Source organism: Pseudoalteromonas sp. 19-MNA-CIBAN-0066 (assembly GCF_040308705.1).
Lineage (GTDB): Bacteria > Pseudomonadota > Gammaproteobacteria > Enterobacterales > Alteromonadaceae > Pseudoalteromonas > Pseudoalteromonas nigrifaciens.
In genome coordinates this window covers 1-57,671 of sequence record NZ_JBEONZ010000020.1, presented here as the reverse complement: position 1 = coordinate 57,671, position 57,671 = coordinate 1, and the positions used below count along the sequence as shown (strand labels likewise).

At 38.6% G+C, this 57,671-nt stretch carries 50 protein-coding genes and 2 pseudogenes (1 of these 52 running past the window's edge); 41 read left to right on the top strand and 11 right to left on the bottom strand.

Features of this window, described 5'->3' with window-relative positions:
- On the top strand, positions 1 to 75 hold the final stretch of the coding sequence (locus AAEZ18_RS12305) for a response regulator (RefSeq protein ID WP_350594807.1). It extends 1,881 nt beyond the left edge of the window; 75 of the gene's 1,956 nt are visible here — the last part of the coding sequence; the start codon falls outside the window, past its left edge; it ends in the stop codon at positions 73 to 75.
- A gap of 21 nt (positions 76 to 96) precedes the next feature.
- Positions 97 to 711, top strand: a complete 615-nt coding sequence (locus tag AAEZ18_RS12300) for a fumarylacetoacetate hydrolase family protein (protein WP_350594809.1) — start codon at positions 97 to 99, stop codon at positions 709 to 711.
- Between the two features lie 92 nt (positions 712 to 803).
- On the opposite strand, the gene AAEZ18_RS12295 is transcribed toward AAEZ18_RS12300, so the two are convergent.
- Together AAEZ18_RS12295 and AAEZ18_RS12290 are read right to left on the bottom strand one after the other, a co-directional pair.
- Positions 804 to 1,856, bottom strand: coding sequence for an aldo/keto reductase (locus AAEZ18_RS12295; protein WP_350594811.1), 1,053 nt, complete (start codon positions 1,854 to 1,856; stop codon positions 804 to 806).
- Positions 1,857 to 1,877: 21 nt separating this feature from the next.
- Complete coding sequence (locus AAEZ18_RS12290) at positions 1,878 to 2,306, bottom strand: acyl-CoA thioesterase (RefSeq protein WP_086993205.1); 429 nt, start codon at positions 2,304 to 2,306, stop codon at positions 1,878 to 1,880.
- A gap of 140 nt (positions 2,307 to 2,446) precedes the next feature.
- Here AAEZ18_RS12290 and AAEZ18_RS12285 point away from each other — a divergent pair, with 140 nt between their 5' ends.
- From AAEZ18_RS12285 to AAEZ18_RS12275, 3 genes are all read left to right on the top strand, one after another.
- Positions 2,447 to 2,623, top strand: a complete 177-nt coding sequence (locus AAEZ18_RS12285; RefSeq protein WP_179807513.1) for a hypothetical protein — start codon at positions 2,447 to 2,449, stop codon at positions 2,621 to 2,623.
- Positions 2,624 to 2,696: 73 nt separating this feature from the next.
- Positions 2,697 to 3,752, top strand: coding sequence for a DNA polymerase IV (dinB, locus tag AAEZ18_RS12280; protein ID WP_011329039.1), 1,056 nt, complete (start codon positions 2,697 to 2,699; stop codon positions 3,750 to 3,752).
- 122 nt (positions 3,753 to 3,874) lie between these two features.
- Positions 3,875 to 5,410 (top strand): M17 family metallopeptidase, encoded by a 1,536-nt coding sequence (locus tag AAEZ18_RS12275; protein ID WP_350594813.1) that lies wholly within the window; start codon positions 3,875 to 3,877, stop codon positions 5,408 to 5,410.
- Positions 5,411 to 5,462: 52 nt separating this feature from the next.
- Here AAEZ18_RS12275 and AAEZ18_RS12270 read toward each other — a convergent pair whose 3' ends face one another.
- Positions 5,463 to 7,100, bottom strand: coding sequence for a methyl-accepting chemotaxis protein (locus tag AAEZ18_RS12270; RefSeq protein ID WP_089368685.1), 1,638 nt, complete (start codon positions 7,098 to 7,100; stop codon positions 5,463 to 5,465).
- A 136-nt stretch (positions 7,101 to 7,236) separates the two neighbouring features.
- Positions 7,237 to 9,462 (bottom strand): S9 family peptidase, encoded by a 2,226-nt coding sequence (locus tag AAEZ18_RS12265; protein ID WP_350594815.1) that lies wholly within the window; start codon positions 9,460 to 9,462, stop codon positions 7,237 to 7,239.
- Between the two features lie 111 nt (positions 9,463 to 9,573).
- On the opposite strand from AAEZ18_RS12265, the gene AAEZ18_RS12260 reads away from it, so the two are divergent.
- Complete coding sequence (locus AAEZ18_RS12260) at positions 9,574 to 9,972, top strand: HIT domain-containing protein (protein WP_041454540.1); 399 nt, start codon at positions 9,574 to 9,576, stop codon at positions 9,970 to 9,972.
- Between the two features lie 28 nt (positions 9,973 to 10,000).
- Complete coding sequence (locus AAEZ18_RS12255) at positions 10,001 to 10,534, top strand: protein tyrosine phosphatase family protein (protein ID WP_089368683.1); 534 nt, start codon at positions 10,001 to 10,003, stop codon at positions 10,532 to 10,534.
- Between the two features lie 141 nt (positions 10,535 to 10,675).
- Here AAEZ18_RS12255 and AAEZ18_RS12250 read toward each other — a convergent pair whose 3' ends face one another.
- A complete protein-coding gene (locus AAEZ18_RS12250; RefSeq protein ID WP_011329033.1) occupies positions 10,676 to 12,370 on the bottom strand; it encodes a DUF8614 domain-containing protein in 1,695 nt (564 codons plus the stop codon).
- A gap of 283 nt (positions 12,371 to 12,653) precedes the next feature.
- On the opposite strand from AAEZ18_RS12250, the gene AAEZ18_RS12245 reads away from it, so the two are divergent.
- On the top strand, positions 12,654 to 13,493 hold the full coding sequence (locus tag AAEZ18_RS12245; protein WP_011329032.1) for an HDOD domain-containing protein: 840 nt from the start codon (positions 12,654 to 12,656) through the stop codon (positions 13,491 to 13,493).
- Between the two features lie 76 nt (positions 13,494 to 13,569).
- On the opposite strand, the gene rdgC is transcribed toward AAEZ18_RS12245, so the two are convergent.
- Positions 13,570 to 14,481 (bottom strand): recombination-associated protein RdgC, encoded by a 912-nt coding sequence (gene rdgC / locus AAEZ18_RS12240; RefSeq protein WP_011329031.1) that lies wholly within the window; start codon positions 14,479 to 14,481, stop codon positions 13,570 to 13,572.
- A gap of 469 nt (positions 14,482 to 14,950) precedes the next feature.
- Between rdgC and AAEZ18_RS12235 the strand changes: the two genes are divergently transcribed.
- The 14 genes from AAEZ18_RS12235 to AAEZ18_RS12170 all read left to right on the top strand — a co-directional run bounded on the left by AAEZ18_RS12235 (position 14,951) and on the right by AAEZ18_RS12170 (position 30,893).
- The gene (locus AAEZ18_RS12235) at positions 14,951 to 15,319 is read left to right on the top strand and encodes a response regulator (RefSeq protein WP_086993178.1); all 369 of its coding nucleotides are present in this window, start codon (positions 14,951 to 14,953) and stop codon (positions 15,317 to 15,319) included.
- 229 nt (positions 15,320 to 15,548) lie between these two features.
- A complete protein-coding gene (thrA, locus tag AAEZ18_RS12230; protein WP_011329029.1) occupies positions 15,549 to 17,966 on the top strand; it encodes a bifunctional aspartate kinase/homoserine dehydrogenase I in 2,418 nt (805 codons plus the stop codon).
- A gap of 9 nt (positions 17,967 to 17,975) precedes the next feature.
- Positions 17,976 to 18,911 carry a homoserine kinase gene (thrB, locus tag AAEZ18_RS12225; protein WP_058374004.1) on the top strand — a complete coding sequence of 312 codons (936 nt, stop codon included), beginning with the start codon at positions 17,976 to 17,978 and terminating at the stop codon, positions 18,909 to 18,911.
- A 10-nt stretch (positions 18,912 to 18,921) separates the two neighbouring features.
- Positions 18,922 to 20,205 (top strand): threonine synthase, encoded by a 1,284-nt coding sequence (gene thrC / locus AAEZ18_RS12220; RefSeq protein WP_350594819.1) that lies wholly within the window; start codon positions 18,922 to 18,924, stop codon positions 20,203 to 20,205.
- 271 nt (positions 20,206 to 20,476) lie between these two features.
- Entirely contained in the window at positions 20,477 to 21,733 is a 1,257-nt protein-coding gene (glyA, locus tag AAEZ18_RS12215; RefSeq protein WP_011329026.1) for a serine hydroxymethyltransferase, read from the top strand.
- A gap of 104 nt (positions 21,734 to 21,837) precedes the next feature.
- Positions 21,838 to 22,287 carry a transcriptional regulator NrdR gene (gene nrdR / locus AAEZ18_RS12210; protein WP_058374002.1) on the top strand — a complete coding sequence of 150 codons (450 nt, stop codon included), beginning with the start codon at positions 21,838 to 21,840 and terminating at the stop codon, positions 22,285 to 22,287.
- A gap of 2 nt (positions 22,288 to 22,289) precedes the next feature.
- The gene (ribD, locus tag AAEZ18_RS12205) at positions 22,290 to 23,438 is read left to right on the top strand and encodes a bifunctional diaminohydroxyphosphoribosylaminopyrimidine deaminase/5-amino-6-(5-phosphoribosylamino)uracil reductase RibD (protein ID WP_350594821.1); all 1,149 of its coding nucleotides are present in this window, start codon (positions 22,290 to 22,292) and stop codon (positions 23,436 to 23,438) included.
- A 4-nt stretch (positions 23,439 to 23,442) separates the two neighbouring features.
- Complete coding sequence (locus AAEZ18_RS12200; protein ID WP_350594823.1) at positions 23,443 to 24,096, top strand: riboflavin synthase; 654 nt, start codon at positions 23,443 to 23,445, stop codon at positions 24,094 to 24,096.
- A gap of 28 nt (positions 24,097 to 24,124) precedes the next feature.
- Positions 24,125 to 25,237, top strand: a complete 1,113-nt coding sequence (gene ribBA, locus AAEZ18_RS12195) for a bifunctional 3,4-dihydroxy-2-butanone-4-phosphate synthase/GTP cyclohydrolase II (RefSeq protein WP_011329022.1) — start codon at positions 24,125 to 24,127, stop codon at positions 25,235 to 25,237.
- 93 nt (positions 25,238 to 25,330) lie between these two features.
- Complete coding sequence (gene ribH, locus AAEZ18_RS12190) at positions 25,331 to 25,795, top strand: 6,7-dimethyl-8-ribityllumazine synthase (protein WP_011329021.1); 465 nt, start codon at positions 25,331 to 25,333, stop codon at positions 25,793 to 25,795.
- Positions 25,796 to 25,810: 15 nt separating this feature from the next.
- Positions 25,811 to 26,221 carry a transcription antitermination factor NusB gene (gene nusB / locus AAEZ18_RS12185; RefSeq protein ID WP_011329020.1) on the top strand — a complete coding sequence of 137 codons (411 nt, stop codon included), beginning with the start codon at positions 25,811 to 25,813 and terminating at the stop codon, positions 26,219 to 26,221.
- A gap of 93 nt (positions 26,222 to 26,314) precedes the next feature.
- Positions 26,315 to 27,289 (top strand): thiamine-phosphate kinase, encoded by a 975-nt coding sequence (gene thiL, locus AAEZ18_RS12180; protein ID WP_179807524.1) that lies wholly within the window; start codon positions 26,315 to 26,317, stop codon positions 27,287 to 27,289.
- Positions 27,286 to 27,771 (top strand): phosphatidylglycerophosphatase A family protein, encoded by a 486-nt coding sequence (locus tag AAEZ18_RS12175; RefSeq protein WP_350551580.1) that lies wholly within the window; start codon positions 27,286 to 27,288, stop codon positions 27,769 to 27,771. Before thiL ends, AAEZ18_RS12175 begins: the two co-directional genes overlap by 4 nt.
- A 35-nt stretch (positions 27,772 to 27,806) precedes the next feature.
- Positions 27,807 to 30,893 carry a diguanylate cyclase domain-containing protein gene (locus tag AAEZ18_RS12170; protein ID WP_350551583.1) on the top strand — a complete coding sequence of 1,029 codons (3,087 nt, stop codon included), beginning with the start codon at positions 27,807 to 27,809 and terminating at the stop codon, positions 30,891 to 30,893.
- Between the two features lie 70 nt (positions 30,894 to 30,963).
- On the opposite strand, the gene dxs is transcribed toward AAEZ18_RS12170, so the two are convergent.
- The 3 genes from dxs to AAEZ18_RS12155 form a co-directional block, all read right to left on the bottom strand.
- Positions 30,964 to 32,826: a 1-deoxy-D-xylulose-5-phosphate synthase gene (gene dxs, locus AAEZ18_RS12165; RefSeq protein ID WP_179807526.1), complete on the bottom strand. Its 1,863-nt coding sequence runs from the start codon at positions 32,824 to 32,826 to the stop codon at positions 30,964 to 30,966.
- 112 nt (positions 32,827 to 32,938) lie between these two features.
- A complete protein-coding gene (gene ispA, locus AAEZ18_RS12160; RefSeq protein WP_011329015.1) occupies positions 32,939 to 33,826 on the bottom strand; it encodes a (2E,6E)-farnesyl diphosphate synthase in 888 nt (295 codons plus the stop codon).
- A gap of 2 nt (positions 33,827 to 33,828) precedes the next feature.
- Positions 33,829 to 34,071 carry an exodeoxyribonuclease VII small subunit gene (locus AAEZ18_RS12155; RefSeq protein ID WP_011329014.1) on the bottom strand — a complete coding sequence of 81 codons (243 nt, stop codon included), beginning with the start codon at positions 34,069 to 34,071 and terminating at the stop codon, positions 33,829 to 33,831.
- A 268-nt stretch (positions 34,072 to 34,339) separates the two neighbouring features.
- On the opposite strand from AAEZ18_RS12155, the gene pomA reads away from it, so the two are divergent.
- From pomA to AAEZ18_RS12105, 10 genes and pseudogenes are all read left to right on the top strand, one after another.
- The gene (gene pomA, locus AAEZ18_RS12150; RefSeq protein WP_041454537.1) at positions 34,340 to 35,107 is read left to right on the top strand and encodes a flagellar motor protein PomA; all 768 of its coding nucleotides are present in this window, start codon (positions 34,340 to 34,342) and stop codon (positions 35,105 to 35,107) included.
- Between the two features lie 2 nt (positions 35,108 to 35,109).
- Complete coding sequence (locus AAEZ18_RS12145) at positions 35,110 to 36,030, top strand: flagellar motor protein MotB (RefSeq protein ID WP_011329012.1); 921 nt, start codon at positions 35,110 to 35,112, stop codon at positions 36,028 to 36,030.
- Positions 36,031 to 36,232: 202 nt separating this feature from the next.
- Positions 36,233 to 36,550: pseudogene (locus tag AAEZ18_RS12140) on the top strand (toprim domain-containing protein); the annotation flags it as partial.
- 75 nt (positions 36,551 to 36,625) lie between these two features.
- Entirely contained in the window at positions 36,626 to 37,951 is a 1,326-nt protein-coding gene (locus tag AAEZ18_RS12135) for a tyrosine-type recombinase/integrase (RefSeq protein ID WP_350594825.1), read from the top strand.
- Positions 37,952 to 37,955: 4 nt separating this feature from the next.
- Positions 37,956 to 39,752 (top strand): site-specific integrase, encoded by a 1,797-nt coding sequence (locus AAEZ18_RS12130; RefSeq protein ID WP_350594828.1) that lies wholly within the window; start codon positions 37,956 to 37,958, stop codon positions 39,750 to 39,752.
- Between the two features lie 2 nt (positions 39,753 to 39,754).
- The gene (locus AAEZ18_RS12125; RefSeq protein WP_350594829.1) at positions 39,755 to 41,656 is read left to right on the top strand and encodes a site-specific integrase; all 1,902 of its coding nucleotides are present in this window, start codon (positions 39,755 to 39,757) and stop codon (positions 41,654 to 41,656) included.
- An 8-nt stretch (positions 41,657 to 41,664) separates the two neighbouring features.
- Positions 41,665 to 42,129: a hypothetical protein gene (locus tag AAEZ18_RS12120; RefSeq protein ID WP_350594830.1), complete on the top strand. Its 465-nt coding sequence runs from the start codon at positions 41,665 to 41,667 to the stop codon at positions 42,127 to 42,129.
- Positions 42,126 to 44,054 carry a DNA topoisomerase III gene (locus AAEZ18_RS12115; protein WP_350594831.1) on the top strand — a complete coding sequence of 643 codons (1,929 nt, stop codon included), beginning with the start codon at positions 42,126 to 42,128 and terminating at the stop codon, positions 44,052 to 44,054. The genes AAEZ18_RS12120 and AAEZ18_RS12115 overlap by 4 nt, the downstream gene beginning before the upstream one ends.
- A 148-nt stretch (positions 44,055 to 44,202) precedes the next feature.
- On the top strand, positions 44,203 to 47,424 hold the full coding sequence (locus AAEZ18_RS12110; RefSeq protein WP_350594833.1) for a hypothetical protein: 3,222 nt from the start codon (positions 44,203 to 44,205) through the stop codon (positions 47,422 to 47,424).
- 184 nt (positions 47,425 to 47,608) lie between these two features.
- Entirely contained in the window at positions 47,609 to 48,172 is a 564-nt protein-coding gene (locus tag AAEZ18_RS12105) for a plasmid fertility inhibition factor family protein (protein WP_350594835.1), read from the top strand.
- A gap of 168 nt (positions 48,173 to 48,340) precedes the next feature.
- Here AAEZ18_RS12105 and AAEZ18_RS12100 read toward each other — a convergent pair whose 3' ends face one another.
- Positions 48,341 to 48,586 carry a helix-turn-helix domain-containing protein gene (locus AAEZ18_RS12100; protein WP_427570485.1) on the bottom strand — a complete coding sequence of 82 codons (246 nt, stop codon included), beginning with the start codon at positions 48,584 to 48,586 and terminating at the stop codon, positions 48,341 to 48,343.
- A gap of 152 nt (positions 48,587 to 48,738) precedes the next feature.
- Between AAEZ18_RS12100 and AAEZ18_RS12095 the strand changes: the two genes are divergently transcribed.
- The 8 genes and pseudogenes from AAEZ18_RS12095 to AAEZ18_RS12060 all read left to right on the top strand — a co-directional run.
- Positions 48,739 to 49,269: a VspR family transcription factor gene (locus AAEZ18_RS12095; protein WP_350594839.1), complete on the top strand. Its 531-nt coding sequence runs from the start codon at positions 48,739 to 48,741 to the stop codon at positions 49,267 to 49,269.
- Positions 49,270 to 49,541: 272 nt separating this feature from the next.
- Positions 49,542 to 50,510, top strand: coding sequence for a hypothetical protein (locus AAEZ18_RS12090; protein WP_149606422.1), 969 nt, complete (start codon positions 49,542 to 49,544; stop codon positions 50,508 to 50,510).
- Positions 50,511 to 50,528: 18 nt separating this feature from the next.
- Entirely contained in the window at positions 50,529 to 50,993 is a 465-nt protein-coding gene (locus AAEZ18_RS12085) for a GIY-YIG nuclease family protein (protein ID WP_350594842.1), read from the top strand.
- Between the two features lie 35 nt (positions 50,994 to 51,028).
- Positions 51,029 to 51,523 carry a hypothetical protein gene (locus AAEZ18_RS12080; protein WP_350594844.1) on the top strand — a complete coding sequence of 165 codons (495 nt, stop codon included), beginning with the start codon at positions 51,029 to 51,031 and terminating at the stop codon, positions 51,521 to 51,523.
- A gap of 26 nt (positions 51,524 to 51,549) precedes the next feature.
- Positions 51,550 to 51,774, top strand: a complete 225-nt coding sequence (locus AAEZ18_RS12075) for a hypothetical protein (RefSeq protein WP_350594846.1) — start codon at positions 51,550 to 51,552, stop codon at positions 51,772 to 51,774.
- A 68-nt stretch (positions 51,775 to 51,842) separates the two neighbouring features.
- Positions 51,843 to 52,592, top strand: coding sequence for a hypothetical protein (locus tag AAEZ18_RS12070; protein ID WP_350594849.1), 750 nt, complete (start codon positions 51,843 to 51,845; stop codon positions 52,590 to 52,592).
- Positions 52,593 to 52,852: 260 nt separating this feature from the next.
- Complete coding sequence (locus tag AAEZ18_RS12065; protein ID WP_350594851.1) at positions 52,853 to 53,155, top strand: hypothetical protein; 303 nt, start codon at positions 52,853 to 52,855, stop codon at positions 53,153 to 53,155.
- A 216-nt stretch (positions 53,156 to 53,371) separates the two neighbouring features.
- Positions 53,372 to 55,000, top strand: a pseudogene (locus AAEZ18_RS12060) (DNA topoisomerase 3); the annotation flags it as partial.
- A gap of 25 nt (positions 55,001 to 55,025) precedes the next feature.
- Here AAEZ18_RS12060 and AAEZ18_RS12055 read toward each other — a convergent pair.
- Positions 55,026 to 56,336, bottom strand: a complete 1,311-nt coding sequence (locus AAEZ18_RS12055; RefSeq protein ID WP_011328995.1) for a M20 metallopeptidase family protein — start codon at positions 56,334 to 56,336, stop codon at positions 55,026 to 55,028.
- A 113-nt stretch (positions 56,337 to 56,449) separates the two neighbouring features.
- On the opposite strand from AAEZ18_RS12055, the gene AAEZ18_RS12050 reads away from it, so the two are divergent.
- Complete coding sequence (locus tag AAEZ18_RS12050; RefSeq protein ID WP_041454532.1) at positions 56,450 to 57,307, top strand: tetratricopeptide repeat protein; 858 nt, start codon at positions 56,450 to 56,452, stop codon at positions 57,305 to 57,307.
- The last annotated feature ends 364 nt before the right edge of the window (positions 57,308 to 57,671 follow it).

Below are 57,671 nucleotides of genomic sequence, written 5' to 3'. Positions count from 1 at the left end.
AAAATTAAACAGCTTGAAATTGAGCAAGTGTTGCTTAAACCAATTAATTTAGCTTTGCTCGAAACACTTATTTAACCAACAATATAGAGTTGATTTATGCAGTTAGTAACATTGGGTTGTGACAACGTATTGCCCTCAAAAGTGGTGTGTGTAGGGCGTAATTACACCGCACACATTGCAGAGTTAAATAATGAACTGCCAGAGCAAATGGTGTTATTTAATAAGCCTAATAGTGCAATTGGTACTAAGTTGCTAGCAAAGCATAATAAGGATGCTTTACATTACGAAACCGAGCTTTGCTTTGTGGTAAAAAATAGTCGTTTAGTTGGCGTTGGCTTGGGGCTTGATTTAACCAAACGCGAAGTGCAGGCTAAGTTAAAAAACAAAGGCTTGCCGTGGGAGCGAGCAAAAGCGTTTGACGGCTCTGTGCTATTAACGCCGTTTGTTGAGCTTAACGAAGAGATGCAACATTTTAGCTTTGAGCTCAAAATAAACGATCAACTAATACAACAAGGCAATAGCGATTTTATGTTACATAAACCAGCGCAAATTTTAGCTGAAATTAGTGACTTTATGTACTTAGAAGATGGCGACGTGATAATGACCGGCACACCTGCAGGGGTTGGTGAAGTAACGGCGGGCAGTATATTTAGTGTAACGCTGTACGCCAATGGGCAACGTATATTGGCGTATAAATGGCAGGCCGAGTAATAATGCAAAGTTAAAAGTGCACCTATGGAGTAGGTGCACTTAGCTTGCGGTTTTTACTTTTAACTTGGTCTTTTTAATTAATGCGCATTAGCTTAATAAGGCATAGGGTATTGTCTAAAAATACGATTAATAGCGCCGAGAATTTCATCGCTTAAAGTAAGGTTAAACGCGCCTATATCTTCTTTTAATTGCGCCATAGACGTGGCACCAATAATAGTAGAAGTTACGCCATCCACTTTATTACACCAAGCTAGGGCAAGTTCTGCTGGGGTTAAATTATGGGCGTGAGCAAGTTCTACGTATTGCTTTATTGCTTGTTGTGCGTTTGGCGTATCGCGGAAAATACCGTTACGTTGCATAAAGGTCCAACGCGTTCCTTCAGGGCGTGCGCCGTTTAAATATTTACCGGTTAATGAACCCGCAGCCAATGGTGACCAAGGTAAATAAGCAATATCTTCGTGTACACATTGTTCTATTAAGTAAGGCCAATCTTTGGCGTGTACTAGGCTAAATTCGTTTTGAATCGACACCATGCGCGGTAAATTATGCTCTTTAGCTAAGTTTAAAAACTGGTTAACACCCCAAGGTGTATCGTCTGAAAGGCCAGAGTGTTTTATTTTTCCGGCTTTTACGCAGTCGTTTAAACCTTCTAATATATCGAGCATATCGGCAGTTTGTTGCTGCGTATCTACCTCGGTAAATTTAAGCATTCCTGGCCATTGTTTGGCAAAATGTGGCGTGGCGCGGTTGGGCCAGTGTAGTTGGTATAAATCAATGTAATCGGTTTGCAAGCGTTTAAGCGAATCATCAACCGCGGCAATGACTGTTTGGCGGGTAATATTGCTACCTTCATGTATCCACTCTAAACCGTTTCCGGCAATTTTAGTGGCAAGTACTATGTCGCTACGTTTATCTTGATTGCGCGCTAACCAGTTGCCAATAATTTGCTCTGTTTTGCCGTAGGTGTCGGGAGATGGCGGCACAGCGTACATTTCGGCGGTATCAATAAAGTTAACACCTTGCTCAAGAGCATAAGCTATTTGCTGATCTGCATCGTTTTGCGTGTTTTGTAACCCCCACGTCATACTACCTAAGCAGACCCTTGAGACGTTTACACCACTGCTACCTAGTGGGTTGTATTGCATATAAGCTCCTTATTTACTGGCTTAGTTTTGGGTATATTGCTGTATAGCAGATAAAAGCGGCTCAGTGATTGGCGACTTTTTACCAGTTTGAAAGTCAAACATTACGACTTGCGAAGTGCCCGTAGTGGTAATGGCATTTTGCGCGTGGCTAAACACGTTGTAGTTCATCATAAAGCGATCTGTTTTAATATCGCTAATGGTGACACCTACAGTGAGAGTATCGGGAAAAGTAACCGGGCGTTTATAGCGAATGGTGTTTTCGCTGATCACAGGGCCAATACCTTTGCTGCTAATGGTTTCAAAAAGATTTATTTTATTTAAAAAATCGATGCGAGCTATTTCAAAATAGCGTAAATAAACGACATTATTTACGTGTTGCAGGGCATCCATATCTCCCCATGCCACAGTAATATCAGTATGAATAGGATGTTGATCTTTAAACGTTTGCATACATTTACGCCCTTTAATTTTAAAGTGTTTAGGTTATCAATATGGGGTTATTACCTCAAGGTAATTAACCTAGGGTATTTTATGTTTGCTTTAATTAAATAAAAGCTTTATTGTTATATAACACAGCTAGGGAGATATGTATGAAAAGTGTCGTTAATTGGCTTTTAGTCTGTTTAGTTTTTATAGCTGCATTTATTTGCTACGCGATGGGTAATGCATCGGGTGTAATTGCTTTAACAGTTGTGGGCTTTGCGTTGGAAGCAGGGTTTTGGCTGTACTCTTTTAAAAAGCGTAAAAATAATAAACGCTGTTTTTAATAGGGTACAAGCTTGCTAATTACAGGTGATTCTATAATAATGGCTGTATAAATAAACAGTTGTTATAGTGGTAATGAAAAAGTTTATTCATATAGATATGGACTGCTTTTATGCGGCGGTCGAAATGCGCGACAACCCTAAACTTGCCAATGTACCACTAGCAATTGGTGGTAATAGTCGCCGTGGCGTACTCTCTACTGCAAATTACATTGCTCGGGAATATGGCGTGCGCTCGGCTATGTCTAATTATCATGCTAAGCAGTTATGCCCCGACTTAGTTATAGTGCCTGGGCGTATGGCTGTTTATAAAGACGTGTCGACGCAAATACGTGCCGTGTTTAGTCGCTATACAGATTTAATTGAACCCCTCTCTCTTGACGAAGCCTATTTAGATGTAACCCATAGTGAGCAGTGTAAAGGCAGCGCTACACTTATTGCGCAGCAAATTCGTGCTGATATTTATAATGCCACAGGGCTTACTGCCTCGGCTGGTATTGCGCCAATTAAATTTATTGCCAAAATAGCCAGTGACGAAAACAAACCCAATGGTCAGTTTGTAGTATTGCCCGATCAGGTTGATGCCTTTTTAGCACAGCTACCGCTGGGTAAAATTCCGGGGGTAGGTAAGGTCACGCTCGAAAAGCTTAACTTAAAAGGTTTGTATACAGGCCAAGATGTACGCAAAAAAGGCGTAAATTGGATGCAGCAACATGTAGGTAATTTTGGCGTGTCGTTATATCAAAAGTGCGCTGGTGAACACATAGGCCGGGTGTCTACTGAGCGCGTACGTAAATCGCTAAGCGTTGAGCATACTTATGAGTACAATAAAAATAGTTTACAAGAATGCCTAGAACAACTTCCTTCACTGCTTGAGGAGTTAACCACTCGACTAAACAAGCAGCAGCTGCAAAATCAGGTAAATAAACTTAGTGTTAAAGTGAAATTTGCCAATTTTGTAGTGACCTCAGCCGATCAGGCGCATCAGCAATTAAATAGCGATATTTTTAGCGAACTATTAGCTAAAGCGTATCAACGCGGATTACAACAACCAGTGCGTTTATTAGGTATTGGGGTAGGAATAAAAAATCAGCCGCAACACAATTTGCAGCTGAGCATACTTGATATGTAAACCCTGTAGTGACAAGTTGCCAGCGCATGTTAACTTAAGCTGGGAGCTTATCGCAGCTTGCTGGTCTTCAATATTCAAATCAACGATAATAGAGGCTTATGTTTTTAACAGGACCTTTATTTATGGCATACCCTAAAGCAGTAGTGGCTCAGCCAGTGAGCGCTAGCCTTGAATGCAACGCGCATGACGCACTTATTATAATTAGTGATGACTTTTCTCAATTAACTAATAACCCATTACGCGATGCTATTACAGCGCAAGCAAAAGTAGATTCACGTATCGGTAAGCAAGTAACTTTATTAGTTATTAACAAAAAACGTGTAGTACTGGCGCCTACTGGGCCATTAAATAGAGACTACGACGATGTACGCCGTTATTTTGATGCTGCAAAATTAGCAATAAATGAAGCTAAAGCATCGGGCAGTGTTAACCCTGCTATTTACTTGCCTAATATAAATGCCGACAGCCGTTATCAGCATGCGCTAGAAGTTGCTTACTTAGGAACTTGCCAAGCATTGTGGCAGCCATTAGAAGCGCGCGAATATCATGGCGAGGCTATTGAGCCAATTACGCAAATTGGTTTGGTTGATGCCACAGAGCAAACAATTAAAGCAGTGAATGCACTTGCAGCTGGACAATACGCAGCGCGTGATTTATGTGGCACTGAGCCTGAGCGCATGGCGCCGCCACGTTTTGCAGATTACTGTGTTGATTTATTTAAAGGCAGTAATGTTGTAGTTGATGTTATTGATGACCTTGCAGTTATAGATAAAAACTACCCTATGCTTAGCACAGTAGCTCGTGCATCGTACACTGTTGAGCATCATCACCCGCGTGTAGTTAAATTAGAATATGTACCAGAGGGCGAGGTAACTCGTACACTCATGTTTGTAGGTAAAGGCTTAGTATACGATACCGGCGGCGCTGATTTAAAAGTGGGCGGCCATATGGCGGGCATGAGCCGCGATAAGGGCGGTGCAGCTTCTGTGGCCGGCTTTATGAAAGCAGTGGCCGACTACCAACCTAAGGGCGTTAAAGTAATTGCTTACTTAGCGGTAGTACGTAACTCAATTGGCTCTGATTGTTTTGTACCAGATGAAATTATTACTAGCCGTGAAGGTGTGCGAGTACGTATAGGTAATACAGATGCAGAAGGGCGCTTAGCTATGGGCGACCTGTTAAGTGAAATGAAAGATTTAGCTAAAAACCAAATTAACCCAACGCTATTTACAGTGGCCACTTTAACCGGCCATGCAGCCCGCGCTATGGGTCCTTATGGTGCTTACGTTGAAAATGGACCAGCACGTAGTGCTAATATTTCACGAAAGCTCGCTGATAACGGCGACTTATGGGCCGATGGCGCAGAAGTATCGCGTTCTCGTCGTGAGGATTATGACTTTATCAAGCCTCGTACTTTAGCAGACGATGTACTTTCTAGTAATAACGCAGCATCGGCTGTAACGGCACGAGGACATCAGTTCCCTATGGCGTTTTTAGCAATTGTTGGCGGCTTAGACAAGCATGGTAACGACTCAGCTCAGCCACTACCTTATGTACATATGGACATAGCGGGTAGCGCAGTAGAGGGCGGCGATTGGCAGCATGGCAAGCCAACGGCAGCCTCGGTAAGTAGTTTATTTGCTAGTTACTGTTTGTAATTACCATAAAGTAGTAATTAACAACGCCCTGTAAATACAGGGCTTTTAATTTTTAATCTAATTTAAAACGAGTTACTACACTTGAGAGTTGTGAGCTACTTTGTTTTAACTGCTCGCTGGCACCGGTTAATTGCTTGGTATTATCGAGTGACTCTTTAGTTGAATTAGCTAGATCGTTAATACGCAAGTTCACTTCATCTGCAGCTAAAGTTTGCTGCTCAGTAGCACGCGCTATTTGACTGTTCATTTCGGTGATCACACTAACTAAGCGTTCAATTTCATTTAATGATGTGTTTGCTGATGATGCCTGCTCAACCGTTGATGCTGAAAGAGCTTGGCTCGACTTCACCGCTTCTACCGCTGCTTTTGCACCGTTTTGCAGCTTAGTGATCATAGCTTGAATTTCGTCGGTGCTTTTACCAGTACGGCTTGCTAAAGTACGCACTTCGTCTGCCACAACGGCAAACCCACGGCCGTGTTCACCTGCACGGGCAGCCTCAATCGCAGCATTAAGGGCAAGTAAATTAGTTTGCTCTGAAATACTTCTAATTACTTCAAGTACCGATCCTATATTATTACTTTCGCTGGCTAAATCGGCGGTAACTCGGCTCACAGTTTCTATATTACTGGAGAGTGTTTCAATCGCCGTTATTGTATTGGCAACGACATTTTTACCTGATGATGCATTACTAGCTGCATCGTTTGCAGCTTGCTCGGCGGCTTCAGCATTGCGACTCACATCATGAATTTGATGGGTCATTTGCTCCATTGCTGCAGCTACCTGAGTGCTACTGTCGTTTTGTAATTCAATAAATGATTGGCTTGTTTTACTTGCTTCGTCAACGGTATGCGCATGTTGATTAACATCGTGCGCGCTTTGCGATACATGCGTTAACGATTCGTGCATCTTCAATATAAACGCGTTGAATGAATGAGAAAGCTCAGATATTTCGTCATTTCCGGTTTCATCTAAGCTGCGGGTTAAATCGCCTTCGCCTTGGGAAATATCTTTCATCATGTCGGCAGCTAAGCGTGTTGGAGTAATAATACTTTTACCAATAAAGTAGCTTAATATAATCAGTGCAATAATCATTACCACGGCATTTATAATTATTAAATTACGTTGCTCAGCAAATGCACCATCAATACTGTCGAGGTACACGCCCGAACCTATAACCCATTGCCATTGGTTAAAGCCCTTCACAAACGCTATTTTATCAACTGGTTTGTCTTTACCTGGTTTAGGCCATTTATAAGGTACAAACCCTGAACCTGCTTGTTGAGTCACCTTTACCATTTCTACAAATAATGCTGTGCCATCGGGGTCTTTGTTATTAGTTAAATCTGTACCATTTAAGTCTGGCTTAAATGGATGCATTATCATTTTTGGGTGGTAGTCATTTATCCAAAAATAGTTGGTATTATCGTACCTAAGGGCACTAATTGTAGCTAAAGCTTGCGACTGCGCTTGTTGTTGGGTGAGGGTATTACTTTGCTCAAGATTATAAAAGTGATCAATAACGCTATAGGCGGTTTCTACTAGGTTTTGAGTTTTAAGATATTGCTCATTTTTAAGCGCTTGATACTGATTACTTAAGCTCGAAATACTTAATATAACCAGTCCCAATACAACGATACCAACTAACAGTGCAAAACGCTGAAAAATAGTAAAACGACGAAGGTTGAGCATATGTTTATTCCTTAATGGGTACAGCACTGCTGTGCTTTTATTAAGTTTATTTATATAACTAAACTTAGCACTTATTAAGGCAAAAAAAAGGCTGATTTATAATCAGCCTTTAGTCTATTTATTCAACATTTAGTTGTTATTTAACATTAAAATGACGATTAAAGAAGTTAGTAATGGTTTGGTGTAGGTGCGTTTGCACTGTTTTACCGCGTAGGCTGTGTTTAGAGCCTGGGTAGGTCATCATTTCAAACGGTTTATTGGTATCTTGTAATTGTTTAAATAATTTAGTGGCATGAGTAAACAACACATTGTCGTCGGCCATGCCGTGGTAAATCATTAATGGACCTTTTAAGCCGTCAATATACGGAAATACCGCACTGTTTTCATAGCCTTTAGCATTAGTGGCCGGGTGGCCTAAATAACGCTCAGTATAATGAGTGTCGTAAAGTGCCCAGTCGGTTACTGGCGCGCCAGAAACACCTGCGTTAAAGTAATCGCCAGCTTTAAACATGGTCATTAGTGCCATGTAACCGCCATAACTGTGGCCGTAAATACCAATACGTTGTGGGTCTACATAATCAAGCGTACGTAAAAATTCCACGCCTTTAATTTGATCAGCAACTTCTACTTCACCTAAATTTTTATAAATAGCATCTTCAAACTTTTTGCCACGGTTGTATGAGCCGCGGTTATCAAGTTGAAAAATCACATAGCCTTGTTGCGCCATATATTGAAAATATAGGTTTTTACTACGCCAGCTATTAGTTACTCGCTGTGCATGTGGGCCACCGTATACGTTTACAATAACAGGGTGTTTTTTAGCGTCACTTATATTGCTTGGTTTAAATAACCTATAATGCATTACTTGGCCGTCTTCGGCTTTAAGTGTGCCGTATTCAGGCGTCGCTAAATCACTTAAGTAAGGCGTAAGCGGGTGCGTGTTATCTAGCTTGTTTTCTTCAAGCCAAGTAATAAACTCGCCATTTATTTTACGCAGAGCTGCAGCGTTTGGCTGATTAACCGCCGAGCTATTATCAATAAAGGTTTTGTTGTCTTTGGCAAGTACGACGTCGTGATATTGGCCTTGCTCGGTAATGCGTTTAATATCGCCTTTTTTAAATAACGAGGCACTGTATAAGTGGCTTTCGAGTGGGGTGTCTTTTCTGCCTGAAAAGTAAACGAGGCCTTTTTTCTCATCAATGCCTTTTAAGCTATCGACCGTCCAATCGCCGTTAGTAATTTGACGTACTAATTGGCCATTGGTGCGATAAAGGTATAAATGTTTAAAACCATCACGCTCAGACGCCCACACAAAATGCTTTTTGTCTTTTAAAAACTCAAGGTCAAAGTGTAAGTTTATCCAGGTATCGCTACTTTCGGTGAGCGCTACTTTTTGGCTTTTAGTTTTGCTGTTATAAAAGCGCAGCTCTAATGTTTGCTGTGAGCGGTTTTGCCATTGATACGAGAGCGTATTGCTATCTTTTAACCATTTTGCACGGGCAAGGTAAATGTCTTCATCTTTGCCTAAATCTACCCAATCTACTTGTTGATTGTTTAAGGTAACTACGCCAAGTTGTATTTTAACGTTGTTAGTGCCAGTAAACGGATAACGTTGATTGAATAGTTTTACTTCGTCGGCGTAAATTTCGTTGCGTAGTGCTTCTTTTACTGGGCTTTCGTCAACGCGAGTAAAGGCTATTTTAGACTCGTCGTCGGCCCACCAATAACCGGTCATACGGCTCATTTCTTCTTGTGCAACAAATTCGGCCATGCCATTTTTAATAATGCCGCCGCCATCGCTACTTAATTGTATTTCTTTACCAGAATCGAGCGCTAAAGCGTACAGGTTTTGCTCGCGAATAAAAGATACAAAATTACCTTTGGGCGAAAAGCGAGCATCGGTTTCAAAAGCCTCAGTATTGGTGAGCTTTTTACTTTTATTTGCTGCTAGTTCGTAGTAATACAAATCGCCGTTAAGTGGGAACAATAACGCTTTACCATCTTTAGACCACTTATATTCAAGAATACCTTGGCCAAAAATACGCTGGCGCTCGCGGCGTGCTTTTTCTTCGTCAGAGAGGTTCTCTGGGCCCGAGAATAACTTAGCTGAATCGACCAGCATGCGGTTGGTGTTATCTTTTAAGTTATATTCCCATAAGTCGTAGCGGTTATAGTCGTCACTTTTGCCTTGTAAATAAGTAACGCGATTGCCGTCGGGCGAAAACTTTAATTGCACTGGAGATTTACCCGATAAACTCGGGTCGTCAAAAATACGCTCTAGCGAGAGTGGTTTTGCTTGTACGCTAACAGCACTTGCTAGCAGAGGGATGGCCAGTGAAAGATGTTTTATTTTTTTTAGCACAGGGTTGCCTTCGCTTTAATAAATATTGCTTAGAATGGTAAAGCCAAGCGTGTGCAACTGCAACTAAATGCTATAAAGTGGTAATTATTAAAGACAAAGTAGGACACTATGATGACCCACCCCACATTTGAACTAGCCCCAGAGCTTAAGCGCGATTGTATAGAGCTTGCCGATTGGCCGCTGTGTAAAGTATTACTATTGAACGATAGCCAGTACCCCTGGTTTATTTTGGTGCCAAAAAAAGCCGGTTTAAAAGAGATAATTGACTTAAGCGAGGATGAGCAAGTTACTTATTTGCGCGAGTCGGCAAAATTGAGTCATTTATTAATGCGGGTATTTAATCCCGATAAATTAAACGTGGCGGCGCTTGGTAATATGGTGCCGCAATTACATATTCATCATATTGCGCGTTTTACTAGCGATGCCGCTTGGCCTGCGCCAGTATGGGGTAAACACCCGGCAGTGCCATATGAAGACGAGAAAATAGCAAAAATAAAAGCCCACTTTTAATTCTAAAAACTTTATAGAGAGAGCCAAGATGAGACATATTAAGTTGTTTGCCAATGCATTATTTATCACTGCGCTATTAACTACAGGCGCAGCGTTTGCAAAAGAGCAGTCTATTAATATTACAGCAGTTAAAACTAGCGATGTGCGTAATTTAGTTATTCACGAAAATCAAACGTTGTCTGCGGCACAACCAACGAGCGAGCAGCTTAAACAACTCGCTAATGCTGGAGTAAAGCACGTAATTAATTTACGTGGCGAAAACGAGCAAGACTGGGATGAAGCCCAGTTGGTGGCTTCGTTAGGGATGCAGTATCACGCATTGCCAATTGCTGGCGCGCAAGATGTTAGCGTTGAAAACGCACAAAAGCTGGCTAAAATAATGGCAGAACTAAACGGCGAACCTGTGCTGTTACATTGTGCTAGTAGCAATAGAGTAGGGGCTTTAATGGCTATTTCTGCTCATGCAGAGGGGCTTGATATTGAATCGGCCCTAGCAAAGGGAAAGCATTGGGGAATGAGTAGTTTAGAGCCTGTAGTGCGCAGCGTTATTACTGCTAAGTAATTATTACTAAATAATTAGCGTTTAGCTTAAATAACGACACCGAGCACTTTTAACTCAATAAAAAAGCGTTACAGTTTTGAGCTGTAACGCTTTTTTAGTTTTTATTTACTAGGCTATTTTAGGTAGTAAACAGGCTATAAACTATTTAAGGCCCAACACTGCTTTGCCTTGTTTAAAAGTAACATCAACCGGAATATTGGCTTGGCTTAGCTTTTCTAAATCCTCTGCTAGCTCTGCTTTAATATTACCGTGCGTAGCAATAAGCTGATCTACTTTTTGATAATCGCCATCACCTTGAATGGTTAAAATTAAGCGCGATAATTTAGCCATAGCATGGCTCATTTTTTCCATATTTACACGGTATAAACCGGCTTCATTTTTAGAAAAAGCACCTTCTTGAGCAAAAAAGTTAAAGCGGATCATATTCGCTTTACCATGAGCACTAGATGCACCAAAACGTACTGAGCGGAATATACCAGCCATAAAGGTGGTGTAGTAATCCTCTAGTGTACCTTCAGTAATTTCGCCTTTTTTAAGTAGTTGCTCAATCATGTATAAACCTAAAATATCGGCTTTACCTTCCTCTAGCGCACTGGCGTGTTCTTGTAATGATTGGCGCACAGTTCCCTTACCAGTAAGGGTATTTTTAATGCCTAAGCCATGAGCTACTTCATGGAACATGGTATTAGCAAAAAATGCATCAAAGGTAATATGCTTACGTTGCTCAGGCACAATAAGTTGCTCTGCAATTGGTACTAAAATTTTGTCAAACTTAGCGCGCATAGCATTTTTAAGTTGTAAACGGCGCGTGCCTTTTTCAAGCTGTACTTGCTCGTCGTTTGGTAAGTTTATTGCAATGGTTTTACTGCCCGCATTTGAGTGCCCTGCATAGTAAACAACGTCGTAGGCATTTAGGTCGGCGTCTGATCCCGGAACTTCTTGTTTGTATTTATCATCAACCGGTAAGCCTTTTTGTAGCTCAGGTAAAAAGGCAGCAAATTTAGCCAGGCGTTCGCTCCATGCTAAATCTTTAATTAATACATAAGACTCATAAGCAGCACGGTAACCAAACAATTGGTCTTCATAAGTTTCAATTGGACCAATAACCACATCTACTGGGTTATTTTTCATATCCATCCACGCAAAATCAGACGCTTGAAAGTCATCGTTTAGTAGCGCGTCTGCACGAAGGTTTAAGTAGTTAGCAAACTCTTTATCGTCTGCTAGTTTACTTGCTTCACGTAGCAAATTAGCAGCCTCTAAAAGCTCGGTTGCGTACTCTTTAGAGTATGGCACGCTGTAAAGGTTACCTTGCTCATCACGTTTAATAATAGAGTAAAGCCCATTTTTATCTGCAAGATCAGCTTTATTTAACTCTTCTTTAGTTATATCTGCAGGGTAAAACTGTGCACCAGTTGCTTTTTCTTTATAGCTTGATAAAAACACTTTATCGCCGTTTAAACGATCCCATGGACCGTAGTTTATGTCGGCAAATTTACGCACTTTGTCATCAGCTAGTTTAGCTAAAAATGACTCTTTATTTTCACCAAACGCTTGCTGCCAAAATAAATCATCCATAATTATTGAAGCATCTATAAGCTTTGCCACCATAGCTTTTTGGTTATCACTTAAATGTGATAAATCAGTTTGTAAGCTAAAGTCAGTGTAAATGTCTAAACGTTGTTTATCGGTATTTATAAGTGTTGGACCTACTGGCTTTACTTGCTCTGTTTTAACAGCCGTTTTATTACTAGAAGAAGGGGCTTGCTCTGAACAAGCACTAAGAAAAACGATGCCGGAGAGCATAATTGCTTGGCTAATTTTATTTAAATTCATTATTTTGCCTATTTAAAAGTAAGATTTATTATTTGTATGCAGTTCGCTAAGGCGCTTACTATCTTAAAAATACTGCCTTATAGTGACTGCATTAAAGCAAAACACCGTGGTAAATAGCAAGTTTTAGGCGTTAGAGGTGTAATTAACTGATGTTAAATAGTAAATAAAAAATAAATTTATGTAGTTTTGTTAGCTTTAACTATAAGTTAAGTAATACTAAAGCATATAATAACAACAATATAAGGCTTGTTTTAGCTTATAAATAACTAATCATAGGGATGTTATGTCTACTGAAAATGCATTGTTAACAATTTTGATTGATAGAATAAATAACGACACTTTGGTGCTGCCTACTTTACCTGAAGTAGCAATTAAAGTGCGCCAAGCCGCTGATAATAATGACGTAAACTTGATGCAAATGGCCGATGTGATTGCACATGATCCAGCACTAACAGCCCGTATGATTAAAGTAGCTAACAGTGCAATTATGGGGCGCTCAGTTAAGGTATCTAACTTACATCAAGCAGTTACTCGCATAGGCTTACGACAAATTAAAAATATTGCTACGGCTATGGCAATGGAGCAATTGTTTGTATCTAACAACGAGCTAATTAAAGGTTACATGGGCAAAGCGTGGCAAAAAACGTTAATAGTAGCGAGTCACTCAATTGCATTAATGGAATTTTACTTAAAGAATAATAAGCAAAACTCTTTAAATAGAGATTCGATTACCTTGGCATCATTAATTTATAATATTGGTGTATTACCCATTTTAACCGAAGCCGAACGCCATCCTGAGGTATTTGCTAATCCTAGCTTTTTAGCCCATGCAATTCAAAAGCTCAGTGGTAAAATTGGTGGCTCTATAATGAAAGCGTGGGAGTTTCCTGATGAATTTGTTGATGTGGCGCAAAACTGGGCTGATGCCAGTCATCGCCCTGAGCAGGTAAGCTATATTGATTTTATTAGGATTGGTGCAATTTTAGAGGGCACGCTACAAGTGTCAGATAAGTCGGCCGCGCTACAGGTTTATATTAACAAAGGAATTATTCCTTCTATGCAGCTTTTCACCAGCGATGAGTATCACGCTATGGTTGACGATATAAAAGAGATGTTTTGCTAATAGTAATTAAGTAGTGAGTGTAAAAAAGCACGATTAAATCGTGCTTTTTTTGGCTTAACTTAGCAAGGGTTAGCGCTTAAGCTAAGTCGTCTATATCGCCTAAGCCTTGAGTTAGCTCTTCAAGTAGCTGTTTAATTTCTTCTGAAGCTAAAATAAAGTCAGCATCGAGTTTTACTGCCATGTCTTCTTTTGGAATATCAGCATTTTCTTCTTTTAAGGTATCGCTGTAGCTTAAACGCTTAATAGAACCGTCGTTTTGCAGCATAAACTTAACGCGTTCTTGCCAATCAAGTGCAAGCTTAGTAACACGTTTACCGGTTTCAAGGTGCGATTTAACTTCGTCGCACGATAGGTCGTGGCCTTTAAGCTTAACTTGCGCACCACTGTCATCTGCTTCTTCTAGCTCTGCATCTGAGCCAATTGCAAAGCCTTCAGGCGTGCTGAAGTTAGTTAACCAGTCGGTTAAAAATACATCTAGGTCGTAATTGGCAAATGCAGGTACTACAGGCAGTGTGCCTAATGATTTACGCAAAAGTGCGAGTAACTCTTCGGCTTTGTTAAAACTGCCGCTATTAACCACAACCCAGCCGTTTTCTTGGTCAATAAATGCAAACTGTAAGCTCGACTTTTTAAATGCTTGTGGTAGCAGTGTATGTAAAATGTTTTCTTTTAATTCGTCTTTTTCTTTCTTTTTAACTGGGCGATTTTCTTCAGCTTCAATTAAATCGACTTTTTCTGCAACTAGCTCATTTATAACCGATGCAGGTAATACTTTTTCTTCGCGCTTAGCGCAAACTAAAATACTTTTTTGTGAAAAATGCGATAAAGTTTCGCCGTGTTTCCCAAACGCTTTTGTCCAGCCAAATGTAGCCAGCTCTTGGCCCGTACATGGACGAAATAAGTCTTGCTCTAATGCTTTGTCAAAATCTTCTTGTGTATACGAAACATCTTGTTTAAAGCGATAACATATAAGGTTACTAAACCACATAGGAATACAGATCCATTTGAAAAATTTGCACAATCATAGCAATAAAATCAGTATCTCGAAATGGCTGATTTTATTGTGGCATATTTAAAAAATAGCAAGTTGTTTTAAGGAGCGCAGTCATAATTGAGTATGTGTAATCTTGCTTGCTGTCGCTGCGCACTTGTTGCGCAATAAGTTGCTACACTTTTATACAGGCCGTTTAAAACTAAGCGCATATGTATTTAGCGTTTAGCTTTTTGCATTACACTATAGTTTAATGCTGGGTTTGATAATCGCAGGCTAGGCCAAATATAAATAACTCTTGGTTGAATAAATTTCAATTTTGAAAAATTAACACGCCCTAGTGTATTTTACATTAATTCAGTTATAGTGAAGCTCGATATTTTTGAAGTTTTTCGGCTTTAAGTTTGGCTGAACGAGAGGTTGTTTTTATGCTGGCTTTAATGCATCGCCTTAGTAACTGGTTTTCATGATGAACTTTTCTATTTTAGTTTGTGACGATTCAGCAGTAGCCCGCAAACAAGTGATACGTTGCTTAAATGACTGTATAACCGCCGATATACGCCAAGCGATAAATGGAGTAGATGCGTTAGCGTTATTGAAAGAACAACATTTTGATTTAGTTTGCCTCGATTTAACTATGCCGATACTCGATGGTGTGCAGGTGTTGGAGCATATTAAAGCAGAAAAAATGGAGTGTTTTGTATTAGTCATTTCGGCAGATATTCAACAGCAAATGCAGCAGCGCGTAGCACAATTAGGTGTTATAGGGTTTATCGAAAAGCCAGTTGGCAAAATAATACTTAATAATATTTTGCATAAATTTGGCATTTACTAGAAGTTAAGATGAAAAAAAAGACTGTTTTATCTTCTTAATGAGGGTTGACAGTATAGCCTGTGTTAAGGCAGTCTTAAGCTATGAAAACATTTAGTCTTGCAGCGACCATTATTATTACAACCATCATCCTAACTGGATAGTGGCATAGGTCGGTGCAACAAATTTAAAGGCCTGTGTTCACTTAGAACCCAGGCCTTTTTTCGTTTTATGGAATGAGGAAACATAAAAAATGCGCGTTTTAAAATTTGGCGGATCATCGCTTGCCGACTTTGCTTGCTTAGAGATGGTTGCCGTGCTTGCAAAAGCACAATTAAAAGATGAAATGTTATTAGTGCTTTCAGCCCCCGGTGGCATGACAGATTCATTAGTTGCATTAGCCTCAGCGGCTGAGCAGGGTGAAGACTTTAGTCACTTGTGGCAAGCACTGGTAAATCGATGTGACGAGTTAAAAAAAGCAGTAGAGCAAGGCTATGGTGAAATTGAAAACTGGCCAAATTTTACCGAGCTTAAAAATAAACTTGATGGTGTATCACTTATTAAATGCTGCCCTGAGCAAGTACGTGCTTTTATTATTAGCTTTGGTGAGCGCGTTAGTGTGTCGTTAATGCAATGCTTACTCGGTGATTTAAACGCGCAGTACCTTGAAGCGACCAATTGCATAGTATCAACCGGTGGTTACATAGATGCAGAGGCAGACTTAGTTGCCAGTAAAGTGCGCTTTCAAGCCGTATTAAAAGAACAACCAGCAACTATTTATATTATGCCCGGTTTTACTGCCAGTAATGAGCAAGGCGAACTAACCACTTTGGGCCGAAATGGCTCAGATTATTCTGCGGCAATTGCGGCAGCTTGTTTAGAAGCCGATGTTTGCCAAATTTGGACTGATGTAGATGGTGTTTACAGTGCTGATCCGCGTTATATAAAAACCGCCACTAAAGTTGATTTTTTATCTTATAAAGAAGCGATGGAGCTTTCTTACTTTGGTGCAAAAGTATTACACCCTAAAACAATTTTACCCTGCGCTAAAGCGGGTGTACCGTGCGAAATTAAAAACACGCGTAACCCCAATGCACAAGGCTCACTTATTAGTAACGAGAGCGTTTCATCTGAGCCAGTAAAAGCACTATCAAGTTTACAAGATTTAGCAATGCTTACCGTGTCGGGCCCGGGCATGAAAGGTAAAGTAGGGATGGCATCTAAAGTATTTAATGCCCTTGCCCTTGATAATGTGTCGATTGTTTTAATTACCCAGTCATCGTGTGAGTTCAGTATTAGTTTTTGTGTTCATGAGGTCGATTTAGCGCTGGCACTTGAAGCGCTGCAAACCGCATTTAAATTAGAGTCTCAAGCAGGTTTAATTGAACCAATACAAGTAAAGCGTAACTTAGCTATTGTTACTTTGGTGGGCGATAATATGCGTGCGCACAAAGGTTTAGCGGCTAAGTTTTTTGCATCACTTGCTCAAGCACAAGTAAATATTGTAGCTATAGCCCAAGACTCTACCGAAAGTTCTATTTCGGCCGTGATCGATGGTGAACGTTGTAATGGCGCTGTAAAGGTTTGTCATGAGAATTTCTTTACCCATATTCCATCAATTGACGTGTTTTTATTAGGGTGTGGTTTAGTAGGTCAAGAGCTTATTGAGCAATTAGAGCGTCAACAAGCTTGGCTTGAAAAACGCAATATTAAACTTAAGCTTTATGGGGTTGCCAACTCTCGCCAGCTACACTTAGACAGTGAAGGTATTGCCTTTGATGACTGGCAGCAAAAGCTTGGCGCATCAGAGCAAGCTTTTGATTTAAAACTAGTTGAACAATTTGTACAGCAAAATCATTTAATAAACCCAGTATTAGTTGATTGTACTTCGTCAGATGCGTTATCGGCGCAATACGTAGACTTTTTAAATGCCGGTTTCCATGTCGTAGCTGCAAATAAAAAGGCCAATACAAGCTCGTATGCTTACTATCAAGACTTAATTGCAGCAACGCAAAAAAATGGCCGTAAGTTTTTATACGAAACCAATGTAGGAGCCGGTTTACCGGTACTTGATAACTTAAAATCGTTATTTGGTGCAGGAGACGAGTTACTAGAATTTAGTGGTATTTTATCAGGCTCGCTATCGTACATGTTTGGTGCGCTGCAAGATGGCTTGTCACTGTCTGAGGCAACAATTAAAGCTAAAGAAAGTGGCTTTACTGAACCTGATCCGCGTGATGACTTATCGGGGACAGACGTAGCACGAAAACTATTAATTATTGCCCGCGAATCTGGGATGCCACTAGAGCTAAGCGACATTGAAGTAGAGTCGGTATTACCGCACGGTTTTGCACAAGGCGATGATGTAAATACGTTTATGGAAAAGCTCCCTAGCCTAAACGCAGGTTTTAACGACCGAATAGCAAGTGCTGCCGCAGAGGGTAAAGTACTGCGTTACGTAGGCACAATTAAGCAAGGTCACTGTAAGGTAGGTATAGAAGCCGTTGATGCAAAGCATGCACTTTACGATATTCGTGATGGCGAAAACGCATTAGCAATTTTAAGTCAGTATTATCAGCCACGCCCATTTGTTATACGAGGCTATGGCGCAGGCTCGGCAGTAACAGCCGCTGGTGTATTTGCTGATATTTTAAAAACGTTATCGCGCTAGGAGCAAACAATGATTGAAGTATATGCTCCCGCATCTATTGGTAATTTTGCCGTTGGTTTTGACGCATTAGGCGCAGCTCTTGCACCTATTGACGGCAGTTTATTAGGCGATGTAGCCGTTGTTAGTGCCGCATCGAGCGATGAGTTTATTTGCTCTGGCGAATACGCGCATAAGCTACCAAGTGATGCCAGTGAAAACTTAGCGTATCAATGTTTAGTGCATTTTAGAGCGCATGTAGCGCCTAATATGCCAAGTGTAAAGTTGGAGCTGAAAAAGAACTTGCCCATAGGTTCAGGGCTAGGATCAAGTGCGTGTTCGGTGGTTGCAACCTTTGCTGCCCTTGATAAATTTGCCGGTACCAAGCTTAGCCAAGTTGAACTTATTGAATTAATGGCCGACTTTGAAGCAGTTGTTAGTGGTGGTCGTCATTACGATAACATCACGCCATGTTATTTAGGTGGCCTGCAGCTAACTGGCGATTTAATTCCTAATAAATCAATTGCTTTACCAGTTGATGAAAACTGGTATTACGTTGCTGCGTTTCCTGGTTTTTCACTTAATACAGCAAAAGCACGCTCAGTTTTACCAAAAGAATTGAGCATGCACGCAGGTGTAGAATTTGCGCAGCGTTTATCTGCCTTTAGTAGTTTATTGTTAATGCATCGCTTTGATGATGCATTAAGTATTATGCAAGACGATATAGCTGAGCCATACCGTGCGCCACTTATAACAGGTTTTAGTGAAGCAAAAGCGAGTTTGCCAGCGCTAGGCGCCGAAATTGTTAGTATTTCTGGTGCAGGGCCAACATTATTTACTGTGTGTAAAACATTAAAAGCTGCACAGCAGTGCGCGCAGTGGCTTGAAAGTAACTACATAAACGAGCAAGGTTTTTGCCATATTTGTAAATTAGATAACGACGGCACACGTCAATTAACAGTTTTATAGGATAGTAGTTATGCAATTACATAATTTAAAAGATAGTTCGCAACAAGTGTCGTTTGTTGAGGCAGTAAAAACGGGTTTAGGGCGTAATCAAGGGGTATTTTTTCCCGAGTCGTTAACACCACTAACGGATGTTGATGCACTACTTGATATGGATTTTGTAACCCGTAGTAGTAAAATACTCTCGCATTTAATTGGCGATGAATTACCAGCAGATACCGTTGCACATATGGTTAAAAATGCATTTAACTTTCCGGTTAAGCTGGTGGAAGTGGCAGAGAACACTTATTGCTTAGAGTTGTTTCATGGGCCTACCTTAGCGTTTAAAGATTTTGGTGCGCGCTTTATGGCAGAGTGTTTAGCGCAGTTTAATCAAGGCGATAAAGTGACTATTTTAACTGCAACGTCGGGCGATACTGGCGCGGCGGTTGCACATGCGTTTTATAATAAGCCTAATATCGACGTGGTAATTTTATACCCTAAAGGCAAAATTTCACTGGCGCAGCAAAAGCTCTTTACTACATTGGGTGGCAACATTCATTGTTACGCGGTTGAAGGCAGCTTTGATGATTGCCAAGAGTTAGTTAAAAATGCGTTTTTAGATGAAGAAGTTAAATCGACACTGGGGCTTAATTCCGCTAACTCTATTAATATTAGTCGCTTAGTAGCGCAAGTTTGTTATTACTTTGAGGCAATTGCACAATTACCAAAAGCAAAACGGGCTACTGCGCATATTTCGGTTCCAAGTGGTAACTTTGGTAATGTGTGCGCGGCAATGATAGGTGCTGTTATTGGTTTGCCTGTTGGCAAACTAAGTGCAACTACTAATCAAAACGATACAGTACCGCGCTTTATGCTAGATAAAAACTGGACGCCAAATGCGACGCTAGAATCACTTTCAAATGCTATGGATGTAAGCAAGCCAAATAACTGGCCACGAGTGCAAACTATGCTCGACAACAACTGGTTTAGTTACGATAATTTTTATTCAACCAGCGTAAACGAGCAAGATACGCAAACAGTGATGAAAAATATTCAACAAACAGGTTATGTTGCTGAGCCGCATACTGCTATTGCATACCAAGGACTTGTTGAAAATCGCGCTCCTGGTGCTACTGGAATCTTTTTAGCCACGGCTCATCCAGCTAAATTTAAAGACAGTGTTGAAGGTATTTTAAACATTAAGCTAGACATGCCAAAGCCACTTGCAGATGCATTGGCTAAGCCATGTTTAGCTAATGATATAAATGCTGACTATGATGCCTTACGTACTGAAATACTTAAAAAATTAAGTTAAAAATAAAATTTAATTAAAGCGGCCTTGGTCGCTTTTTTTATAGGTATATTTTAGTGTGGGTGTTAATACTTTCATTAGCTATGCAAATATAGTAATTAATATATATTTTAATTTTTTATGTAATGATTAAAAAATATCATCTTAAAAAGCCTGTGAAATAAATTCAATCCCTGTTTAAATATCCTCAACTTAAGAGCGTAGGCAAATAGTCGTTTTAAGCGTACAATAAAGCCTCTAAAAAATACCATACACCTTGCCCCAGGAGACCCCAATGTTAGAACGTAGCATGAATATTTCAGATTTTGACCCAGAGTTATTTGACGCAATTGCAAAAGAAACTGCGCGCCAAGAAGATCACATTGAATTAATCGCTTCTGAAAACTACTGTAGCCCACGCGTACTAGAAGCACAGGGTTCACAGTTAACTAATAAATACGCAGAAGGTTATCCGGGCAAACGTTACTATGGCGGTTGTGAGCATGTAGACGTTGTTGAGCAATTAGCGATTGACCGTGCTAACGAACTATTTGGTTCTGACTACGCAAACGTACAACCACATGCTGGTTCGCAAGCAAATGCGGCTGTTTTTTTAGCGTTATTAAACGCCGGTGACACTGTACTTGGTATGAGCTTAGCTCATGGCGGCCATTTAACGCATGGTTCACACGTAAACTTTTCAGGTAAGCTTTACAATGCAATTCAGTATGGCCTAGATGAAACTACAGGCGAAATTGATTACGCACAGGTTGAAGCGCTAGCGCTTGAGCACAAACCAAAAATGATCATTGGTGGCTTCTCAGCATACTCAGGTATTGTTGATTGGGCTAAATTACGTGAAATCGCTGATAAAATTGGCGCTTACTTTTTTGTAGATATGGCGCACGTTGCTGGTTTAATTGCGGCGGGTATTTACCCAAGCCCAGTTCCTCACGCACATGTTGTTACTACAACTACACATAAAACATTAGCAGGCCCACGTGGTGGTTTAATTATTTCGGCATGTGGCGACGAAGCAATTTACAAAAAGCTTAACAGTGCTGTTTTCCCTGGTGGCCAAGGCGGTCCTTTATGTCATGTTATTGCTGCTAAAGCAGTGGCATTTAAAGAAGCTCTACAGCCAGAGTTTAAAGTGTACCAAACACAAGTTGTTAAAAATGCACAGGCTATGGTTGCTGTTATGCAGGAACGTGGCTACAAAATTGTATCTGACAAAACTGAAAACCACTTATTCTTACTTGATTTAATCAATAAAGACATTACTGGTAAAGATGCAGATGCTGCTTTGGGTAACGCTCATATTACAGTTAACAAAAACTCAGTGCCTAACGATCCACGTTCACCGTTTGTAACTTCGGGCCTACGTATTGGTTCACCTGCAATTACTCGTCGTGGTTTTAAAGAAGCAGAATCTAAAGAGCTTGCTGGCTGGATCTGTGACGTACTAGATAACATCAATGATGAATCAGTACAGGCGCAAGTAAGAGAAAAAGTAAAAGCTATTTGTGCAAAACTACCTGTTTACGCTTAATAAAAGTAAAACAGTAATTTAGATCACAATCGCTTAGTTTTTTGCTAAGATAAAGGCCGCTTTAAAGCGGCCTTTTTTGTTTTTTAAAACGGAAGTACCTAGCTATGCATTGCCCATTTTGTACCGCAAAAGATACCAAAGTTATTGACTCTCGCCTGGTTGGCGGTGGTCACCAAGTGCGTCGTCGTCGTGAATGCAATGACTGCCATGAGCGTTTTACTACGTTTGAGGGCGCAGAGCTGGTTATGCCACGGGTAATTAAACAAGATGGCAGCCGCGAACCCTTTAACGAAGATAAGTTATTAAATGGTTTAAACCGCGCACTAGAAAAACGCCCCGTAAGTACCGAACAAGTAGAAGAAGTTGTTCATATAATAAAGTCGCAATTACGCGCAACCGGCGAGCGAGAAGTTTCGAGCCACTTAGTGGGAGAGTGCATTATGGAAGCGCTTAAAAAGCTCGATAAAGTAGCTTATGTGCGCTTTGCCTCAGTGTATCGCTCGTTCGAAGATATTCGCGAATTTGGCGAAGAAATTGCCCGTTTAGGGGAGTAAGTATGCAGAGCGACTACGTTTTTAACCAATATGACGAAATGTATATGGCACGTGCTATAGAGCTGGCTAAAAAAGGCCGGTTTACTACCACGCCTAATCCAAACGTAGGTTGTGTATTAGTTAAAAACAATGAAATAGTAGGCGAGGGATTTCATCAGCTTGCCGGACAAGGGCATGCAGAAGTAAATGCACTTGCTATGGCAGGCAGTAAAGCAAAAGGCGCAACTGCTTATGTTACGCTTGAGCCATGTAGCCATTATGGCCGCACACCGCCGTGCGCAGAAGGTTTAAAAGCCGCCGGTGTGGTAAAAGTAATTGCCGCTATGGTCGATAGCAATCCACAAGTGGCAGGTAAGGGGCTGAAAATACTTAGCGACGCTGGTATTGAGGTTGCACATGGGTTACTTGAAGCACAGGCTAGGGCGCTTAATTTAGGCTTTTTTAAACGCATGGAGCATGGCCTGCCCTATGTAACGTGTAAAATGGCCGCCAGTATTGATGGCAAAACGGCGCTAAATAATGGCCAAAGTAAGTGGATAACAGGCGCAGCAGCACGCCAAGACGTACAGTTATATCGTGCACAAAGTTGCGCTATTTTAACCGGTGCCGATACAGTATTAGTAGATGACGCTAAATTAAATGTGCGTAAAAATGAATTACCGCAGGCATTACCTACACAGTTACCGCTTCGCCAACCGGTGCGTGTTATTATTGACTCGCAAAATCGTTTAACCCCAAATCTTGCTTTATTTGCTATTGAAAGTGAAATAATAATTTTTACTACCAAGGTTGATAAATCGCAACATTGGCCGCATTTTGTAAAGCATATAGTAGTAACTGCTAGTAATTCAAAAGTTGATTTAACCGCGGTTTTAAAAAAGCTCGCAAAGCTGCAATTTAACACAGTGTGGCTAGAGGCTGGGGCAACCCTTGCGGGTAAAATGGTTGAACTGGATTTAATAGATGAATTTATTTTTTATCTAGCGCCTAAATTAATTGGGTGTGATGGCAAGAGTTTAGTTAATTTTCCTGAGTTGATCAGTATGCAAAATACGATTAATTTAACTTTTAATGAGTGTACGCGCATAGGTGATGATTTACGTATTAGCGCAGTTAAAAGCTCATTAAAACCACTTGATACAAAAGAGTAATGCTATGTTTACTGGGATAATAGAAGCCACAGGCAAAATTGCTTTATTACAAAAAAAACAAGGCGATTTAGCTATTCGTGTACAAAGCCCTGACCTTGATATGAGTGATGTTAAGTTAGGTGATAGTATTGCCACTAATGGTGTGTGTTTAACTGTTGTTGATAAACATGCAGATGGTTTTAGTGCCGACTTATCGAATGAAACCATAGGTTTAACTGGTTTTGCTCATTACACATTAGGGCAAACAGTTAATCTTGAAAAAGCCATGCAACCGGTTTCGCGTTTAGGTGGGCATTTAGTATCTGGTCATGTTGATGGCATTGCTACAATTACCGCCATTACGCCAAATGCACGTGCTACAGAATATTGGCTAAGCACAGATGAAAACCTAATGAAATACATACCATACAAAGGTTCGGTATGTATTGATGGTATTAGCCTAACAGTGAACGCAGTAGAAGGTAATAAATTTAAATTAACGATTGTGCCCCATACCAGCGAGCAAACAACGATAGCTAATTTTAAAGTGGGCACCCAAGTTAATTTGGAAGTCGACCAAATTGCGCGTTATTTAGAGCGGCTTATAAAAGGCGCAGAGCAGCCTACGGGCGCTGATATTTCAATGAGCTTACTCGCAAAAGCGGGCTTTATTAAGTAACGCAACTAACAACTAATAAGAGTGAATTATGAACTTACACAGCGCAGAAGAAATTATCGCAGACATTAAAGCCGGTAAAATGGTTATTTTAATGGACGATGAAGACAGGGAAAATGAAGGCGATTTAATTATTGCCGCCGAGCATATTAGCGCAGAAGCTATTAACTTTATGGCCACGCATGGCCGTGGTTTAATTTGTTTAACCATGACGCAACAGCGATGCGAGCAACTTGATTTACCGCTTATGGTAAAAAATAACGGTGCTGCGTTTTCAACTAATTTTACTATGTCGATAGAAGCTTCAAAAGGCGTTACCACAGGTATTTCGGCAGCAGATAGAGCACGTACAGTGCAGGCAGCGATAGCTAAAGGCGCAGTGCCTAGTGACATAGTACAACCTGGGCATATTTTTCCTATAATGGCACAACCTGGCGGTGTTTTAACACGTGCTGGGCACACTGAAGCTGGCTGCGACTTAGCTCGTTTAGCAGGGCTTGAGCCTTCATCGGTTATTGTTGAAATACTCAATGCAGATGGCACTATGGCGCGCCGTCCTGACTTAGAAGTGTTTTCTAAACAGCACGATATTAAAATTGGCACCATAGCTGATTTAATTGAATACCGTAACTTAAACGAAACCACGATAGAGCAAGTAGCAAAGTGTAAGTTACCTACCGAGCACGGTGAGTTTGATTTAGTAACTTACAAAGACACCATTGACGGACAACTACATTACGCATTAGTAAAAGGCGAAATAAAACAACAAGCGCCAACCGTAGTGCGAGTGCATTTACAAAGCACCTTTAACGATATTTTACTCTCAGATAGAAATTCTGAGCGTAGTTGGGGCGTGTCGGACGCAATGGCTTATATAGCGAAGCACAATGGTGTATTAGTTATTTTAGGCAAACAAGAAAGCACCGCAGAACTTGAGGCAACAGTAAAAGCGTTTGCAGCCGAAGATTCGGGTGAGGATGTAACACCGAATAAATTTACAGGTACGTCTCGTACTGTAGGCGTGGGTTCACAAATTTTAGCCGATTTAGGCATTAAACAAATGCGTTTAATGAGTCGCCCTAAAAAGTACCATGCACTTTCTGGGTTTCATTTAGAAGTTGTTGACTACATAGAGCCGCAGTAATTAGGCGCTAGGCTATTATTTTATTTTTATGGTATGATGCGCTGCAATTTTTGCGCAATCGAAATCGCTCAAACTTATTTTTAAGGTTATCAAATGAAAATTATTGAAGGTAGTAAGTACGCTCCGGGCAAAAAATTTGCCATTGTCATTTCTCGCTTTAATGACTTTATTGGTAGTAGCTTATTAGCAGGCGCTATTGATGAATTAAAACGCACAGGTGGTGTATCGGATGACGATATTACCGTGGTTTATGTACCTGGCGCGGTTGAATTACCTTTAGCAGCGAAACGTATTGCGGCAAAAAAACAGTATGATGCAATCATCGCTTTAGGCGTAGTGATCAGAGGTGGTACTCCACACTTTGACCTAGTTGCTGGCGAATCAAACAAAGGTCTTGCGCAAGTATCACTTGAGTATGATATACCGGTTGCATTTGGCGTATTAACCACAGAAAGCATTGAACAAGCAATTGAGCGTGCTGGCACCAAAATGGGCAATAAAGGCGGCGAAGCTGCTTTAGGCGCGCTTGAAATGGTTAATGTGTTAGATAAAATTTAAGTTTAAGGAATTTTTGTGAAACCAGCAGCAAGACGTAAAGCACGTATATTAGCACTTCAGGCCATTTATTCTTGGCAATTAAGTGGCAATGCAATTGCCGATATCGAACAACAAATGTTGATCGAAAACGACGTGACTAAAATTGATGTTGAATATTTTAAAGATTTAGCCAGTGGCGTTGCGGTAAATTATAAGCAACTAGACGAGGCTGTATCACCGCATTTAACCCGTCCATTCGATGAGTTAGATATGGTTGAACGCGCAATATTACGTTTAAGCAGCTATGAGCTAAAATTTCGTGAAGATGTTCCATACAAAGTGGCTATCAACGAAAGCATTGAATTAGCTAAAATGTTTGGCGCTGAAGATAGCCATAAATTTGTAAACGGTGTACTTGATAAAGCAGTTAAGCATTTACGTAAGTAATATTTAGTCAAATTTTGATAATTATTTTATCAAAACTGGCTGGTATAAATTACCGTTAAAAAGGAGAGCCGGCATAGGTCGGCTTTTTTGTGTATGAAGGAATTTGAATTAATTAATCGTTATTTTAAAGGTCGTGGTATTACTCGCCGCGATGTTAACTTAGGGATTGGAGATGACTGCGCATTAGTTACTGTGCCGCAAAATTGTCAGCTTGCTATTACAACCGATACACTCGTTGCTGGTGTGCATTTTTTTGACGACATTGAACCTCGCGCACTCGGGCACAGAGCATTGGCTGTAAATTTAAGTGATTTAGCGGCAATGGGGGCAGAGCCAACATGGGTTTCTATCGCTTTAACACTTCCGAGTATTGATGAGCAATGGATTGAAGAATTGACTGACGGCATGCATGAAATTGCCGAATATTTTAATGTGCAAATAATAGGTGGCGATACGACTCAAGGACCTTTGAGTATTACTATTTGTGCAAAAGGTACAGTGCCCGAAGGCACTGCGTTATGCCGAAATGGCGCAAAAGTAGGTGACTGGATTTTTGTTACTGGGCCGTTAGGTGATGCAGGGCTTGCAATAGAGTCTCGCAAGCAAGGCTTAACAATTGAACCTGAACACCTAAAACATATTAAAAAGCGCCTTAACTTCCCTACACCTAGAGTGGCTGCAGGGCAGGTATTACGTGGGCTTGCGTCTTCTGCTATTGATATTTCAGATGGTTTACTAGCCGATTTAGGCCATATACTAAATATGTCGCAGGTTAGCGCAACGGTTAATATTGAAAGCATACCCACCTCGGATGCAATGAAAGCTAGCCTTGATTTTGAACAACAATTACCGTTTATACTAAATTACGGCGACGACTATGAACTGCTTTATACCGTGCCTGATAGCAATAAAAGTATGCTTGATGTAAAACTGCGTCAATATGGCGTAGAGGCAATTTGTATTGGCCAAATAAAAAGTGGCGAAGGGCAAATTGACCTGTTACATAAAGGCGAAAAGTTTACTTTTAAGCACCAAGGTTTTGAGCACTTTTCTAAGGATTTAAGTTGAACAACAAGCGTTTATTTAACCTAAAGCGTCCACATCAGTTTTTTGGTTTAGGTTTTGGTACTGGGCTTGCACCTATAGCCCCAGGCACATTTGGTACTTTGGCCGCTTTACCTTTTATTTTTATAACCATGCACTACCCGTTGTGGTTACAAATAGTATTTGCTGTAGTGATCAGTGTTTTTGGTATTTGGGCTTGTGGCAAGACCGCAGATGATTTAGGGGTACACGATCACCCTGCGATTGTATGGGATGAAGTGGCAGGTTACTACATCACTATGATTGGTACGGGACTGAGCTGGCAAACATTATTGGTTGGTTTTTTACTGTTTCGTTTTTTTGATATAGTCAAACCAGGCCCTATCCGTGTGCTCGACAAGCGTGCCCATGGTGGATTTGGCATTATGATTGATGACGTACTTGCAGGTATATTTTCACTTATTTGTTTGCAAGCGCTGATAAAAGTAGGTTTACTACCCTTTTAGTTTATTATTTGATTGTTTAGCTAGGTGGCAGCAATATGATGCGATTTTTACTAGTTTTTGTACTACTAACCTGTGCTATGCCAAGTTGGGCCTCAATTACTGATTACGTAGTTAAACAATGGAATATTAAAGATGGACTCCCCTCGCAATCACTCAAAAGTGTTGTGCAAGACCAGCAAGGTTATATGTGGCTGGGAACTCAATTTGGTTTAAGTCGTTTTGACGGCAATACTTTTACCAACTACAACACGCAAAATAGTCTTTTTTTACCAAGTAATGGTATTAATAAATTACTAATAGATGGCCAAGGCTTTTTGTGGATCGGCACCAAAAATGGGTTAGTGGTTATTGACCCTGCAACACTTAGTGCACAAGAGTTTAATATTAAAGGCCCGGTTAGAGATATTTTAGAGGACTCTAAAGGCGGTATTTGGATAGCCGCTAATGGCCTGTATTATGTTGATCGTAGTTTGGTTGATTTACGCGATCAAACTAATGAGCCATCACCCATAGTTAATCCCACTGTTATTACTCAAATAGTTGGCTCTGTGAGCAAAATGGCGCTCGCACCTGAAGGTATTTGGTTAGTAAACGACAGACATTTACTGCGCCTGACAAAAAGCGCTGCCGACTTTTCTAAATTACGCTTAGAGCTTACTGCCAAAGTGTCATTACCCGACAGCTTAGCGCAAACCATAGTGCACGATCTCTCTTTTTTAAATGGTAATTTATATTTAGCCTCTGAGTTGGGTGCTTATTTTTTAGATTTAGATGACGAACTACGTTCTTTCCCACTGCCTAATGTGAATAACTCTGCAGTTTATAAATTTATGAGCGACACCAATGGTGGCTTATGGGTATCTACTTATGGGCGTTTATTATTTCGTGGCAAGTCAGGTGATTGGCAATGGGTTGAGCCAAGTCAGTTAGATCAAAGTATTTGGTTTGCTGACATGTTTCGCGATGATCAAAATAATGTTTGGCTAGCCAGTTTTAGTGAAGGTTTATGGCTTGCTCACGAAGGCCGTATTGAACGTCACTCGGCAATTTCTAAAATGACTGAAACGGTAATGGCGATTAGTAAATCACCCGATGACAAACTGTGGATTGCTAACAAAAGCGGTGTTGGTTACTTTGATACCAATAAAAACTTTATTAATATAATAAACAGTAGCAAGTATGGGCATGCCTCGGTGCATGATTTACAGTTTGATGGCGATCGGCTTTATATTGCTACTGGGCGTGGGTTATTCTTTTATGAAGACGACACTCTTTACAGCTTTCCTGGGCGCGTATTAAACGACAACCCGGTATTTGCGATTAGCTCAGCTACCCGAGGCGGATTTTGGATTGGTACCGGCCGAGGATTGTATAGACTCAATTATAGTGGTTTAAGACCCTTTGCTTATAATGCATTTTTAGGCAGTAAGTTTATTACTTTTGTATTAGATGCCCCAAATTTTGGCATTATTGGTACTAGTAAAGGTGCGTATTACTTTACAGACCGAGGAATAGAAAAAATAGGTGACCAAACTACCTTAGAAAGTGCTTATGTAACCAGTATTTTGCATATAGATGGAGTTGGGATATTAGTTGGTTCGTTAAACGATGGCTTGTTCTATCGTAGTGGACAAGGACAATGGCAGCAGTTAGATGCGGCAAATGGCTTACCTTATGGTTCTATTTTTAGCTTAAAGTACGATGAAAAATTAAAAAGAATATGGGTAAGCACCATGAAAGGTGTTTATCGGATGCCGGTAGATCAATTTAAAACGCAGATCCAAAGCTTAAAAGTTGAAGAAGTTATTTCCTCGTTCGACCGCCAACTCGATGGTAAAGCCAGCCAATGTTGTAATGGCTTAGGGCATGACGCGGTTGTTGATATGAACAATTCTATTTGGTATCCCAGTTTACAAGGTGTAGTTGAAATACCTAAAAGCGTTGAGTTGTTTGGTTTACGTGGTTTAAAACCTAAAATAGAAACATTAACTACACCATTACGTAGTTTAACCACTGCTGCATTAGGTAATAAACCGCGATTAAAAATAGACGAGCGCGATGTTACTTTAAAATACACAGCCATAGATTATTACGCGCCAAATAGTATTGAGTTTAGGTATAAATTAAATGGTTTAGATACTGACTGGCGATACGCGAATACTCGCCGCGAAGCTATTTATACCAACCTTCCAGCCGGTTCTTTTTTGTTTCAGTTAGAAACAAAACGCCAAGGCGAGGATTGGAACATAGCCCAATCTGTTGATTACGCTTTTGTAGTACCTGAGCGTTTTGACGAAACAATTTACTTTAGATTACTGATCACCAGTGGTTTTGTTTTATTGTTTTATTTAGTGTTTTGGGTATTTAGAGCGCAAGAGCGCCGTAAACAAGAAGTGTTAGAAGGGTTGATCACTGATCGTACCTTAGAGCTTCGCCAAGCAAACGATAAGCTTAATAAAGTTAACTCACAGCTTAAGCTAGTGAGCCATTCAGATGAGCTTACAGGGTTACGTAGTCGCCGCTTTTTGTTCGACCAACTACCTAAAGATATTGAACATTTTCAGCGTAACTCACAATCACTGCAAGCGCAGGGCAAGTCGCTAGTATTATTAATTATAAACTTAGACAACTTTAGCCGTATTAACGATGCGTATGGGCCAATTGCCGGAGATAGTTGTTTGCAGCAAATGGCGGTATTACTTAATTCGCGTACTCAGGGCTCAGATTATGTGGCACGTTGGAGCGGCGATGAGTTTTTACTTTTATTACGTGACTTTAAATGTAACTTAATTGACAGCTATGTGTCGGATCTTTGCCAAGGAATTTCCGAACATGCATTTCAATTGCCAAACGGTAAAAGCACTCATATTTCAGCCTCAATTGGTTGGTCGTTTTATCCGCTACCATTATTAGGTGGCCAAGTTATTAGCTGGGAAACCTCGATTAATTTAGCTGATATTGCACTGCATCAAGTTAAAAAACGCGGTGGCGATGGGGTCGCTAATATTACCTTTGATGAGCAGTTAGATGCGTTTGAGTTTGAGCAAAACCCTAATGTTGAACAGCAAATAGGCTTGCTACAAGCCAATGGTTTAGCTGATATTAAAGTATGGATGCGATAAGTAACTAATATTTAGATATTAAAAAAGGAGCCTAGGCTCCTTTTTTAATATGCTTTAAATGAGTAGGAGGTTAATTAATAAACGCTTTTATAGCAGTTAATATTCCTTGCTCGCCTAAGCCCATTTCGTCGTGCATTTCGTCTTGTGTACCGTGCTTAATAAATTCATCAGGGATACCTAAGTTAAGAATGCTAACCTGTGCTTTTTGCGTTGCTAAATACTCATTAACCGCAGAGCCAGCACCGCCAGAAATTGCATTGTCTTCAAGCGTTACTATTACATTGTGGCTGTTTATTAACTCATCGAGTAACGCAGTATCAAGCGGTTTAATAAAGCGCATATTAACTAAAGTCGCATTGAGTTCATCAGCTGCTAGTTGCGCGTTTTCAAGTAATGTACCAAATGACAATATAGCCACTTTAGCACCTTGCTTAACAACATCGGCTTTACCAATTTCAAGTAATTGCATATTAGTTGCAATTTCTGCCGTACCAGCACTACCACGCGGATAACGCACAGCAACAGGGCAATTTGCTTGATAACCAGTATATAACATGTGGCGACACTCATTTGTATCGCTTGGCGCCATAATGACCATATTTGGAATGCAGCGCATAAAGCTTAAATCGTACGCACCTTGATGTGTTTCGCCGTCTGCGCCAACAATACCAGCACGGTCAATAGCGAATAACACAGGTAAGTTTTGCAGCGCTACATCGTGAATTAGCTGATCGTACGCACGTTGTAAAAAGCTTGAGTAAATTGCGACAACGGGTTTTAAGCCTTCACAAGCAAAACCAGCGGCTAGGGTTACAGCGTGCTGCTCGGCAATCGCAACATCAAAATACTGATCAGGATGCTCTTTTGAAAAACGCACCATGCCAGAGCCTTCGCGCATAGCCGGTGTTATCGCCATAAGCTTGCTGTCTTGCTTTGCTATGTCGCATAACCAGTCGCCAAATACATTAGAAAATGTAGCCGCACCGGGTTTTGATTTAGGTAAACTTGATGTATTAGGATCAAACTTAGGTACGCCGTGATAGCCAATAGGGTCGGCTTCAGCGGGTTTATACCCTTTGCCTTTTTGGGTTTTTATATGCAGTAATTGCGGGCCTTTTAAGTTACGCATATTACGCAGCGTATCTACTAACATGTTTACATCATGGCCATCAATTGGGCCAATATAATTTAGGCCTAATTCTTCAAAGAAGGTACCAGGGATCATCATCCCTTTAATATGCTCTTCCATTTTACTGGCAAGTTGCTTAACTGGTGGCACACCCGAGAGTAGTTTTTTACTACCTTCGCGAATGTTAGTATAAAAGCTACCCGATAAAATACGGGCAAAGTGATTTGTTAACGCGCCAACGTTTTCAGAAATCGACATTTCGTTGTCATTTAAAATGATCAACATATCTGATTTTACATCACCTAAGTGGTTCATGGCTTCAAAAGCCATGCCTGCTGTAATAGCACCATCGCCTATAACGGCAACCGTTTTGCGTCCTTTACCTTCTTTTTGCGCAGCAATAGACATGCCCAGCGCAGCTGAAATAGAGGTACTAGAATGGCCCACACTAAACGTATCGTATTGGCTTTCTTCGCGAAATGGGAAAGGGTGCAAGCCATCTTTTTTACGAATGGTGTGCATTAAATCGCGACGCCCGGTGAGTATTTTGTGTGGGTAAGCTTGGTGGCCTACATCCCATACAAGGCGATCATCTGGGGTGTTATACACATAATGTAGTGCCACAGTGAGCTCTACGGTACCTAAACCAGACGCTAAATGCCCGCTACTTTGCGATACCGAGTTGAGTAAGTAGTCACGCAACTCATGGCTAAATGCAGGAAGCTTATCTTGTGCTAAGTCTCGCAAGTGGGCTGGTTCGTTAACCAAATTAAGTAATGGATACTTGCTGCTATCAAGTGTCATGGTTTTATATATGTCCTTCGCTAACATCAACTAACTGTGCAAACGCGTTGTTTGAGTTATTTGATGTTCAGTAATAATTTTAGTGCTAAGTTGCAATACGTTTAAGCCGTGTTTAGTGGTCACGTTCAATTAAATAGTTAGCTAGTGACGCTAAAGCACTGGTATCGGCGTCTATATTTGCTAACGCTGCATGGGCTTGTTGTATTAAGTTTTGCGCTTTTTCTTTAGCGCCTAGCATACCTAATAAAGCGGGATATGTCGCTTTATTCGCAGCGATATCTGACCCTTGAGGCTTACCTAAAGTAACGGTATCGCCTTCTACGTCTAAAATATCGTCATGTACTTGAAATGCAAGCCCTATGGCATAGCCAAAAGTGGCTAAATTTTCTAACGTGTTTTGACTAACATTGTTCGAGCACAAAGCCCCCAGTGTAATTGCACAGCTTATTAGCGCACCGGTTTTTAACTTATGAATACGCTCAAGTTCAGCCACGGTTATTACTTTATCAGTAGCTGCAATATCAAGCCCTTGGCCTGCCACCATACCTTGTAACCCAGAGGCATGTGCCAGTTCAGCAATCATTTTAACTTGAGCTTGAGCACTACAGTTAAAATTATGCTTGGCGATTAACTCAAATGCTAAAGCTTGCAGTGCATCACCGGCTAAAATTGCGTGTGCTTCGCCGTACACGATATGACAGGTTGGGCGTCCGCGACGTAATTCATCATCATCCATAGCTGGTAAGTCATCGTGAACTAACGAGTAGCTATGAATACATTCTATAGCTGCAGCAAGTACGTCTAAATCTTGTTTATCTGCGCCGAGCATTTTACCCGTTGCGTAAACCAAAAAAGGACGCAATCTTTTGCCGCCATTCATTAAACTATAATGGGTGGCGGCTTTTATGGTCTCGTCAGTATTAAGCGATTGGTCAAAATAAAGGTTAAGAGTATTGGCTACATCAGTTTGAGCATGTGTAATAAGTTCTTTAATAGTCACGGCTATTCCATATCATTATCAAAGTCGGTTAATACAGACTTCTCATCTTTGCCCATTAAAATAGCCACCTTTTGCTCAGCTTGTTGCAACTTACTAGACGATGCGCCTGCTAAAGCAATGCCACGCTCAAACTGTTTTAATGACTGCTCAAGCGATAAATCACCTTGTTCCATTTCACTAACGATTGTTGTTAATTCTTCTAGTGCTTGCTCGAAACTTAAGTTTTCAGGTTTTTTAGTCGCCATCTTTATTTCAACTTACATAATAAATTTAGAAGTCAATTTTAGGGGGAATGCTAAACTAGGTCAAAGGATGAAATGGTTTTTTCGTTAATAAACGTTTTATGTTTTAAAAAATTGATAATTAGATAGATAACACAAGTTGATCTAGAATAGTGCTTAATCCAGCTTTTTATGTTTATCTATAAAAAATGGCTTAAGCAATTCAGTATCTTGCCGATAAACAATTAATAACAAACGTTTGCATATAAAAGCAAAAACCTTTGGAGGGAATGTGGATTTAGCAACCATTATTGGGATCCTTGGCGCAATTGGCTTAATTGTCATGTCCATGTTTATGAGTAGTAGCGGTGAAATGGCTATGTTTTACAACACGCCCTCTGTTGTAATCGTATTTGGCGGTTCATTATTTATCGTTTTATCAAACTTTACTATGTCACAGTTTTTTGGCATAGGTAAGGTGGTTACCAAAGCGTTTATGTTTAAGCTTGAGTCGCCAGAAGAGTTAATCGAAAAAGCAGTTGAACTTGCAGATTCAGCACGTAAAGGCGGGTTTTTAGCACTTGAAGAGGCAGAAATACCGAATCCATTTATGCGCAAAGGCGTTGACATGCTAGTAGATGGCCACGACGCAGACGTAGTGCGGGCCACACTGCAAAAAGATATTTCATTAACTACAGCACGGCATGAGTCGGGTGCTACTTTATTTAAATCTTTGGGTGATATAGCCCCAGCAATGGGAATGATAGGCACCTTAATAGGCTTAGTTGCGATGTTATCTAATATGGATGATCCTAAAGCAATTGGTCCGGCTATGGCGGTGGCATTGTTAACCACATTATACGGCGCATTTTTAGCTAACGTAGTCGCTATTCCTATTCAAACAAAATTGGAGCTGCGTAAAGACGAAGAGGCAATGAATCAACGTTTAATTTTAGATGCGGTTTTAGGTATTCAAGATGGTCAAAATCCAAAAGTAATAGAAGGTATTTTGAAAAACTATCTAGCTGAATCAAAACGTAAAGTAAACACTGAGGATTAACTATGTCTGATCAAGAGTGCAAGTGCCCACCCCCAGGTTTACCTGCGTGGATGGGGACATTCGCAGATTTAATGTCGCTATTAATGTGCTTTTTTGTGCTCTTGCTTGCGTTTTCTGAAATGGATGTACTTAAATTTAAACAAATTGCCGGTTCGATGAAATTTGCATTTGGTGTACAAAATAAAATAGAAGTTAAAGATATTCCCAAAGGCACATCAGTTATTGCTATGGAGTTTACTCCGGGCAAGCCAGAGCCTACCCCAATTGAAACAATTCAACAGCAAACGGTAGAAATGACCCAGCAAATGTTAGAGTTTCAGGCAGGTGATGAAAGCTCAGCAGGCGGAAGGCAAGAGCAGCGGGGCGATAAACGTGGTGGCGAGTCGCGTAGTACTTCCAAAGAGCAAGCATCGGAGCAAGCAATTTCAGCGGCCGATCAACAGCAAACAAACGACTTAGTTAAAAAAATCGCTCAGCAATTAGAAAAACAAATAATTGATGGTGCCATAGAGCTTGAATCATTAGGGCAGCAAATAATTATTCGTATTCGTGAAAATGGCTCTTTCCCTTCGGGTAGTGCATTTTTACAACCTAAGTTTAAACCCATTATTCAAGAAATTGGCGTGCTATTAAAAGATGTGCCTGGAGAAATTACCGTGTCTGGGCATACTGACGATTTTCAGGTTTCAAACGAGTTATATATTAATAACTGGGATCTTTCATCTAAGCGTGCAGTTGCAGTAGCCAGTGAGCTGCAAAAAGTAGTTGGATTTGATAAAAATAGAATGATGGTAGTAGGGCGTGCTGAAACCCGGCCGTTAGTGCCAAATGACAGCAATGAAGATCGCCGTCGTAATCGTCGCGTTGAAATATCTATTTTACAAGGAAAGGCCAAAGAGTCTGATCCTATCGATGTAAGGTAGCAGTCATTTTATTAAAAACACACTTGGTTTAAGCAAACTAAGTGTAATTGATTTCAGGTGACTTTTAGTCAAAATTGACTAAAAGTCACCACCTCAGCCAAATACCTCAGAACTCTTAAATAGTTCGATTTAATAAAAACATCCCACACTGTAAATTGATATGCTAAACTACTGTGTATATAAACAGTAAAAGAGCTTGCTTATGAAACTCTATATTGCCGAAAAGCCGTCTTTAGGGCGCGCCATTGCCGACGCGTTACCAAAACCGCACAAAAAGCACGATGGCTACATTGAAGTTGCAAATGGTGATTGCGTATCTTGGTGTATTGGTCATTTGCTCGAGCAAGCCGAGCCCGATGACTATGATGAGCGCTTTAAAAAGTGGCAGTTTGAGCACCTACCTATCATTCCTGAGCAGTGGCAATTAAAAGCAAAAACTAAAACTCGCAAGCAACTTACTGTGTTAAAAAAGCTAATCAAACAGGCTACAGCACTAGTGCATGCAGGTGATCCCGATAGAGCACTGTTACGATATTTTGATGAAAACTCATTGTTACAATAAATATCGTTAAAAGTGTGGAATAGGATCTGACTTATGAACTACATTTTATGGACAGTACCAAGTTTAATTATTGACCAAAAATTATCTAAGTCAGTTAATTCAGACACGGGTGAAATCAGCTTTAACTTTAATGGATTAGGCCACCATGTTCAGAATGTTGTATTGTTATATCAAGATAATGGTTTACCAGTTAGTGTTGTAAATAATTGGCTTATTTATCTAAAGACCTCTCTATATCGAAAAAGTGTAAACACTCAAGCTCAGGCATTACTACATTACTTTATCTTCCTAGATGAAATAGGGCTTGAGTGGGACGAGATGCCCATTACTTCAAGAAATAAACCTACGTATAAGTTCAGTAAACATCTTAAAGATGCAGTGAAGAATGGAACTATTGCTAGAACAACAGCCAATAATTACTTAGGCTCAATTGTCAGTTTCTATAAGTTTTATTTAAACAAAGGTTACGAATTTACAAATAAGCCATTTAATTATAAAACGATTAAAGTGAACGTTAATGGTGGGCATGAGTTTAGTAGAGGTAAGTTTGTCTTTGTCGACTCGACAGATATTAGGCTTAACCTACCTAAGGATAAAAGTAATTTTGGTATGCCAAGAGAGCTTGTTCCTTTGAGTGAGCATGAATGGACTTTGGTCGATGAAATATGTCGTCAGGGAAAGGTAAATTCAAATACTTCAAAAGGAGCTGCTTTAGTAAACCTATCAGAGGAATTTAAGCTTGCCGTAGCTTTAGCAAGACATACAGGATTACGTAGAGAAGAGATTGTTACTTTTAGATCAAAGTTTATTTATAAGCCAACAGCTGAGCAACTTCGTCATAAATATTTAATCCATACAAATGGCGTGCACATATCACCGCAAGAGGGAGTGAACACTAAAGGCTCTGGCAGCAGAACAATTGAGATACCTTCATCGTTAATGCATCAATTACATCAATACATTAATTCAAAGCGTTACATAAAACGTAGAAAACTCTTCGAAGTAAATAACCCCGATGAATTAAACAATCCACCTTTGTTTATTTCACAGAATGGACATCATTACGCCTCTAGGACATTTAATGCTCGATGGTGCGAAGTTCGAAATACAGCAAAACTGCAATATCCTAGTTTTAACCATAAGTTTCATAATTTGCGTTCAACTTATGCCGTAACGCGTTTAAAAGAGCTATTAAATCAAGGGGTAAAAGAAGGTGATGCTCTTGATTACATTCAATCTGTAATGGGACACAAGTCAAGAAGTACACTTCTGCATTATTTAAAGTTTTGTCACCAAACATTGGAGGCTAATGAAGTTTATGAGCAAGCCCTTGATCTGGTTTTAAAGGTCGAGGGATAGGGCTATGGCTTTTATCGGAAATGAAAAGCGCAGAGTTACTAATGCTGAAATAACGAATCGTCCAGCGGTATTTACTTTACCAATAGACAAGTTGGTGATTAGTGCTGGCAATAGGAATTGTTTTTTTAAACGTCTAGCTTATAAAAATTGCCCAAAAATAAAGATTGGTACAAGTGGTCAAGAGTTTAAACTTTCACCTAACACTGAGTTAATTGATATGCGACGATGGGAGTTAATTCGACATTGTTATAATGCGATATTACTAATGGACAGAAGGGATCGCACTAAGGTCAGTTATTTTAATTCTTTAGTCATTTTTTTTCAATTTTGCGATAAAAATGAGCTCGAAGTTGGTTTCAACCATACAACTATTATTCCGTTTATTAATAACTTAAAAAAACGTTGTCTAGAAAATATTAGAGGTACGACGATAAATAGTACTTTAGGCGCATTTAAAATGTTTTTAAATGAAATTGAGCCAGTTTTAACTCATGAGCTAAGAGATAATTTTTTATTTATAAAAGACAGTCATGAAAGTACCAAGCCATATACTGATTTAGAATTAAAACAAATTGTTAAATTACTTTACGTGATATTTAATAAGTATAGAACTCATTTACTTAATGGCTCTAACCCTACAGTTCATCCTTTACTGTGTGATGATTTAGGAAATGATTTCTTAGGTAACCCGTTTAACGGAAAGCATATTTTCTCAGTCGTTAGGCCTAGCTATACTTGGAAAAATGAGCTTGTGAAAGCAGCTCTTTATTTGACATCTTTTTACACGGGATTAAATGAAAGCCAACTGTTAGCAATTAAGTTTTCTGATATTTCAAGTGAGCATTTTGAACGAACATCTGATGGTGTTTATAAGCTATCGACAACAAAGCACAGGCAGCGTGGTAGAAAAAACATTACTACAGTAGGCTTTAGTAAAAGAGCCAAAGAATTTTTTGATACGTGGTTGTCTTTAAGTAAATTAATAACAAATAATACTTCTGATTACGTTTTTTCAGTTTACTCGAAGAAAAAATATACTGGAATGTTAGAAAATCAGTTTGCTACTTTAATTAATAAAAAGCTTAAATATTTTGAATTACCGGTACTGCGTACAAACCGATTTAGAAAAACTAAAGCTACTTTAATAATAAGAGCAACCGAAAGTATGTTCTCAGTTGCTGAAGGCTTAAATAATAGCCCAGATACTGTGTCAAAACATTATTCTAATGGTGTGCCTGAGTTAATGGAGTTCTCGATTGCAGGAGCACTTGATGTTAGGCAGCGGACACTTCAAGGAGAGACATTAAATGATGCGGTTATTAAAAGTGCTTATCACTTTAAAGATCCAGTGAGAGAGCAATTTTACTTAAAAAATAAATTAGATATCCCAAACGCTTTATCCAATGGACTCCGCTGTAAGGATTCTTTCGGTGAAAAAGCTAAGCAGCTAAAAAAATCACTCGTTAAAGCGGGTTTAGCTAAGAAAAAAAATAAAGTCGCGTGCCATAAGTTTTTAGAATGTTTTGGTTGCCCATATCATGCCGTTATTGCTGAAGTCGATGATATCTGGCTTATGCTTTCATTTCGAGATGTAATCCTTGAGGTCGCCTGTCAGCCATCAATCAACTCAATACCCACTACTACATTAGCCAAGGTTACTAATACCGTAGAGTCAATTTTAGAGCGGTTGAAGCGAGAGTTTCCACACGTATATAAAAGTGCTGAGGTGAAATATTCTGAGCTTCCGCATCCTCTTTGGGCTGATAAAACGGATTTTAATGTCTTGATGGAGTTAAATTAATAATGAATGAGTTAACTAAGCCTCTAAACACTATTAATGCTGAGCATCAAAACGTAATTAATTCTGATAATACCGTTATCTCTTACTCTTCAGATGGAAAACCACTAAGCCATTACAAAGATGATATTTGGTTAATTATTAATGAAGACGTTAAGTTGAATTTTGGAAATCTTAGTGATGGATTTAAATCAGTTTGTAAAAGTTTGATTTTTAAATTGTTAAATGGTGATGAGCTCATAAATAAAAAAAGTATAGGTATGAAGTATATACAAGGCTTTTCAATTTTTGATAAATGTATCATTGAATGTGGTGGTACTGACTTTACTTTTATTAATTCAGATAGAGGGTTCCGAGAGTTTATAAAAGTAGCCCAAAGTCGTAATTTAAAATACAAAACATGGAAAAACTACTTAATAATTCTCAGTGTATTAAAAAAAGAAAAAATTATCACCAGAGTAATTGATAATGCTGATGAATTAGCTGTTTTACTCTCAAATAGTCAGCGGATTTCACATCAAACAATAGCTTTACCAGAAAATATAGCATCTAATTATTTTAAAGTTGCATTAGATATTGTTGCTAAGTATCACCCAAGTAGAAAGGTTATTAGTGATACATATGAAAGCTTTATTCAGGATTATAATAAAAATATTGAACAAGGGTATGGTGTTCCTACAGCTAGGGGGTACGCCCAAAAAAATTATCAAGAACAAACTAAAGCAATAGATTTCAAGCTAGATCTCACTGGGCAGTGGTTAAGCCTCATTCGAGCGGCGTGTTATATAGTTATAGCTGGTTTTACTGGCTGTAGAGATGGCGAAATAAAGTCTTTAACCAAAGAGTCTTACCAAGAAAAAAAATATGCGGGTATGACTATCCCTATTATCAATGGGGTTCATACCAAAGTTAATATCGCAGGGGTAGAAAGAGAAACAAGTTGGGTCACTATTCCTGCTGTTAAGCTGGCAATTGAGCTTATATGGGATATTTATGAGTTCTCAAGAAAAAATTGGAAAGATCGTGCTCTGCTTTGTTCTCACATAGATGAGCAAAATAAAATGATTCAAGAAGCCGACTCCCTTTTTTTATCATATTCGCCTACAGCAAAATATCCTGCAGCAGGCAGGCAAGCAATCGATAAGTCTTTAAAAAACTTTGTTAAGGCTACCAGTTATAAAGCAACCCCCCATGATGTTGAGGAGTTTAATTTATTAAACCCTTCGAGAAAGGGGAGTTTAGTTGTTGGTGAAATACTAATTCCAAACCCACACTGCTTTAGAAGAACTTTTGCTGTATTCCTTGTTCGTAATAAACTGGCATCACTTTTAGACTTAAAATACCAATTTAAACACATCAATATAGCTATGACTTCTTGGTATTCTAACCAAGCCAATGTCGCAGGCTATTTCGATATGATGCTAGATAAAGAATTACTTTTAGACATAGCACAAGAAAATCATGAGTTTATGACCGACACTTTTTACCATATCTATAATGAAGCAGAGTCTTTATCTGGTGCTGAAGGTAAACGAATAGAAAATTTACGTGGTGATGACAGAAGTACCATTTATTTGAGTCGTGATGAAATATCAAGGCAAGTTCGAGATGGTCAAATGTCCATAATAGAAACACCTGTTGGCCATTGTACAAATCCCCGATGTGATCGTATTTGTGATGCGCCTGTCTGTAAGTATGCGGTTGTCACTAAAGCTAAGGCATTAGAACTTATCCCCAAAAGGCAATTATTGATCACCAAATTTGAATCATTAATCCAGTTTGGGTTGAAAATGCCTAACATTTTGTCGAAGCTCTATTATGAGATTAAATCGATAGAACAATGTTTTAAAGATCATAATATTACCTTTGATGTATTCAAACATGACATTAACCAAACACTTTTATAAGAGCACCTATGGCTGAACAATCAGATAGAGGCAGAGAAACGTTAATCAGGTTAGAGCAAGCATTAGATAGACTTATTGAAGGCAAGCCATTAAATACTAAACCTGATGGACGCATTAGCTTAAAAAGAATCAATGATGAAGCTGGCTTAAGTTCTGGTGGTATTTATTACTATTCAGAATTTGTCGAAATTGCTAATCAAAGAATTCAGTTACTAAAGCAAAGCTTAGCAGTCAGTAAAAGTGAAAAAAGTAAGCAGGCTGAAAGTAAGTTACGTGAACAACGCGACAAAGAAAAAGAATTAAAAGAACGTTATAGAACGCAGCGCGACCAGATAAAAGCTTTTAGTGATCAAGTTATAGCTCATAACGCTCAACTTGAATTCACGCTTTTTGAAGCGTTAGAAAAGGTATCTTTGTTAGAGCAGCAACTAGAAATATATAAAGTTAGTCCAATTACAGGTAAAAAAGTTTGAGATTGTTTATTGCAGAAAAACCAAGCCTTGGTAGGGCACTAGTAGATATATTACCTAAACCACATAAAAAAAGTGATGGTTTTATCACTGCTGGTAATGGCGATGTTGTTACTTGGTGTATAGGTCATTTATTAGAACAAGCAGAGCCAGAGGCATACAACCCTGATTATAAAAAATGGGCTGTTGAGCATTTGCCTATTGTTCCTAATGAGTGGAAGCTTGTCGTTAAAAGTAAAACAAGAAAGCAATTTACTGTAGTAAAAACATTAATAAAAAAAGCCGATACGCTAGTTAATATGGGCGATCCAGATCGAGTCGGACAAATCCTGATTGACGAAGTGATTAATCATTGTGGTGTGTCTAAAGCAAAAAAAGCACAGGTTTTAAGGTGCTTAATTAGTGACTTAAACCCAGCAGCAGTAAAAAAAGCATTAAACAATTTACGTCAAAATACAGACTTCATTCCTTTAGCTACATCTGCATTAGCACGAGCAAGAGCAGATTGGCTTTATGGCATTAACATGACTCGCCTATGCACGCTACAAGGTCGTCAATCTGGCTATAATGGCGTTTTATCAATTGGTAGGGTACAAACACCTGTTTTAGGTTTAATTGTCCACAGAGACCTAGAGATTGCGAATTTTGTATCAAAACCATTCTATGAGGTTATCTGTACGCTTCTTACTTCAAAAGGTGAGGCGTATCAGGCTAAATGGAGGCCAAGTAAAGCATGTGAGCCTTACATGGATGAAGATAATCGGGTGTTGTCTAAAGCATTAGCATTAAATGTTATTTCAAAGGTACAAAATAAAGCAGGGAAAGTAGTTAATGTAACTCAAGCAAAAAAAGCAACACCTCCGCCATTGCCTTATAGTTTATCGGCTTTACAAATTGATGCCGCAAAAAGGTTTGGTATGAGCGCACAGTCAGTACTTGATACATGTCAGCAATTATACGAGCGACATAAACTAATCACTTACCCTCGCTCAGATTGCCGGTATTTACCTAAAGAGCATTTGAATGATGTTAAGCAAGTCGTAGGCGCTATTGGTAAATCCTGCTCAGCTTTAAGTGATGCCGCAAACAACGCGAATCTTAGTCTAAAAAGTAAAGCCTGGAATGACTCAAAGGTAAGTGCCCACCACGCGATAATTCCTACATCAAAGTCAACTGATTTAAGTCGCTTAACATCGGCTGAAAATAATATTTATGAACTGGTTGCTCGCCAGTACCTTATTCAGTTCTACCCTCCGTTTGAGTATATAGATAAGCAAATAGATACAGAAATGTCGGGTGGTTTATTTATTTCCAAACAAAAAGACGTGGTATCGCAAGGTTGGAAAGCTTTATTTCCTTCAAAACAAAAATCACAGGGGGAAAGTGAGTTTTCAGCGATTAGTCTACCTAATGTTTCAAAAGGAGATGAAGTACATTGCCAACAAGCTGATTTAATAGAAAAGCAAACTACACCACCTAAGTACTTTACTGATGCTACATTACTTTCAGCTATGACAGGTATAGCTCGATATGTAACTGATGCTTCAATTAAAAAAGTATTACGTGATACTGATGGATTGGGAACTGAGGCTACAAGGGCAGGGATAATTGAACTATTATTTAAGCGTCAATTTTTGACTCGTAAAGGTAAAGATATAAGAGCGACTGATGTTGGTACGCAATTAATATGTTCTTTACCCGAACGAATGACAATACCTGATATGACAGCCCATTGGGAATCTCAATTAGAAGCTATTAGCCAAAAAGAAATTAAATATGCTAACTTCATGGATCCAATTACGCAAAGTATAGATACTTTAATCTCTGAGGTTAAAACAGTTACATTTAGTGGGCTAAAAGGCAAAGGGGTGCCTTATAAGTCGAGAAAAAATGGTAGATCAAAAGTAAAAAGAAAAACTGCAACTTAATGTTGTTTATAGCTGCCACAGATTACCTTGATTAAATACCTTTTTCTTTCAGTCAAAAAATTAAAAGCTGAGTTCAGTATTTAAAACTTAATTCATTTTTAAGTGCTTGAAAATATTTAAAGTTCTACAAATAAGGAATAGAAAACAGATGACAGACAAGCAGAGAATTTTTTCTTCAAAAGAATACCTTAAGGCACGAAGACCTGATGAGTTTTCAGATTCTGAGGTATTTGAAAGAGGTCGCTTAGATCGCGCTGTACTAGAGCACCATATTTTTACATTAAACACTCGTAGCCAAGAGTTGCAATTTGAGTCTTTTGCTAAATCGCTATGCGAAAAAATTATTTGCTCGAACTTATTAGAACAAACGGGTCCAGTTGCAGGGGGCGATGGAAAAACTGATACGCAGACATTTCCTGTATCTGAGCAAAATGCCTTACTTTGGTACGAAGGCATTAATGAATCATCACATAAAGAAAAGTGGGCGTTTGCTGTAAGTACTAATAAAAAATGGAAAGAAAAATGTAGAACCGATGTTAGAAAAATTAAGAAAACAAATAGAGGGTACGTCAAAGCGTTCTGTATAACCAATCAATATGCAAAAGCAGACCAAAGAAGTGCTATTGAAGATGAACTAACAACAGAAACCGACATAGATGTAATTGTTTTAGATATTAGCTGGATTTTGGATCAAATTTACAAAAATCAGTACGAGTTATTGGCAATCGAGCAACTTTCAATACCTGTATTATTTGATAGAGAAGTCTCCGTTGGTGTCAATGATTATAGTAAACAAAAAGAACTGAATGAGCTAGAGTCAAAAATAAAGTCAGAGGTTGAGCCTCACAAAGTTACAATTGAGCAAGTATATTGGTTCCTTAGGTTAGCTATCTTAGCCACTGAACTAGAAAAACCTGTAATAGAAACTCAAGGTTTATTTGAGCGAGCAATAAGTATTGCCAATAAGTTTGGCTCGACTCAGCAGAAGTTAGAGGCGTATTACCATTATGCTTGGAAAGCTAATTTTTGGTTTGAAGATTTCGATTTGTTTCAAGAAAATGCTGCAAAGGCAATAAATTGCATTAGAGATTCAACAAGCTCAACTCAGTGGGAAAAAGCAGTTACTCTTCTTAACCTTTATTCGTCTCATACAAGAACTTTCAATGCTGTTGGTAAAATGGATCACGTTAAAGATCTTGCTATTGAGAAATTAACACTATTAGCAGAGGAAATTGACCAGCCTAGTAATTCTTTATTAGCACAAACACATTTATGTTTTTTAAAGTATCAAGCGCCAGAAACAATTGCTGATGCTGAACAAATGTTCGCTGATTTAAAGTTGATAATCGAAAAAAGTGAAAATCTAGTTGGTTATCCTTTTGAACAAACAGCCAATATGATAATGGCATTAGATGAGTTATTTTTAGATAACGAAGTGTATGAGGACTTATTAGATTTTATTACAGAACTAACAATAAAAAGAGATGGAGAAATTACAGGTTCAATGAACTTGTTACGACGAGGGGTCAAAAGGTTAGAATCTGGTAAGCCTTACCAAGCAATCAAACTCGTAGGTAAATCGCTAAAGGGTTTATATAAAGAAGAGGCTACTCAACAAGTTACCTTTGCGCTTAGGCTTATTTCTGCGGCTTATGAGCAAGCTGGGTTACTCTGGGCTTCAAGATCTAGCATGCTATTGGCAGCCTCTTTGCTAACAGATCAATTTTGGAAAAGAAATGAATTAAACTCGAAGCAAGTTCAGAGTTACGTAAAGTTAGTTTGGATTGAGCTTAAGCTAGGTAGATTAGGGCAAGCATTACAATGGTTAGAACTTGCTTTAGTAATTCAAAATTGCTTAGACGAAGAAGTTCTAACTGAAAATGACAAAATTAATATAGATGCCGCATTTAGTCATATTATATTAAATGCTCCTTTAGATATAATAGGTCAGTTAACACACTTTCCAGATTCATTAGGCAAACTAGCTCTTGATAACTCACGTGGCATGTTACTGATAGCATTAGGTGATGAGGAACAATTTAAACAAGAGTATGAAACCGATGTAGATAAAGATTTTTTAGTCTTGGTCAGAGATTATGATTTTGGAACTAAGTTAGCAGCTTTGTCAGTTTTAGTTGGTAAAAGAGGAACTGTAACTACATCAATATTAGGCTGTAAATTTTCAATATCTTTTCCTATACGCTCTCCGTTTTTGGAGCTTGCTGAATCAATTTTATCTATACTTGAGTCTTTCTTAGCGACCGGTCATATCGATAATCTTATGCCTATTGAATCTTCAATTTTAATAGATGTTGTAGTTGATAATGATGAAGGTGATCTTTTAATTTCACATTCTTTTGAGGATGAGGATGATTTTACTGTATTAATTGAGTGCTCTAATTTTGAAGTTAAAACAATCGATCGAAAGGTTCAGCAAGTAGTTCAAAATTGGTGTTTAAAGTTTGTTTTCGAACTACTTTCTAAAGCATTTATTATTAAAGATATTGAGTCTACTTTGGAGCAGCTGTTCAATGGGGATCAAATTTTAGATAGGGCTTCTTCATTTGGCTCATGTTTTGCTGGCACATATAATGTTTTAGGAGAGGATGCAGTTTCAAACCTCAAAAGTTACTTTTCTGCAACAGAGCTTAAATATTATCCTTTAACACGGAGTAAAAGTTGGGATCATGATATGGCCAAGTCGAAAGAAGAGGCGACTGTACAGTTTGGCAATACAAAAGATTGTAAGTTTGATCATGAAAAAATATCTCATGAAGATATGCAGATGCAAGGTTTAATAAAACCAAGACTGTGGGATGATGCAAAATGGTCTGGTGTAGGTTTTACCATATATGATAATGGAAAAGTGGGTTTGGATCTTTTGTTTAAAAATGAGTTGGCGGGAAAGAGAATTTTCCAAAATTTAGTTAAAAAAGTTGGTAAACATGATAAAGAAAACCGTATAAAAATTTCAATTATTACTAAGTTTTCTAAAAATAACCCACATTTCTACAAAGTTATAATAGGGGAGAATATTTCAATTGAAGAATCTCATAAGACCTTACAGATGATAAGTAGAATTCAAGAAATGACTCCTAGCAATGGTGAAAACTTAGCTCGTTTTAAAAAGGAATATAAAAAAGAAAGTGGTTATATTTTAAGTTATGGTGTTTTGGAAGGAAATAAGCAATATAAGCCTAAAGATAGTGAAGATTTAGCTATATTCAAGTTTGAGCTAATTGAAAAAGAGGCATGGCAAATAGGCTTAAATGATCCTGAGCGTGTAGCAATTAATACTAACGATATGCCTATTATACCTGATGAGGTTTTTGATGCACCTGTGTTAGATATTCTAAAAAATAAGGGTTAGTTAAATGGGATTTATACATATTTAAACATTAATAATGTGCTTGTCTTTATTGAGAGAGTATTGACTCAAATGAAACAGCCGTTAATCCTATTTTAGTAATAACATTAATTATCAAAAACGGATGTTGGGATTAAATATTTAAATTTATTTTAATGTTTAGCTAAACAAGACTTAATGTGTGTGAATGATGAAAGAAATTACCGATATAATTATTCAAAAAACGATTGATAGGATCACTTTTGAAATACCAGTTTCAAGTGGCAGAACTGTGTATATGTCGATTAAAAAATATAACTACTGTAATGATGAGCGGTGTGTGGTTTTAGTTGATTCAAATAGGTTTTTGAAGTTATGGAGAAAAGAGCCCTACAGCATTCATACTAAACTTAGTATGGGAACTCCAAAAGTTTGGACTAGTGATTACAAATATGGATATGCAGAAAGGGGTTTTTCGTATGGGATAAATAACCCTGTTCCATTAGCTGATGTAAGTTGCTCTAAAGTCACTATCAACCAACCTATCTATGAAAGTAAGTTTTTATTTTTTAAAACTTTAATAGGTACGAGAAAAGAGCAATTTGACTATGTAGCTTTTACTAATGGCGTTACCCGAACTATATGGTTGCTAGCAAATGAGGCTTTATTTTTTCCGGTAGAGTGCAGAGTTGGAAATGGCTCAGAAAGGTTAGCTTTGGTTGGAGGAGTAACTCGCAGTTACTTTACAGTTGAAGAGCTGTTTGAAATTTAATAATAAAGTAACTATTTAAACTTTAATTATTCTAGGTGGTTTTTTATCCATTTAGCCTTTTCATTTATCTACATTGAATACAAGTCATTGCTACTTATAGCTATAATTAAGGCGTGGGTAATTTTATTACTATGAGCTTACCAGTTTAAATCTTGGAAATTTTCAAATTCATTTACTCAACAGCTCAATCAATTTTTGTTTTTCTTCTAAAGGTAAGCAATCAATCAAACAAGCCAGCTCTGCTGACTCAGCACTATCACAAAATAGATAATTCAATGGAACACCTAGCTCATCAGCCATGCGCTGTAATGTTTGTATGTCAGGGGTGTGCCTGTCTTTTTCGTAATGGTTCATCCTGCTACTTGCAGAGCTTTGATCCATGCCAATACGAATACCTAATTCTTTTTGAGTCATGTTCGCTCGCTTACGAGCTTCTTTAAGCCTGATTGGAATAGGGTTTGGTTTAGACACTTAGCTTTCATCTTGTTCACCTGAATAACTTAGATTGTCTAAGTTTTACTTATATTAGTATACTTAGCAATCCTAAGTTTTGTTGGTGACTCCAAATGACCAAAGCAATTAAGCTCAATGAAGATATCTATCACCTTTTAGTAGAAAAAAATTTTAACCATTTCACTATCACTGCACTTCGTAATACTTTGCAAGCGCTTAATAATACTTATAAAAATCCAGATGAGGCTAGACGCTTTGTTTACAGGCAGGTAATGCGCTTGGTTGATAAAGGTTTGCTAGTTAGAGATGAAAACCCAAGCCCGAAACGTGCTCAATATAGTAAAACTCCGTTATTTAAAACATCAGTATTCACTAGAGTAACAAATGACTCGGGGCTAAGCCTTTCACAATCTCAAGTTATAGATAAAAGCTTTAACAATGAGCTTCTTGACGCTATAAAAACACATGAGTTAGAAATGACAATATTAGTTAGTGAGCTTGAAGAGTATAAGCGGCTCATAGAGGCAAACCCTAACTGCTATGACTCAATAGCAGTGTTTTTAGATAAAGGGCAAGCACGTCTGCTATCAATTAAGGGAAAGCTAGCAGCATTGAATAATATCCAGCAAGCAGTGGTCGAGTAATAAAATTATTAAAATATCTAACTTAACAGTTTGCTCCAAAAAATTTAGTGATTAATTTTTGTTTATTGGTATTCCTATTAATATTAAAGTGGCTTAATGATATAGATCATTTAAGTGATGATATGATCGATACTTATATAACACCCTATACTGTAAAGTTAGCAGATACACTGAACAATTTATTTTAAACAGTACCACTTCTCGATGTGATTTAATGATTATGATAAAAATCACCAAGTAATTGGCTTCTGAATAAGTATTAAGGAAAGTTAATGAAGGCTTTTGAAATTGATCCAGTTACTAAACCAGACATGTCCAACTACCTTATTCATATGACTGATGAGCAGAGCTTTAACAGTATTCTAAAATCTGGTGGGAGTAATTCAAAAGGACTAATAAAGGCACTTATTCCAAAAGGCGCAAACAAAGATAGTTTTAGTCATGAAATAGCTTGCTTTACTGAAACTCCAATTCATGCAATAGGAGCATTTTTAGAAATATCTAAACGTAGAAGTAACGAAAAAATGGTCTATGGGATAGGGTTTAAAAAAACTCTTATGGTGGAGCTAGGTGTAAGACCAACTTTATATTTAGATGGAACAAAGTTAGCCAATTTTTTTGAATTAAAGAAAATAGAATCTTTAGATGAAAAAACACGAAGCTTTTTAGATTCCCTCAGTCCCCTTATTCACCCATTAGGTGAAAATGCCAAAAGACAAGGGTTTACTTGGGAGAGAGAATGGCGCTATACAGACAAACATGGTTTCAGCTTCAGCTATGAAGAGATTGAAGTTATCTGCTGCCCAAAAGAATCTCAGGAACTAATTAAACTCGAGTTGGGGGAATACGCGAAAGATATTAAATTTGTCGATACTTCATCGAAATATCAAGAAATCACTCAGTTTATCTCTTATTCAAATGAAAGAGCCTTGATAGAGGAAGGGCTCTGTAATTCGGATAACCAAGAAGAGCTTGATGAGTTCCTTGATAGCTTTGATTTGTATGTAGAGCAATTAACTTTACATAAAGAATACTTAGTACAATTACAAACACAATTAATAGCTGTTGAAGAAGAGCTGGGAAATTTAAAAGAGTGGCGTGAAGATATTAAAGCGCATACAGGTGAGTACTGTGGGCATTACTCGAAAAAACTCAGAAATATTCAAATGTTTGGGACTATGTGCCCTGATTGTGCAGATGGTCTTAACTATACATGGAACAGGTATTACAAAGATGCATAAAAATATTAATGTTGTAATATGAAGATAATTAAAAATTTAGAAGAAGCAAGGCCTTACAAGCTTGGCTGGACTTATGTTTTGTTATCAAAAAATAAAAGAATAATGAAGATTGGTCGGGCAATACCAGACCTCAACAGGCGAATTTACCAGCATCAACATTGTAGGGAGTACAGGCAATACGACTTTCAATTTTTACTTGCTGTAAACAATTCTAAGTACGAATCGTTGCTTCATAAACATTTCGATGAATACCGTTGTTGCTATAAATGGCTTGAGGGCGAGAATAAAGAACAGCACTTTTCTAAAAATGAAGCTAAAACTTTGGCTTTGAGGTTATTTAAAAAAGACAAAATCAGCTATAACTCTACCCATGAGGTTTTTTGGAAAAATACTATAATTACACGAAATGAACTATTCAGTATTCCACCGTATAAGGTTGGCGCAAAATTAGAGAATTTAATAACGCAAATTATAGCGAATTAAGCATTAGAATATCAGAACAAATATACAACGGGAGTATGGACGCAATTATTAAAACGAAACTTGATTACCCAAAAAAGATAAATAAAACAATAGAAATATTGCTTCAGCACTTAAAATTAAAAGATATACACCGTCTGAAATTAACAAAAGTTCAATATTTCAAACCAGTAGCTAATGAATGTCATATAAACACTATGCTAATGAAAGATTTCGAAGATGGTGAGCAAGAGTTTGGTTGGTTAGTTTGGTATGACGCAAAAAATGATTTTTGTGAAGCAATTTTTCATTCTGTATGGCGTAATTCTAATGAATCTTTGGTTGATATTACTCCAAGGCAACATAATGAAAAACGAGTTATGTTTATTGTTGATGAAGATCGTATGGCAAAACCTATAACTTACGAAGGAAAGGCTGCATTAGATACTTTCTCCAATGTACAAGTCATTAAAGGTAATGTTGCTCGAGATACAAAAAGTGTAATTAGTATTATCCATTCTAACTTGGCGCGTGAACAAGGTTTAATAGAATAATGACTTAACGAATATTGGAGCTAAAAATGGAAGACATCAAATTAACAGCAAATGAGATTAGTTATTTTGCGAAAAACGCAAAAGATAAAGAGCTAGGAGAAGATGTTCAATCTTATTTGTCCCATCGCCATAGCTCATTGAGTGAAGATAAAGGCAAGTATGATCCAAATGAAAAAAGGCCTTTGTCTGAATGGGTTACTGAATGTCATGAAGTAACAATGATTCATCCATCATTCGCAGCTAAAAAATAATATTGGAAGATCTAATGTTCGCTGCATCGCGGTTTTAAATTAATTGGAATAAAAAGAGAGTTGTCTAGGTGAAAGATTCATTCGGAATATGGCTTTATAGAATCCAAAAAATCATAGAGGTACTTCGTCCAAAATTCTACAATAAACTAACGTGGTTAATAGTAATTAGCGGCTTAAGTATTATGTCCAAGCCTCTGTGGTTAACGCTAATTAACATTGCCTTCGAAAAAATGATTGAATTCTCAATAACAGAAAACTCTGATACGGCTTGGGGATTTGCTCTTGTCGTAACAGGTTTGCTTTACCATCTTATCAATACAGGCCTTTATGAGTTTGTTATAGCTCGAAAAGGAGATGCCCTAAATCAAAAAAAAGAGGTGCATGACACTCAAGTGTTTAAATCTCTAGATGAAATGATTGATGAACCGTATATCGAAAATGTATTTGCTCATATGCATACAAGTGACGCAATTTTTTTGGATGATTTTACAAAGCTCAGAGATTTTGTTGTTTATGCATCAGAGTCAAGAAACCAGTTCTTGACCCAAGAGTTAAAGCTAAAAACTCAGTCGTTTTTAACTTCATTGGAAGGCCTTCTTTGTTTTATAAACAAGGAGTTTGATGAGTATCCATACGGGCAAGATAAGCTAAACTTTAGAATGTGTTTAGCCCCACAATTGAATTGTGACCGAGGTGGCTCATGGGAAGATGGGCCTAAATATGATGTATTGGTTCGTCAAATGATGGATTTGTCAGCATCATTGAATGATTCGTATAAAAATTGGCGTTTGTCTGTGAAAGAAAACCTAGCTATCTAAGTTATAAAATGTGTTGGAATATAATAATGTTCAAAATTAAAGTTCTTACTCCAAGCGACACCATCAAGTTTTGGTATGTGAAAAGCATTAAAAGAGGCAGCAAAAGTTTCGCAGGAACAACTGACATATCGGATGTAAAAACTTATAAAAAACAAAACCAGTTAACGCACTTTTAGATTATTTTTTAGTAAATGGCATAAACTATGTACTGCTAGATACAAACAGTGATTGAGTACTGAAAACTAAAAAGGGATTTAATTATGTGGGCGGTTATAAAAGTAGATAAAGCATTGATGTTCTATAACTTTCAAAGGGAGCAGTATGAGGTTGTTAGTGATATAAAGTTTGCTCATGCAAACGAGCTTGAAAGCACAAATGGAATATCCATGACTATTGGGGGTTTTACAAAGATTGTTCTTGACCATGATGCTAGTGTTTCTACTTTGCTTAAGTCTAATATTCCTTTATTCCTAACAAAAATAGGTGCTAGAGAGGCGGCCAAAACAGCCAACTTAACTGGCTACACATACATTCATTTTGATGTTAGTAAAATTCAATTATAAAAGAGGTAGATTAATGACGTTACCTGAATTAATTGACTATACAGTGGTTTAAATAGTTAAAGCATACTGTGTAAGTGTGAAAATTAGTGTTATTTACTGCTTGTTTTTCAGTCTTTTTATTACATAAAAATTTGAAAAGCCGGGAAAAGATGAAATTTAAAATAGTTAATATAAAACAATTGTTTAAACATTTTATAAAAAATAACTTGTAACATTGATGCAAAAGGGCAATTACTTGTCGATCAAGTTATTGAAGAAGCCAAAATAAGTAAAACTAAAAAGCAGCATATTCAACGCTTATTAATTAGTGATTTAAACTTAGCTGCAGTAAAAAAAGCATTAACGACTATGCGATCTAACCGTGAGTTTATTCCGTTGAGCGTTTCAGCCTTAGCGCGATCTCGTGCTGATTGGTTGTTTGGTATGAATTTAACCCGCGCTTATACTTTAGCAGGGCAAAAAGCTGGGTTTGGTAACGTACTTTCTGTGGGACGAGTACAAACACCCATACTTGGCTTGGTGGTTAATAGAGATAATGACATAGCAAATTTCGTATCGAAGCCATTTTATGAAGTATTAGCCCACTTAGTCACCCCCGAAAAACAATCATTTAGTGCAAAATGGATACCCAGTAAGGCATGTGAGCCTTATCAAGACGAAGAAGGGCGAGTATTAAATAAAGCATTGGCTGAAAACGTAGCCTCGCGTATCACACAGCAAAATGCTGAGCTAACGGCGCTTGAACAAAAGCAAAAAAAACAAACTGCGCCACTGCCTTATAACTTATCTGCTTTGCAGATAGACGCGGCAAAAGCATTTGCTATGCCAGCGCAAAAGGTGCTGGATATATGCCAAACTCTTTATGAGCGTCATAAGTTAATTACCTACCCGCGTTCAGACAACCGCTACTTACCTAATGATCATCACCAAGATGCGTCTGCTATTTTAAAAGCTATAAGCACTAATGGCGGGCAAGGTGTTGAGTTAGTAAAAGCAGCTGATAGTAAAAAACGTAGTAAATGTTTTAACGATTCAAAAGTGGCTGCGCATCACGCCATTGTCCCTACGGCAAAACAGTTAAAGTCGGCAAGTTTAGGTAGCGATGAGACAAAGGTTTATCAATTAATATGTCGTCATTATTTAATACAGTTTTATCCCGACTATATTTACAACGAAACTAAAGCAGAGATAACTATTGCTGGCGGGTTATTTAAAGCAAATGCAAAGCAAGATGTAAGCTTGGGTTTTAAGGTGCTAATGGGTAAGTCTGAATTGAAAGATGAAGCCACGCTACCGCCTTTAACAAAAGACATGTTACTTTTTTGCTCGCAAGGGGAGGTTGTTGAAAAATATACCTCTCCGCCAGCGCACTTTAGTGATGCGACTTTACTTGCAGCCATGACAGGCATAAGCCGCTATGTACAAGATCCACAGATAAAAAAAGTACTTAAAGACACCGATGGCTTAGGCACAGAGGCAACGCGAGCGGGGATCATTGAATTATTATTTAAACGCCGTTTTTTAAAACGTGAAGGCAAATTAATTAAAGCAACCGAAACCGGGAGTGCACTTATTAGCGTGCTGCCGCAAGGTTTAGTTCGCCCCGATTTAACCGCTAAATGGGAATCGAGCTTAGGTGATATTGCACAGCAAGTAATGAGCTATCAGCAATTTTTACAGCCTTTACTTGCCGACTTAAATAGTTTTGTACAACAAGCTGCAAATTGCGATAGCAATGTATTTGCAAAGCTGCCTAAAACTTCAGCTAAAAAGCGTTTTGTTAAACGTGGCCAAAAAACGCCTTATAAAAAGTCGAGTTATAAAAAAAGCTCTGTTACAGGTTAACTACAGAGCTATTATTTAAATAAAACTATTGATTAAACAAAGTTACCGCTGCATTACTCATGGCTTTAATGCCAGTTGGTAGTGCGACTTTATAGTCTGGGGCAAACTTACTTGAATGCAGTGAAGGTAATGTTTTGCCCGCTTTTATTGCACTTGCATATTTTGCTTGGTTAACGCCACCGAGCCAAAATAGTGTGATAGGAATATTTTCGTCAGTGCGGCCATATAAGCCAAAGTCTTCACCTGCCATTACAGGGAGGGTTTCAAGCACATTTTCATCACCAATAGCGCTGGCAATACTTTGACGCACAAGGTTGGTTTGTGCCGGATTGTTATATGTAGATGGAATTGACTCATCTTCATGTACTTGCACCTTAGGGTAGAGCGCTTCCTCAAGGCCTGCGCTTTGTGCAATACCGGCGGTAATGCGTTTAATTGCTGCAATTTGTGCATTTCTAATATCAGGGTTATAGCTGCGTAATGTAAGTTGTAACTTTACTTCATCAGAAATTACATTATGTTTTGAGCCACCATGAATAGATCCAACAGTAATAACTGATGGCTCTAATGGTGAAAGCTCACGACTCGTAATAGTTTGCAGTGCAAGCACAGTGCGCGCAGCAATAATAACCGGATCAATAGTGGTATGCGGATAAGCTCCATGTCCGCCTTTACCTTTTATAGTTATATCAACAGAATCGACGCTGGCCATAGTATATTCGTTTTTCATCGCAACTTTACCGGCAGGCACACTTGCACTTACATGTAGCGCAATTATGTGATCAGGTTTTGCATATTTACTAAATAAGCCTTCTTTTAGCATGGCTTTAGCGCCACCGCCTACTTCTTCTGCGGGTTGTGCCACCATCATTAGCGTGCCTTGCCATGCATTTTTGTGAGCTATTAGTTGTTCAGCAGTACCAATGAATGAGCTCATATGTATATCGTGACCGCAGCCGTGCATAACACCTACTTTTGCACCGTGCTCGTCTATTACTGTTACTTTAGAAGCATACACCTTACCTGTTTGTTCTGTAATAGGTAAGGCGTCGGTATCGGTACGTATCATTACTGTGGGGCCATCACCATTTTTGTAAATGCCTACAACGCCAAAACCACCTACATTGCTTGTAACTTCAAAACCAAGCTTGTTTAACTGCGCTGCTATTTTTTTTGCGGTTTGTTGCTCGTGATACGAAAGCTCGGGTGATTGATGCAGATCGAGGTAAAAGCTTTCAATGGCTGGCATGCTGCTATGTAAATTTAAGTCTAATGATTTAGCCGCCAATAGAGGGCTAGCTAATAATAGCGCTGTGCCTAAGTAAGTTAACTTCATGATTTTCCTTTATTGAGATAAATGTATATCCAAGTGATTTAGATATATGACTTGTAATAATTATGTTCAGCACCATATAAAAACCTAAATAAATGAATATGGCAATCAATTCAATGAGCAACATAGTTAGTATCAACGCGCAAAATTTTCAGCAAGTACTCGGCGAAACATCACAACAAAAGTTGGTACTGCTAAACTTCTACTCAGCGCAAAGTCCTGAATGTATTAACCAGGCAGCAATATTAGATAAATTAGCCGCTGAATATAACGACTATATAGTAGTAGCAAATTTAGATTGCGATGCCGAGCAAGCTCTGGCTTCGCAATTAGCACAGCAAGTTGGTTTACAAACACTACCAACACTGGTGTTGTTAAAAGACTCAGCGCCCGTTGATGTATTATCGGGTGCCCAAGCTGAAGCGAAAATTCGTGAAGCATTAGCTAAACATTTACCCGCTCAACAAGACTTACTATTAGAGCAAGCAAAGCAAGCATTATTAAAGTCAGATTTAAATGCCGCGTTTAATTATGCAAAGCAAGCTTATGAAATTGACAACAGCAACGCGCGTATTAAATTAGTACTTGCAGATATATGTATTCAAATTCATAAAGTAGATGAAGCGCAAGCACTAATTAATACAATAGATGTACAAGAGCAAGATGCTTACTTTAATAATATAAAAGCAAAATGCGAAGCTGCGCTTGAAGCAAAAGATTCACCAGAGATTAAAGAAAAACAACAACAAGTAGAAAAGTACCCAAATGACTTAGAATTAAAAGAAGAGCTAAGTATTTTACTCAATGAAGCCGGCAGAAAAGAAGAAGCATTAGATGTACTATTTACAGTGCTGCAAAAAGATCTGAATTTTAACGAAGCAAAACCAAGTTTTTTAGCTATTATTGCCTCTTTACCCGACGGTGATGCACTTGCAGCAAAGTATCGTCGCAAGTTATATAGTATTTTGTACTAAAACTTAATAACTATTACTTTTAAAAGCACCTTATCTAGGTGCTTTTTACATTTTTAAGTTTATAGCAATATAACAGTAAGCTTGTTTAAGGAATAAAACGCGCAGTTATCCACAGGGTTTTGTGGGTAACCTGTGAGCCTGGCTTGTGTATCTTTGGGGTAAAAATTAAATGCAAAAAAGGCGATAAAAACGCTTGCGTAAAATCTGCGGCTCCCTATAATGCGACCCCACTGAGACGGGATATGGCGACGCGCAGCGGACAACGCCTAGCGAGACGCGAACTACTCAGAGAGTTAAATAAAACTTCGGTTTTAAATCTTCCAAAAAGAAAGTTTAAAACAAAGTGTTGACTCGAAAAATAAAG

Coding starts and splice junctions, on each gene's coding strand:
- AAEZ18_RS12300 (WP_350594809.1), top strand. CDS start 97: ATGCAGTTAGTAACATTGGGTTGTGACAACGTATTGCCCTCAAAAGTG.
- AAEZ18_RS12295 (WP_350594811.1), bottom strand. CDS start 1,856: ATGCAATACAACCCACTAGGTAGCAGTGGTGTAAACGTCTCAAGGGTC.
- AAEZ18_RS12290 (WP_086993205.1), bottom strand. CDS start 2,306: ATGCAAACGTTTAAAGATCAACATCCTATTCATACTGATATTACTGTG.
- AAEZ18_RS12285 (WP_179807513.1), top strand. CDS start 2,447: ATGAAAAGTGTCGTTAATTGGCTTTTAGTCTGTTTAGTTTTTATAGCT.
- dinB (WP_011329039.1), top strand. CDS start 2,697: ATGAAAAAGTTTATTCATATAGATATGGACTGCTTTTATGCGGCGGTC.
- AAEZ18_RS12275 (WP_350594813.1), top strand. CDS start 3,875: ATGGCATACCCTAAAGCAGTAGTGGCTCAGCCAGTGAGCGCTAGCCTT.
- AAEZ18_RS12270 (WP_089368685.1), bottom strand. CDS start 7,100: ATGCTCAACCTTCGTCGTTTTACTATTTTTCAGCGTTTTGCACTGTTA.
- AAEZ18_RS12260 (WP_041454540.1), top strand. CDS start 9,574: ATGACCCACCCCACATTTGAACTAGCCCCAGAGCTTAAGCGCGATTGT.
- AAEZ18_RS12255 (WP_089368683.1), top strand. CDS start 10,001: ATGAGACATATTAAGTTGTTTGCCAATGCATTATTTATCACTGCGCTA.
- AAEZ18_RS12250 (WP_011329033.1), bottom strand. CDS start 12,370: ATGAATTTAAATAAAATTAGCCAAGCAATTATGCTCTCCGGCATCGTT.
- AAEZ18_RS12245 (WP_011329032.1), top strand. CDS start 12,654: ATGTCTACTGAAAATGCATTGTTAACAATTTTGATTGATAGAATAAAT.
- rdgC (WP_011329031.1), bottom strand. CDS start 14,481: ATGTGGTTTAGTAACCTTATATGTTATCGCTTTAAACAAGATGTTTCG.
- AAEZ18_RS12235 (WP_086993178.1), top strand. CDS start 14,951: ATGATGAACTTTTCTATTTTAGTTTGTGACGATTCAGCAGTAGCCCGC.
- thrA (WP_011329029.1), top strand. CDS start 15,549: ATGCGCGTTTTAAAATTTGGCGGATCATCGCTTGCCGACTTTGCTTGC.
- thrB (WP_058374004.1), top strand. CDS start 17,976: ATGATTGAAGTATATGCTCCCGCATCTATTGGTAATTTTGCCGTTGGT.
- thrC (WP_350594819.1), top strand. CDS start 18,922: ATGCAATTACATAATTTAAAAGATAGTTCGCAACAAGTGTCGTTTGTT.
- glyA (WP_011329026.1), top strand. CDS start 20,477: ATGTTAGAACGTAGCATGAATATTTCAGATTTTGACCCAGAGTTATTT.
- nrdR (WP_058374002.1), top strand. CDS start 21,838: ATGCATTGCCCATTTTGTACCGCAAAAGATACCAAAGTTATTGACTCT.
- ribD (WP_350594821.1), top strand. CDS start 22,290: ATGCAGAGCGACTACGTTTTTAACCAATATGACGAAATGTATATGGCA.
- AAEZ18_RS12200 (WP_350594823.1), top strand. CDS start 23,443: ATGTTTACTGGGATAATAGAAGCCACAGGCAAAATTGCTTTATTACAA.
- ribBA (WP_011329022.1), top strand. CDS start 24,125: ATGAACTTACACAGCGCAGAAGAAATTATCGCAGACATTAAAGCCGGT.
- ribH (WP_011329021.1), top strand. CDS start 25,331: ATGAAAATTATTGAAGGTAGTAAGTACGCTCCGGGCAAAAAATTTGCC.
- thiL (WP_179807524.1), top strand. CDS start 26,315: ATGAAGGAATTTGAATTAATTAATCGTTATTTTAAAGGTCGTGGTATT.
- AAEZ18_RS12170 (WP_350551583.1), top strand. CDS start 27,807: ATGATGCGATTTTTACTAGTTTTTGTACTACTAACCTGTGCTATGCCA.
- dxs (WP_179807526.1), bottom strand. CDS start 32,826: ATGACACTTGATAGCAGCAAGTATCCATTACTTAATTTGGTTAACGAA.
- AAEZ18_RS12155 (WP_011329014.1), bottom strand. CDS start 34,071: ATGGCGACTAAAAAACCTGAAAACTTAAGTTTCGAGCAAGCACTAGAA.
- AAEZ18_RS12145 (WP_011329012.1), top strand. CDS start 35,110: ATGTCTGATCAAGAGTGCAAGTGCCCACCCCCAGGTTTACCTGCGTGG.
- AAEZ18_RS12135 (WP_350594825.1), top strand. CDS start 36,626: ATGAACTACATTTTATGGACAGTACCAAGTTTAATTATTGACCAAAAA.
- AAEZ18_RS12130 (WP_350594828.1), top strand. CDS start 37,956: ATGGCTTTTATCGGAAATGAAAAGCGCAGAGTTACTAATGCTGAAATA.
- AAEZ18_RS12125 (WP_350594829.1), top strand. CDS start 39,755: ATGAATGAGTTAACTAAGCCTCTAAACACTATTAATGCTGAGCATCAA.
- AAEZ18_RS12120 (WP_350594830.1), top strand. CDS start 41,665: ATGGCTGAACAATCAGATAGAGGCAGAGAAACGTTAATCAGGTTAGAG.
- AAEZ18_RS12110 (WP_350594833.1), top strand. CDS start 44,203: ATGACAGACAAGCAGAGAATTTTTTCTTCAAAAGAATACCTTAAGGCA.
- AAEZ18_RS12105 (WP_350594835.1), top strand. CDS start 47,609: ATGATGAAAGAAATTACCGATATAATTATTCAAAAAACGATTGATAGG.
- AAEZ18_RS12100 (WP_427570485.1), bottom strand. CDS start 48,586: ATGACTCAAAAAGAATTAGGTATTCGTATTGGCATGGATCAAAGCTCT.
- AAEZ18_RS12095 (WP_350594839.1), top strand. CDS start 48,739: ATGACCAAAGCAATTAAGCTCAATGAAGATATCTATCACCTTTTAGTA.
- AAEZ18_RS12090 (WP_149606422.1), top strand. CDS start 49,542: ATGAAGGCTTTTGAAATTGATCCAGTTACTAAACCAGACATGTCCAAC.
- AAEZ18_RS12085 (WP_350594842.1), top strand. CDS start 50,529: ATGAAGATAATTAAAAATTTAGAAGAAGCAAGGCCTTACAAGCTTGGC.
- AAEZ18_RS12080 (WP_350594844.1), top strand. CDS start 51,029: ATGGACGCAATTATTAAAACGAAACTTGATTACCCAAAAAAGATAAAT.
- AAEZ18_RS12075 (WP_350594846.1), top strand. CDS start 51,550: ATGGAAGACATCAAATTAACAGCAAATGAGATTAGTTATTTTGCGAAA.
- AAEZ18_RS12065 (WP_350594851.1), top strand. CDS start 52,853: ATGTGGGCGGTTATAAAAGTAGATAAAGCATTGATGTTCTATAACTTT.
- AAEZ18_RS12055 (WP_011328995.1), bottom strand. CDS start 56,336: ATGAAGTTAACTTACTTAGGCACAGCGCTATTATTAGCTAGCCCTCTA.
- AAEZ18_RS12050 (WP_041454532.1), top strand. CDS start 56,450: ATGAGCAACATAGTTAGTATCAACGCGCAAAATTTTCAGCAAGTACTC.